At 55.8% G+C, this 57,671-nt stretch carries 40 protein-coding genes, 1 tRNA gene and 8 pseudogenes; 24 read left to right on the top strand and 25 right to left on the bottom strand.

Annotated elements, in window-relative coordinates; translation table 11 throughout:
• Positions 1-103: 103 nt before the first annotated feature.
• Complete coding sequence (locus MME58_RS00245) at positions 104-415, top strand: cupin domain-containing protein (protein ID WP_054986920.1); 312 nt, start codon at positions 104-106, stop codon at positions 413-415.
• A gap of 192 nt (positions 416-607) precedes the next feature.
• On the opposite strand, the gene MME58_RS00240 is transcribed toward MME58_RS00245, so the two are convergent.
• The gene (locus tag MME58_RS00240) at positions 608-802 is read right to left on the bottom strand and encodes a KTSC domain-containing protein (protein WP_267898506.1); all 195 of its coding nucleotides are present in this window, start codon (positions 800-802) and stop codon (positions 608-610) included.
• Positions 803-1,535: 733 nt separating this feature from the next.
• Entirely contained in the window at positions 1,536-1,712 is a 177-nt protein-coding gene (locus MME58_RS00235; protein WP_162838972.1) for a hypothetical protein, read from the bottom strand.
• A gap of 584 nt (positions 1,713-2,296) precedes the next feature.
• Here MME58_RS00235 and MME58_RS00230 point away from each other — a divergent pair.
• The 6 genes and pseudogenes from MME58_RS00230 (at position 2,297) to istB (MME58_RS00205) (ending at position 7,402) form a co-directional block, all read left to right on the top strand.
• Positions 2,297-2,797, top strand: coding sequence for an Hcp family type VI secretion system effector (locus tag MME58_RS00230; protein WP_011169837.1), 501 nt, complete (start codon positions 2,297-2,299; stop codon positions 2,795-2,797).
• 24 nt (positions 2,798-2,821) lie between these two features.
• Complete coding sequence (locus MME58_RS00225) at positions 2,822-3,349, top strand: DUF2778 domain-containing protein (protein ID WP_055004943.1); 528 nt, start codon at positions 2,822-2,824, stop codon at positions 3,347-3,349.
• Positions 3,349-3,639, top strand: a complete 291-nt coding sequence (locus MME58_RS00220; RefSeq protein ID WP_054986918.1) for a hypothetical protein — start codon at positions 3,349-3,351, stop codon at positions 3,637-3,639. The genes MME58_RS00225 and MME58_RS00220 overlap by 1 nt, the downstream gene beginning before the upstream one ends.
• Positions 3,640-3,989: 350 nt before the next feature.
• Positions 3,990-4,880, top strand: a complete 891-nt coding sequence (locus tag MME58_RS00215) for an AbiJ-NTD4 domain-containing protein (RefSeq protein ID WP_147479861.1) — start codon at positions 3,990-3,992, stop codon at positions 4,878-4,880.
• A gap of 225 nt (positions 4,881-5,105) precedes the next feature.
• Positions 5,106-6,606: pseudogene (istA, locus tag MME58_RS00210) on the top strand (IS21 family transposase).
• On the top strand, positions 6,599-7,402 hold the full coding sequence (gene istB, locus MME58_RS00205) for an IS21-like element ISPsy20 family helper ATPase IstB (protein ID WP_054986916.1): 804 nt from the start codon (positions 6,599-6,601) through the stop codon (positions 7,400-7,402). The pseudogene istA (MME58_RS00210) and the gene istB (MME58_RS00205) overlap by 8 nt, the downstream one beginning before the upstream one ends.
• A gap of 574 nt (positions 7,403-7,976) precedes the next feature.
• On the opposite strand, the gene MME58_RS00200 is transcribed toward istB (MME58_RS00205), so the two are convergent.
• From MME58_RS00200 to MME58_RS00170, 6 genes and pseudogenes are all read right to left on the bottom strand, one after another.
• The gene (locus MME58_RS00200; RefSeq protein WP_054986915.1) at positions 7,977-8,891 is read right to left on the bottom strand and encodes a LysR family transcriptional regulator; all 915 of its coding nucleotides are present in this window, start codon (positions 8,889-8,891) and stop codon (positions 7,977-7,979) included.
• Positions 8,892-9,147: 256 nt separating this feature from the next.
• Positions 9,148-9,852, bottom strand: a pseudogene (locus tag MME58_RS00195) (ATP-binding protein).
• A gap of 28 nt (positions 9,853-9,880) precedes the next feature.
• Positions 9,881-10,660, bottom strand: a pseudogene (locus MME58_RS00185) (Mu transposase domain-containing protein); the annotation flags it as partial.
• A 151-nt stretch (positions 10,661-10,811) separates the two neighbouring features.
• Complete coding sequence (gene istB, locus MME58_RS00180; RefSeq protein WP_054986916.1) at positions 10,812-11,615, bottom strand: IS21-like element ISPsy20 family helper ATPase IstB; 804 nt, start codon at positions 11,613-11,615, stop codon at positions 10,812-10,814.
• Positions 11,608-13,108 (bottom strand): annotated as a pseudogene (istA, locus tag MME58_RS00175) (IS21 family transposase). Before istA (MME58_RS00175) ends, istB (MME58_RS00180) begins: the two are co-directional and overlap by 8 nt.
• A gap of 114 nt (positions 13,109-13,222) precedes the next feature.
• Positions 13,223-13,924 (bottom strand): annotated as a pseudogene (locus tag MME58_RS00170) (IS21 family transposase); the annotation flags it as partial.
• A gap of 309 nt (positions 13,925-14,233) precedes the next feature.
• On the opposite strand from MME58_RS00170, the gene MME58_RS00165 reads away from it, so the two are divergent.
• Positions 14,234-15,499 carry an ATP-grasp domain-containing protein gene (locus tag MME58_RS00165; RefSeq protein WP_122239413.1) on the top strand — a complete coding sequence of 422 codons (1,266 nt, stop codon included), beginning with the start codon at positions 14,234-14,236 and terminating at the stop codon, positions 15,497-15,499.
• Between the two features lie 50 nt (positions 15,500-15,549).
• On the opposite strand, the gene lysA is transcribed toward MME58_RS00165, so the two are convergent.
• From lysA to MME58_RS00125, 8 genes are all read right to left on the bottom strand, one after another.
• Positions 15,550-16,809 (bottom strand): diaminopimelate decarboxylase, encoded by a 1,260-nt coding sequence (lysA, locus tag MME58_RS00160; RefSeq protein WP_054986913.1) that lies wholly within the window; start codon positions 16,807-16,809, stop codon positions 15,550-15,552.
• Positions 16,810-16,832: 23 nt separating this feature from the next.
• Positions 16,833-18,035 (bottom strand): MFS transporter, encoded by a 1,203-nt coding sequence (locus MME58_RS00155; RefSeq protein WP_054986912.1) that lies wholly within the window; start codon positions 18,033-18,035, stop codon positions 16,833-16,835.
• On the bottom strand, positions 18,032-19,747 hold the full coding sequence (locus tag MME58_RS00150) for a class I tRNA ligase family protein (RefSeq protein ID WP_054986911.1): 1,716 nt from the start codon (positions 19,745-19,747) through the stop codon (positions 18,032-18,034). Before MME58_RS00150 ends, MME58_RS00155 begins: the two co-directional genes overlap by 4 nt.
• A complete protein-coding gene (locus MME58_RS00145; RefSeq protein ID WP_054986910.1) occupies positions 19,744-20,100 on the bottom strand; it encodes a cupin domain-containing protein in 357 nt (118 codons plus the stop codon). The genes MME58_RS00150 and MME58_RS00145 overlap by 4 nt, the downstream gene beginning before the upstream one ends.
• 2 nt (positions 20,101-20,102) lie before the next feature.
• Entirely contained in the window at positions 20,103-21,446 is a 1,344-nt protein-coding gene (locus MME58_RS00140; protein ID WP_055005200.1) for a lysine N(6)-hydroxylase/L-ornithine N(5)-oxygenase family protein, read from the bottom strand.
• Between the two features lie 109 nt (positions 21,447-21,555).
• Complete coding sequence (locus tag MME58_RS00135; RefSeq protein WP_055005201.1) at positions 21,556-21,924, bottom strand: cupin domain-containing protein; 369 nt, start codon at positions 21,922-21,924, stop codon at positions 21,556-21,558.
• A 39-nt stretch (positions 21,925-21,963) separates the two neighbouring features.
• Positions 21,964-26,154, bottom strand: a complete 4,191-nt coding sequence (locus tag MME58_RS00130; protein ID WP_082427151.1) for a non-ribosomal peptide synthetase — start codon at positions 26,152-26,154, stop codon at positions 21,964-21,966.
• A 90-nt stretch (positions 26,155-26,244) separates the two neighbouring features.
• Positions 26,245-29,703 carry a non-ribosomal peptide synthetase gene (locus MME58_RS00125; protein WP_054986905.1) on the bottom strand — a complete coding sequence of 1,153 codons (3,459 nt, stop codon included), beginning with the start codon at positions 29,701-29,703 and terminating at the stop codon, positions 26,245-26,247.
• A 362-nt stretch (positions 29,704-30,065) separates the two neighbouring features.
• Here MME58_RS00125 and MME58_RS00120 point away from each other — a divergent pair, with 362 nt between their 5' ends.
• From MME58_RS00120 to MME58_RS27635, 3 genes are all read left to right on the top strand, one after another.
• The gene (locus MME58_RS00120; RefSeq protein WP_055005203.1) at positions 30,066-30,497 is read left to right on the top strand and encodes an ACT domain-containing protein; all 432 of its coding nucleotides are present in this window, start codon (positions 30,066-30,068) and stop codon (positions 30,495-30,497) included.
• A gap of 152 nt (positions 30,498-30,649) precedes the next feature.
• Positions 30,650-31,546 (top strand): hypothetical protein, encoded by an 897-nt coding sequence (locus MME58_RS00115; protein ID WP_147470822.1) that lies wholly within the window; start codon positions 30,650-30,652, stop codon positions 31,544-31,546.
• 100 nt (positions 31,547-31,646) lie between these two features.
• Positions 31,647-31,895 (top strand): NAD(P)-binding domain-containing protein, encoded by a 249-nt coding sequence (locus tag MME58_RS27635; RefSeq protein ID WP_221034556.1) that lies wholly within the window; start codon positions 31,647-31,649, stop codon positions 31,893-31,895.
• Between the two features lie 580 nt (positions 31,896-32,475).
• Here the strand turns inward: MME58_RS27635 and MME58_RS00110 are convergent.
• A pseudogene (locus MME58_RS00110) lies at positions 32,476-33,054 on the bottom strand (IS3 family transposase); the annotation flags it as partial.
• Here MME58_RS00110 and tnpC point away from each other — a divergent pair.
• A pseudogene (gene tnpC / locus MME58_RS00105) lies at positions 33,053-33,898 on the top strand (IS66 family transposase); the annotation flags it as partial. The pseudogenes MME58_RS00110 and tnpC sit on opposite strands and share 2 nt — an antisense overlap.
• A 10-nt stretch (positions 33,899-33,908) precedes the next feature.
• Positions 33,909-34,403, top strand: coding sequence for a GNAT family N-acetyltransferase (locus MME58_RS00100; RefSeq protein ID WP_055005204.1), 495 nt, complete (start codon positions 33,909-33,911; stop codon positions 34,401-34,403).
• Between the two features lie 709 nt (positions 34,404-35,112).
• On the opposite strand, the gene MME58_RS00095 is transcribed toward MME58_RS00100, so the two are convergent.
• A tRNA-Arg gene (locus MME58_RS00095) sits at positions 35,113-35,189 on the bottom strand.
• 156 nt (positions 35,190-35,345) lie between these two features.
• Here MME58_RS00095 and MME58_RS00090 point away from each other — a divergent pair.
• The 4 genes and pseudogenes from MME58_RS00090 (at position 35,346) to MME58_RS00075 (ending at position 41,337) form a co-directional block, all read left to right on the top strand.
• A pseudogene (locus MME58_RS00090) lies at positions 35,346-36,613 on the top strand (FAD-dependent monooxygenase).
• A gap of 271 nt (positions 36,614-36,884) precedes the next feature.
• Positions 36,885-38,327, top strand: coding sequence for an NADP-dependent succinate-semialdehyde dehydrogenase (gene gabD / locus MME58_RS00085; protein WP_054986897.1), 1,443 nt, complete (start codon positions 36,885-36,887; stop codon positions 38,325-38,327).
• A 181-nt stretch (positions 38,328-38,508) separates the two neighbouring features.
• Positions 38,509-39,789: a 4-aminobutyrate--2-oxoglutarate transaminase gene (gene gabT / locus MME58_RS00080; protein WP_054986896.1), complete on the top strand. Its 1,281-nt coding sequence runs from the start codon at positions 38,509-38,511 to the stop codon at positions 39,787-39,789.
• Positions 39,790-39,945: 156 nt separating this feature from the next.
• On the top strand, positions 39,946-41,337 hold the full coding sequence (locus MME58_RS00075; protein ID WP_054986895.1) for a response regulator: 1,392 nt from the start codon (positions 39,946-39,948) through the stop codon (positions 41,335-41,337).
• A 28-nt stretch (positions 41,338-41,365) separates the two neighbouring features.
• Here MME58_RS00075 and MME58_RS00070 read toward each other — a convergent pair whose 3' ends face one another.
• A complete protein-coding gene (locus tag MME58_RS00070) occupies positions 41,366-42,364 on the bottom strand; it encodes a GGDEF domain-containing protein (protein WP_054986894.1) in 999 nt (332 codons plus the stop codon).
• Between the two features lie 130 nt (positions 42,365-42,494).
• Positions 42,495-43,679 (bottom strand): delta-9 fatty acid desaturase DesA, encoded by a 1,185-nt coding sequence (gene desA / locus MME58_RS00065; protein WP_055006044.1) that lies wholly within the window; start codon positions 43,677-43,679, stop codon positions 42,495-42,497.
• 156 nt (positions 43,680-43,835) lie between these two features.
• Between desA and dibA the strand changes: the two genes are divergently transcribed.
• The 6 genes from dibA (at position 43,836) to MME58_RS00035 (ending at position 50,100) form a co-directional block, all read left to right on the top strand.
• A complete protein-coding gene (dibA, locus tag MME58_RS00060) occupies positions 43,836-45,776 on the top strand; it encodes a phosphodiesterase DibA (RefSeq protein ID WP_055006045.1) in 1,941 nt (646 codons plus the stop codon).
• Between the two features lie 196 nt (positions 45,777-45,972).
• Entirely contained in the window at positions 45,973-46,155 is a 183-nt protein-coding gene (gene oscA / locus MME58_RS00055; RefSeq protein WP_002551397.1) for a sulfur starvation response protein OscA, read from the top strand.
• A gap of 149 nt (positions 46,156-46,304) precedes the next feature.
• Positions 46,305-47,315 carry a sulfate ABC transporter substrate-binding protein gene (locus MME58_RS00050; protein WP_055006046.1) on the top strand — a complete coding sequence of 337 codons (1,011 nt, stop codon included), beginning with the start codon at positions 46,305-46,307 and terminating at the stop codon, positions 47,313-47,315.
• 94 nt (positions 47,316-47,409) lie between these two features.
• Positions 47,410-48,231 (top strand): sulfate ABC transporter permease subunit CysT, encoded by an 822-nt coding sequence (gene cysT, locus MME58_RS00045; RefSeq protein ID WP_054986890.1) that lies wholly within the window; start codon positions 47,410-47,412, stop codon positions 48,229-48,231.
• A 13-nt stretch (positions 48,232-48,244) separates the two neighbouring features.
• Positions 48,245-49,117, top strand: a complete 873-nt coding sequence (gene cysW / locus MME58_RS00040; protein ID WP_004662918.1) for a sulfate ABC transporter permease subunit CysW — start codon at positions 48,245-48,247, stop codon at positions 49,115-49,117.
• Positions 49,118-49,119: 2 nt separating this feature from the next.
• Positions 49,120-50,100 (top strand): sulfate/molybdate ABC transporter ATP-binding protein, encoded by a 981-nt coding sequence (locus MME58_RS00035; RefSeq protein ID WP_054986889.1) that lies wholly within the window; start codon positions 49,120-49,122, stop codon positions 50,098-50,100.
• A gap of 194 nt (positions 50,101-50,294) precedes the next feature.
• On the opposite strand, the gene MME58_RS00030 is transcribed toward MME58_RS00035, so the two are convergent.
• Genes MME58_RS00030 through MME58_RS00020 form a run of 3 tightly spaced genes read right to left on the bottom strand, consistent with a single transcriptional unit; the run spans position 50,295 to position 53,265 of the window.
• Entirely contained in the window at positions 50,295-51,107 is an 813-nt protein-coding gene (locus MME58_RS00030; RefSeq protein WP_055006048.1) for a sulfite exporter TauE/SafE family protein, read from the bottom strand.
• Complete coding sequence (locus MME58_RS00025; RefSeq protein WP_055006049.1) at positions 51,100-52,353, bottom strand: NAD(P)/FAD-dependent oxidoreductase; 1,254 nt, start codon at positions 52,351-52,353, stop codon at positions 51,100-51,102. The genes MME58_RS00030 and MME58_RS00025 overlap by 8 nt, the downstream gene beginning before the upstream one ends.
• Before the next feature lie 27 nt (positions 52,354-52,380).
• Entirely contained in the window at positions 52,381-53,265 is an 885-nt protein-coding gene (locus MME58_RS00020) for an MBL fold metallo-hydrolase (RefSeq protein WP_055006050.1), read from the bottom strand.
• 265 nt (positions 53,266-53,530) lie between these two features.
• Between MME58_RS00020 and MME58_RS00015 the strand changes: the two genes are divergently transcribed.
• Positions 53,531-54,853 (top strand): sigma-54 interaction domain-containing protein, encoded by a 1,323-nt coding sequence (locus tag MME58_RS00015; protein WP_054985013.1) that lies wholly within the window; start codon positions 53,531-53,533, stop codon positions 54,851-54,853.
• A gap of 185 nt (positions 54,854-55,038) precedes the next feature.
• Here MME58_RS00015 and MME58_RS00010 read toward each other — a convergent pair whose 3' ends face one another.
• Positions 55,039-55,608 (bottom strand): xanthine phosphoribosyltransferase, encoded by a 570-nt coding sequence (locus MME58_RS00010; protein ID WP_054985014.1) that lies wholly within the window; start codon positions 55,606-55,608, stop codon positions 55,039-55,041.
• Between the two features lie 53 nt (positions 55,609-55,661).
• The gene (rep, locus tag MME58_RS00005) at positions 55,662-57,671 is read right to left on the bottom strand and encodes a DNA helicase Rep (protein WP_054985015.1); all 2,010 of its coding nucleotides are present in this window, start codon (positions 57,669-57,671) and stop codon (positions 55,662-55,664) included.

Below are 57,671 nucleotides of genomic sequence, written 5' to 3'. Positions count from 1 at the left end.
CCTTGAGCCTGTTGAACAACTGCTCAGTCCAGGTCTCCTTTTCGAGCAGAAGTCGAGGGTTCTGATATGGTAGAAATCACCACCTGTTCAAGAGCCGCAGTCAATGAGAGTTATTCGGAGCAAAGATTTCACGGCCACTCGCGCTTGGGGGGCTGACGACATCGCTAACATGGATGGAACCACCGTCCGCCTGCACTGGACCGACCAGCCTTATAAGTGGCATGTCAACGATGGTGAGGAAGTTTTCGCAGTGCTCGACGGCACGGTAGATATGCATTATCGCGAATCAGGCACTGAGCACGTCGTGACATTGGTGGTTGGCGACGTGTTTTACGCGGGAGCTGGGTGTGAGCATGTTGCGCGTCCTCGAGGAGAAGCACGGATTCTGGTCATCGAACGTGAGGGCAGCGTTTGAGTTGACTAGACTATCGCTCGTCGTTCCCTACCCATGCTTAGTCTTAGGCCCAGGCGTCGTTTGAACTGGGCTGTCAGAGGCCCGGTTTATAAGGGTTACGCTTGCGGTAGTCTGGTTAGGCATACACGTAGGCATACAGGGCCCGCCGTGCTGGGTGTGCGCTAGGCTCTAAATGAGCTTGTATGCCCCAGCCTAGCACTGGTATCGATCCCTGATCATCCGGTCGAAATAAGTACCTTTCGAGCCCGCCGCCATCAAGCCTTGATGGATGTTCGGCGGAACGTGGCAATAGTCGTAAGGACGTCCTCGCTTGAAAGTGATCCTCATCCTGCCGGTAGCGGGGTCATAGCCGACAGCTGTGATCGCTGATGAGTTGACGCGAACCATATCCATAGCGCTTTCCCTATCCTGATTAATGACGTTCTCGGAGCTGATACTAGTCGGCGTCTCGCTCGGCGGTGCCTTTTGTCTGACCAGAAGGGTAGTGGGGTCGAAAAGCTGCTGGGGACCCTGAGGCTTTTCCTCCGGTACGGGGCATGAAACCCGCGTGGATTTGGTAGCTGCTGATCGGTTGACGTTGGTTGACAGTTGACAGGTTGACGGCAGCAGATCAGTAGCTGAAGGAATGAACATCCGGGTTCACCACCTGATTGAGTGAGTTCACCGGGTTGACCAGTTCACTAAGCTGTGAAAACGTCGGCTACTCAAGATGCGCGGGTTCCCTGCCCCGTATGCAGCGGAAGTCCTCAGGGTCCCCCGCGCATGTTGGATTCCATTCGCTGATGGGGCTCACTTCATTGGGGGGCGGGGGACAGCCCCTTCAAATGCGGTGTAACTGGTGTTTCATGTGTAGCTAATATATTTAACTATATGAAAATTAAGGATAAAAAAACTGTAACACGTCGCCAAGAGTTCCTATGTATGTGATGTAACAATACGGAACTGTGTAACGCTGCCGCTGCCTCTGTGCCATACGGGCAATGGGCCGCTATCGACCAGAAGCAGGCGTCAGAGAGGCAGTCTGCGCACATCTCGTGGCGTAGCCAGCTTCGGTAAATTTCGACTTGGACGTGCGGATCACGGCCGTCTCGGCAAACCGCCCGACCGGCGTGAGGCTTGCCTAGGCACGCAACGCCTCACGGCGCGAGTGTACCGGGAGCCAGCGACTACCAACGCCTGCGATGCGGATGGCCAACGTCCACTTCTCGCAATGACGGCTGACCAGCGCGTCGCTTACAGCGCCGCCCTCGGGCACGACGCGCAGAGCTTTTTTCGGAATACCACGCGGCACGATCAAGCCAACTCCTGGAGGCGGATGGTGAGCTCACTCACCTGCTCGGGCAGTTCAGTTCACCGAAGGTTTCCAGGTGCCGAATCATGGCTGCTTGACTGCCGGGCTTACGAGCCAGGATGCGGCGGCAGGCGGGCTCAATGATCAGCCGGGACATGTGCGGTTCTCTAAGGCCGAGGCGTTAAAGGCTAATGCGATCGTGGATGTCAGTTCGGCCAGTTCGGGGGCAGTGTCTTGCAGTGACCTCAAGTCATTCATTTGCCGGGTAGTGATGGGTAACGATACGAGGACGTTCTGGAGTTCGTTGGGTTAAAATCAACCGCAGAGGGCAATGTTGAGCCACACACGCCGACGCTGGCGTCCATCGGTCGCAAAAAAGCCCACCGGGGTGGGCTTTGCCGTGGGGGTCTATTGAACATAGGGCGCGTTATGGCTACTTGAGATGAGCGAGGGGCAGCAGACGGCCAACACCCGCCACTCGCAGCGGGCAGTTTTCAATCAGCGCCAACAATTTGGAGAGCAGCCCGGTTGACCCCACAAAGTAAGCCACTCAATATACTGTAAATCAATCAGCAGGGATGATTACCGACATGGCCTTTGACGCGTATTTGAAAATCGACGGAATTCCAGGTGAAGCTCTTGACGCTCAATTTAAGGACTGGATCGAAATGGAAAATTTCGATCTAGGAGCAAGCCAGTCCGCCTCGGTCACGGCTACCAGTGCAGGCGGAGCAACGAGTGGTCGTGCTCGTATGAGTGACCTCTTCTTCCGCAAAACCGTGGACAAAGCCACCCCAAAGCTGCACGAAGCCTGCTGTAGTGGAAAGCACTTCAAAGAGGTCACACTCGCGGTCAACCGTGCAGGAACAGACAAGCTCAAATATTTGGAAATCGTACTTGAAGAGGTCATTATTTCCTCCGTTTCACTTAACGGTAACGGAGATGTAGAGGGCGGCTTTCCCACAGAAACGGTACGTCTGAATTATGGCCGTATCAAAATGACCTATACACAACAAAAACGCGCAGATGGGCAAGGGGGCGGCCAGGTGGTGGGCGGTTGGGATGCAATTTCCAACAAGGTATACGCCTGATATCACACAAGGAGATGTATACCCATGGACACCCAATCAATAGATACGAACAAAGTAGCGTACTGCACTTTTGAATTGACAGGCCAGCCGATGAGCCAGCTGAAGTGCAGTAATAATGAAAACTATGAGGCTTTTTCAGGATTAACTGGCTTCGCCAACGATCCTGCTGCAGTGGGTGATCTAAAACAGGGGCCACTGCCGCCTGGCCGATATTATATTCTTGATCGGGAAAGCGGCGGAAGAATGGGCTGGCTCCGAGAGCCGATCTCAGATTTGTTTGCCCGGACTGATCGGAGTCATTGGTTTTCACTTTACCGTGACGACGGAAGTATTGATGATGAAACCATCGTCAGCAACGTGACGAGAGGTAATTTCAGACTGCACCCTATAGGTCCCCTAGGCTTAAGCGAGGGATGTGTTACCATGACATCTCAACTTGGCTTTGATCAACTAAGCATTTACTTGCGCAATATGGACGGAGACAGAATCCCCGGATCCGAAAAAAAATACTTTGGAGTTTTAGATGTTATTGACCCCAGGAACAAGAAATAATGCGCTTTATTAAAGCCACCATTAAAGTCTTCGCCGTAGTTATAATAGCCTCCATTTTAACGCGAACCCTGATACTTAGCGGATTGGTACGGAGCGGATTAGAAACACCAGTTGGTAATGCAATTTATTTGTCCCTGCACGATGTCTTCAGTGTCAACGGGATAGAGGATGCGGAAACAATGGTAATCTTTACGATACTAATTGCTTCTTTAATCATTGTGACTTTTCTGGCCTGGTTGCTGGCCAAACTGGTGACTAAATACTCTTCAAGAATAAAGAATAAATATTAGATTTCGTGGTTTTTCATTAGCTACCATCTGTCGTCCGGATCTCGATGACAACGGTTTGCCAAGCCTATCCGCCGACTGACTGCTTCTGGCCGATTGCTGCCTGTCGCGAGGGGCTGCTGTGGGTCGAAAGCGGTCAGCCACGACCGGCTGCTTTCGACCCGGTGCAGCCCTTGGCACTAGGCCGAGATCGGCCAAAAGCGTAAACCTGCATTAAGCTCTTGAGTTGGCGGCTGATCCCAGTTTGGTTCGCTACCTATCATCTTCAGCGCGCCGCATACGTCCTTAAATTCAAGTGCTAAGCTTCGAAGCAGGACGGCCTTGGGCCTGCACAGTCCACACGGAGCGAGCTTTTGAAATTTTCTCATCGAAACAATTTCGATCCAAATCGTCTACAAGGACCTATCGTTGAAGATGCTCCCATGTGGCTGCGAGACGAGTTTTTCATCACCGTGCTCTCCAAACTCACCTACGTTGATCTGGACAGCCGGGTAAAAAATAAAGACAAATTGCCCTTAGGCATTAAGAAACTCAACGAGCGTTTATGCATTGAAACCCGGCGTCAAATGGACGATCAGGATTGGGATTCTTGGACATGCAACGACGGCCTCGCTTATACAATAAAACATTGTGAGTGGTATCAGTTTTACGACTGTGTGGAGGCCGTTGGCGATGAACTGATGTCGGTGGAGCGCGTCTATCATGGCGCCCCTGGGTTTATCGACTTTTCCGCATACACCTTCGACGCGTACCGCGTAAAGGTTAACGAAATCTTTGCCAAACACCAGGTTGGCTGGCGGTTGAATAGCAGGAGCCAGCTCGAATCAGCTCTTCCCAATGATTTAGCAGACCGCCTTGATGCCATCGAAAAAAACTTCGATCAGTTTGACGCGGCACGTGAGCATTTTAGAAAAGCCAAGCGATATGTGTTGGGAACTCACAAGGACTACGAGAACTCGATTAAAGAATCGGTGAGCGCTTTCGAGAGCGTAGGAAAGGTTCTTTACAACAAAACTGCCACACTTGGTGACGTGCTAAATCGGATGAAAAAGGACGGATCAGTTCCGCCGATGCTCGTAACTGTCATGGAAAAATTTTACGCATATACTAACGCCGAACCTGGGGTTAGGCACGGCGGTACTGAAAAGCCAAAATCTGATGAGATGGATGCAGAGCTAGCCATGCATCTGAGTGCAGCCTTTATCCGGTATGCCATTGAGCTCCAGGGGCAAAAACCGGACTAATTTTATGACCTTTTAGGCAAATAGCTTTTAGAGAGCCAGCCAGTTCGGTAGGCAGGAACGACATTATTCCCGGCATAACCAATGTCATTTCTGTGTCGATTTCTACCGACTGTTGCCGCTGACCGAAAACTGACCCAGTAGAGGCTCTTCTGCCGACTGAAAACTGACCCAGGTGTTCAACTGCTTCTGCTCACTTTTCGAGCAGGAGAACACAGGGTGATCAGCATGGAAATGTTGGGAAAAATCCGGCGGATGTATTTCCGCGACAAGCTCTCGCTGCATCAGATAGCCAAGCGTACCGGGCTGTCTAGAAACACCATCCGAAAATGGGTCAGAGCGCCCGAAGCCACTCAGCCAGCGTACCAACGGTGCGCAACCTTCAATAAGCTCAGCCCTTTTCACGAGACCCTGGAGCAGGCGCTCAAGCGCCGATTCGTTCCGGCCAAAACACAACCGCAGGAGCGCCAAAGCACTTTTTGAGCAGATCAAGGCCGAGGGTTATGACGGCGGTTACAGCCAGCTCACGGCGTTTGTGCGCTCTTGGCGAGGCGAGCAAGGCAAGTCTTTACGCGCTTTTGTACCGCTGACGTTTGCGCTCGGTGAGGCCTTTCAATTTGACTGGAGCGAAGAAGGTCTGCTGATCGGTGGTCTTTTTCGACGTATCCAGGTCTCCCACATGAAGCTGTGCGCGAGTCGCGCATTCTGGTTGGTTGCGTACCCCAGCCAAGGCCACGAGATGCTGTTTGATGCCCATACCCGTTCGTTTGGAGCGTTGGGTGGCGTGCCGCGTCGCGGCATCTACGACAACATGAAAACGGCTGTCGACAAGGTTAACAAAGGCAAAAGCCGCACGGTCAACGCCCGGTTTTCCGTGATGTGCGCGCACTATCTGTTCGATCCGGACTTCTGCAACGTGGCCTCTGGCTGGGAGAAAGGCATCGTCGAAAAGAACGTGCAGGACAGCCGGAGGCGAATCTGGCTCGATGCTCAAAATTGCATGTTCCATACCTTTGAGGAGCTGAATGTCTGGCTCGGCCAACGTTGCCGGTCGCTCTGGAGCGAACTGGTGCATCCGCAGTACAACGGGCTTACGGTGGCCGAGGTCTTGGAGCTGGAGCAGATCGAAATGATGCCAATGCCGACGGCATTTGATGGCTACGTCGAGCGTACCGTGCGGGTCTCCAGCACCTGTCTGATCAGCGTGGCGCGCAATCGTTATTCGGTACCTTGCGAGCGTGTGGGCCAATGGGTCAGCAGCCGTTTGTACCCTTCGCGGATCGTGGTCATTGCCGACGAAACGGTGATCGCCAGTCACGAGCGCCTCTTTGATCGAGATCAGGTCGGTTTTGACTGGCAGCACTACATCCCACTCATCGAACGCAAGCCTGGTGCATTGCGCAACGGCGCGCCATTTGCTGATCTGCCAAAACCGTTACGGCTTCTCAAACGAGGACTGAGGCGTCACACCAACGGTGATCGAATCATGATGCAGGTACTGGCTGCTGTGCCAATTGCGGGTCTCGAACCAGTGCTGGTGGCGGTGGAGCTGGTACTTGAATCGGGAAGTCTGAGCGCCGATCACATCCTCAATGTCGTTGCCCGCCTGACCTCCACCGCACCACCTCCCTGTGTAGAAACCAGCCTGCAACTCAAGGTCGCGCCTGTTGCCAATACGGCACGCTACGACCGGCTTCGTGCGACCGATGAGGAGAATCGCAATGCGTGACCTAATGACTGAACTCAAAGAACTTCGTCTACACGGCATGGCCAGTGCTTGGGAAGAACTGGTCTCTCAAGGAACAGCGTCGACGGCTTCATCGAAATGGCTGCTGGAACATCTGCTTCAGCAGGAACATGCGGATCGCGCGGTGCGCTCGGTGAATCATCAGATGAACATGGCAAAACTCCCCATGCACCGTGACTTAGCTGGCTTTGACTTCAGCGCTTCCAGCGCTGATGCCCGGCTGGTCAGCGATCTATCCAGCTTGGCGTTCACTGAAACCGCGCAGAATGTCGTGTTCATCGGCGGCCCTGGAACCGGGAAAACACACCTGGCCAGTGCCTTGGCTGTATCCGGAATCACGGCCCACAACAAACGCGTGCGCTTCTTTTCCACGGTGGATCTGGTGAATCTGCTGGAGCGTGAGAAGTACGATGGCAAGGCAGGGCGAATCGCCCAGGCACTGCTGCGCACAGACCTGGTGATACTGGATGAACTCGGATATTTGCCCTTCAGCCAAAGCGGTGGCGCCCTGTTATTTCACCTGCTGTCCAAACTGTACGAACACACCAGCGTGGTCATCACCACCAACCTGAGCTTCTCGGAATGGTCGAGTGTGTTTGGCGACGCCAAGATGACCACCGCGTTGCTGGATCGGCTGACACACCACTGCCACATCGTCGAAACGGGCAACGAGTCCTACCGCCTACAACACAGCACCTTGGCCGCCCAGACAAAGATCAAGTCACGGGAACGAAAGCGCAAGGACGGATATGATGTCGAGGACGATGAGCCATTTTAATCCGCACCATAAATGCCCTGCTGCATGCGGTGGGGCTTGATGCGTCTTGAATCGGCACACTGCTGCTAAGCTTATCCACAATTGCTGGGGCAAAAATCAGCAATCCGTCCTGGGTCAATTTTCAATCGGCAGGGTGGGTCAGTTTTCAATCAGCGCCAACAGCTCATGAAAACACGGCTCAGTTGACTGCGCTGTTTGCCCTATCGAACCTATGGATGGCTCTAAAACGACTGCTGGGTATGCGTGAGTTACGCGCTTAACACGGAAAACCGGAAGAAAACGCGCTCGACTCGCTCTGCATCAGGTCGTTTTCAGGAAATACCGCAGTGTGCCTGGAAAATTACGGCTTACCACCGCTGTGCGACAAGTTGATCGGAGCATCCCTACAAGGTGACTCGAGCGCGTCTGCTATCATGTTGATGGATGATCTGACGCGATGGAGGGGTACGGCAATCTCTTCTGGAACGAGGGTGATGTCCTTATAATTGACGGGCAATCTCCGACTGCTGGCCGATTGAACAACTATAGCTAGTCAGAAGGAGATTTATTTAAGCGACCCCAACCAGCTGGTTATTCACTGAGGTTCCTGTATTGGGAGGGATAGATCGTTTCCGGTAATGCGAATATGCTTAATCAAGGACTCAATGATATGTGACGTACTTCGCTGGATGGGCCTGATAATACTTACTGTAAAGGGAATTGAAGTTGAAAGCCTTCGAACTTGGAGGCCTTGGCTAGCATAAGCGTTAGCCGCAAGAGGGTTAATGATTGATACGCCCACCCCATGTAAAACCATCTGGCAAATAGTTGCAGAATTGTCGACTTCGAGTATTTGCCGACGATTGATGCCCTGTGTGCTGAACAGGTTGTCTAACTGATGCCGATAAGGATCGTTGGGTGCGAGATGGACGAAGTTGTGGTTCGCCAGAGAGGCTGGGTCGATTACCGTTTGGTAACACAAAGGGTGATGAGGAGGCAGTATGCATACCTCATCAAGCCTCAGTAAAGGCTCAGCGATTGTTCCTATAGGGGCTATTGAACCTTCGATCAAGCCAAGGTCATAGGACTGAGATGATAGGCTTTCTTCCAATACGGGAGAGTCATGTGTGGTTAAGCTGATGTGCAATTCCGGATAATCTAAAAGAAACTTTGAAAACGAACCAGGGAGTAATGTTTGCGCAAGAATGGGCAAGCTTACAATAGTTATTTTTTCAAATAACCCCTGTTTTATTTCTGCGGCTGCCAAGCCGATTTTTAATAATCCGTCATACGTTTTGATTATTTGGTCATAAAGGGCTAACCCCTCCCTGGTTGCTCTCAGTCGACCTTTGGACCTTTCGAATAATTGCATGCCTATGCAGCTTTCGAAGCTGGATAAGTCACGGCTAACAGTCGGCTGAGAGGTGCCTAGCGCGTCAGCGGCTCCGGTAATGCTCCCGGACGCCATAACCGCTTTAAATATTTCAACGTGTCTTATTGATACCTTCATAGTCAGTCCCTGATTGGTTGGCAGCACGTTTTAACTTTAGAGCATTTAAAAGAGTTATTTTTATTATTGAGGTGTAACAGCCTCAAACTTTGGGACTGCGAGTTATGCACCCATTTGAAGCGGGGGTAACGCGCCTACGGCGCTGAAATCCATAGCCGCCAAGTGATGATACACCTGAGCATGCTAGTTATAAACTAACGGATGCGCATTCCACACCATCCGGCCAAGCGGATCGCAGCGACACAGGTTTGCATCGTCAGCCTGATGGCCCTGCCGCCGTCAATTTCGTTGCGCCCTTGCGCATCGATTCGCCTTTCAGTTCGATCCGATAAGCGTTGTGTACAAAGCGGTCTAGGATCGCGCCGCCCAAGGTCGGAACGCCGATCAGCGCGTGCCATTTATCCATCATCTGGCTGGTGATCAGCGTTGGGTCGTTGCCGTAGCGGTCGCCCAGCAGCTCAAGCATGTCGCGCCGCTGAGCAGCGGTAACGGGCGCCCACCCCAGTCGTCCCAGATCAGCGGGTCAGTCTCGGCATAGCTGGCCATTAACTTGGCGGAGCGGCCATCGCCGTGTACCAGGCCCAGTTCTTCTATCAAGCTCGGCAAGGGCAGGTAACGGACGCTCTAGCCATCGCAACCGGCCTTTTGGGCCAGCTTGCAGGCGAGCCAGGTTTTGCCTACGGCTACTGGCCCGCAGATGATTAGGATTATGCTGTCGCGCAGCCACCCCCCCAGTTGCAAGATCATGGCCTTGTCCAGGCCGCGCGGGCTACGATAGTCGATGCCTCCCAGGCTGGAGCTGTGGCGCAACCGCGCCGATTTGAGGCGAATGGTCATACGGGGCGTCTTCGTGGTCCGTCACTTCGCAGTCGACCATCAGGCCGAGGCGTTCACCGAATTTCAGATTATTGATATTAGGCGTGGCGTGTTGCTCGCTCAACGCCTTGATCACCCCGTGCATGCGCACGATTTGCTGCTCCTTTTTCAGCCTAGTGATAATAGTCGGGGCCGCATAGATTAATGTGTTCGTCGGCAGTAGCTGCAGGTTTTGCTGGGCTAGCGGAAGGCGCTCCGGCCATTGGCGCAGGATCCATCACCGTACTGTTTGCCCAAGCGCAGGATCCCCAGGTAGGCGTAGAAGCCGTGCCGCGGATGGATTCGGCGTTCAAGGATATAGGCTATGACGCAAGCGGTGTTGGGCCCGGTCTGCTCGACCTAGAGGATCAGTCGTTGCGGTGTCCACTCAGCGTGTTCGCGGCGGCTTTTGGGCATATGCGCGGCTTGAGCGGTGTGGGGGCCTTTATGCACCGACGGCACATGGCTGGACACGCGCTAGTTGGCGTGGAAGCACTCGACGGTCTGCGCGGTCAGGCATACTTCGAATTGATGCGTCACTACTGGTACGGCACCGAGTCGAAGTGGCCATCGACCTCGACGTGGTAGTCGATATGGGCGCGTACTTTTTTCCACTCGGCGAAGACGTATGGGTGTTCCGATAACGGTTGCAGCGCGGGTTGGTCGATGCTCTTGAAGGTTGACCAGCGTGAGCCGGGCAGCTCCTTGGAGGGCTTGCGATTGAGACGATCCAGCAGCAGTGAGATAGTGGTATTGAGTTCGCCAATCGAGAAGAACTAGCGGTTGCGTAACACTGCGAGGATCCTGCGCTCGAGCACTTGCACGCCGGCTTCAACCGTGGCTTCGTCCTTGGGTTTGCGCGAGCGAGCAGGTAATACGGCGATACCGTAATGCTCGGCCAGATTGTTGGCGCTGATTGAAAACTGACCCACCCTGCCGATTGAAAATTGACCCAGGACGGATTGCTGATTTTTGCCCCAGCAATTGTGGATAAGCTTAGCAGCAGTGTGCCGATTCAAGACGCATCAAGCCCCACCGCATGCAGCAGGGCATTTATGGTGCGGATTAAAATGGCTCATCGTCCTCGACATCATATCCGTCCTTGCGCTTTCGTTCCCGTGACTTGATCTTTGTCTGGGCGGCCAAGGTGCTGTGTTGTAGGCGGTAGGACTCGTTGCCCGTTTCGACGATGTGGCAGTGGTGTGTCAGCCGATCCAGCAACGCGGTGGTCATCTTGGCGTCGCCAAACACACTCGACCATTCCGAGAAGCTCAGGTTGGTGGTGATGACCACGCTGGTGTGTTCGTACAGTTTGGACAGCAGGTGAAATAACAGGGCGCCACCGCTTTGGCTGAAGGGCAAATATCCGAGTTCATCCAGTATCACCAGGTCTGTGCGCAGCAGTGCCTGGGCGATTCGCCCTGCCTTGCCATCGTACTTCTCACGCTCCAGCAGATTCACCAGATCCACCGTGGAAAAGAAGCGCACGCGTTTGTTGTGGGCCGTGATTCCGGATACAGCCAAGGCACTGGCCAGGTGTGTTTTCCCGGTTCCAGGGCCGCCGATGAACACGACATTCTGCGCGGTTTCAGTGAACGCCAAGCTGGATAGATCGCTGACCAGCCGGGCATCAGCGCTGGAAGCGCTGAAGTCAAAGCCAGCTAAGTCACGGTGCATGGGGAGTTTTGCCATGTTCATCTGATGATTCACCGAGCGCACCGCGCGATCCGCATGTTCCTGCTGAAGCAGATGTTCCAGCAGCCATTTCGATGAAGCCGTCGACGCTGTTCCTTGAGAGACCAGTTCTTCCCAAGCACTGGCCATGCCGTGTAGACGAAGTTCTTTGAGTTCAGTCATTAGGTCACGCATTGCGATTCTCCTCATCGGTCGCACGAAGCCGGTCGTAGCGTGCCGTATTGGCAACAGGCGCGACCTTGAGTTGCAGGCTGGTTTCTACACAGGGAGGTGGTGCGGTGGAGGTCAGGCGGGCAACGACATTGAGGATGTGATCGGCGCTCAGACTTCCCGATTCAAGTACCAGCTCCACCGCCACCAGCACTGGTTCGAGACCCGCAATTGGCACAGCAGCCAGTACCTGCATCATGATTCGATCACCGTTGGTGTGACGCCTCAGTCCTCGTTTGAGAAGCCGTAACGGTTTTGGCAGATCAGCAAATGGCGCGCCGTTGCGCAATGCACCAGGCTTGCGTTCGATGAGTGGGATGTAGTGCTGCCAGTCAAAACCGACCTGATCTCGATCAAAGAGGCGCTCGTGACTGGCGATCACCGTTTCGTCGGCAATGACCACGATCCGCGAAGGGTACAAACGGCTGCTGACCCATTGGCCCACACGCTCGCAAGGTACCGAATAACGATTGCGCGCCACGCTGATCAGACAGGTGCTGGAGACCCGCACGGTACGCTCGACGTAGCCATCAAATGCCGTCGGCATTGGCATCATTTCGATCTGCTCCAGCTCCAAGACCTCGGCCACCGTAAGCCCGTTGTACTGCGGATGCACCAGTTCGCTCCAGAGCGACCGGCAACGTTGGCCGAGCCAGACATTCAGCTCCTCAAAGGTATGGAACATGCAATTTTGAGCATCGAGCCAGATTCGCCTCCGGCTGTCCTGCACGTTCTTTTCGACGATGCCTTTCTCCCAGCCAGAGGCCACGTTGCAGAAGTCCGGATCGAACAGATAGTGCGCGCACATCACGGAAAACCGGGCGTTGACCGTGCGGCTTTTGCCTTTGTTAACCTTGTCGACAGCCGTTTTCATGTTGTCGTAGATGCCGCGACGCGGCACGCCACCCAACGCTCCAAACGAACGGGTATGGGCATCAAACAGCATCTCGTGGCCTTGGCTGGGGTACGCAACCAACCAGAATGCGCGACTCGCGCACAGCTTCATGTGGGAGACCTGGATACGTCGAAAAAGACCACCGATCAGCAGACCTTCTTCGCTCCAGTCAAATTGAAAGGCCTCACCGAGCGCAAACGTCAGCGGTACAAAAGCGCGTAAAGACTTGCCTTGCTCGCCTCGCCAAGAGCGCACAAACGCCGTGAGCTGGCTGTAACCGCCGTCATAACCCTCGGCCTTGATCTGCTCAAAAAGTGCTTTGGCGCTCCTGCGGTTGTGTTTTGGCCGGAACGAATCGGCGCTTGAGCGCCTGCTCCAGGGTCTCGTGAAAAGGGCTGAGCTTATTGAAGGTTGCGCACCGTTGGTACGCTGGCTGAGTGGCTTCGGGCGCTCTGACCCATTTTCGGATGGTGTTTCTAGACAGCCCGGTACGCTTGGCTATCTGATGCAGCGAGAGCTTGTCGCGGAAATACATCCGCCGGATTTTTCCCAACATTTCCATGCTGATCACCCTGTGTTCTCCTGCTCGAAAAGTGAGCAGAAGCAGTTGAACACCTGGGTCAGTTTTCAGTCGGCAGAAGAGCCTCTACTGGGTCAGTTTTCGGTCAGCGGCAACAGCCAGATCGCCGTAATAGGGGTTTATACCAGGCACATAACGATGTGCGTTGGGACACCGTTGCGTAGATCGTCGGGCACCAGGATTTGTGATGTGCCGCTGAGAAACAGTGAAGCAGCGTACGTGTGAGCCCAGCCCGTCGAGCAGTTTCTGCGACCATGTGGCGTCGGCTAAGGTGTAGCTCGACGTGCCCAAGAAAGCGACGAATATCTGAGCTTGGCGGATTTCACCGTTCTGTCGGTCGATGATCGGCGCGGTTTGTCCGGCGTAATCGACGAACAGTTTTTCGCAGGCACAGTGCTCCTGGCGCATGACCACGTCGACCTTAGCCGCCCAAAGGTGAGAGTATTCACAGAACCAAGTGTGCTAGAAGCGTTGCGGGTGAGCAAGTCGATATTCCTGCCATAGCAGCCCCAGTGTTACAGGGTCGGCGCAACTCGATGTGTACATGAGTCCAGTCAGGCATCGGCCTTCGATCGCTGGGGACATTGGGCGGTGGCCGAAAAGATGCCGATGTAGCTTGGCGTCAGTCAGCGCAGACGGCGATGTGAGGTCGCTGGCAGCAAGCCGATTGAGGTACTCACCGACGGTAGCTCGGCCTATTTGCAAGCTGGCAGCGAATTTGAGACGTAGCACTTCTCGAATCTTACGCTTGGATAACCGCTCTACGACGGTCTCTCTGCTTCGATAAAAGAGGCCGATGGTAGTGAATTAATCCTGCGTTGCTGCCTGCCTTATTGGTGGCCGGATGGCCGTAGAATCCACACTGATTGACACATTATCCGTACGCGGGGAGGTGAATAGTCACCGCAGGGGAAGCAGGCGAGTGCCACGCACCGGGTGGGTGACGCGGTTGCTACGGATTGCTATGATTGGTCGAAATTTTAGATGAGCAAGTCGATTTTTTCGGATGGACGTTCAACAATAAAATTACGGTTCTATCGTTAGGAATCGCTGGAATTATTTCAAAGGGACATGGGTTCCGCTCAATTTAAAATCAGGGAGTTAGGTATGGACTACGTACTGATGGTTGATTGCACGGATGTAACTTCGGCAATCATCATCGCCGCTAATAAAAGAGGAGTCGGCGTTATCTTTGTCAGGTCTGAGCTGACCCGTAATCACACGTCGTTAACGAATGAATTCTTTAGTGAAAATACTGTAGAGACTTATGATATTGAGTCGCCTCTTGACGCAAAAAAAATTGAAGATGTCATGAGGCGCATCAGCAAAAAATATCCAATATCGTTCGTCTTTACTCCCCTTGACGATATTGTTGAGCCGGTTGCTGCGGCAGCCAAGAGTGCGAACCTTAAAGGCACATCCCATTTGGGTGTGGCCAATGCCAAGAATAAGGCCCTAGCCCGGGAACTCCTTAAAGCCGAAAAGTTGACTCAATGTGGATATCGCACATGTCGAACGCTCGGCGAGCTGCCGGCGGCGGTGAGCTTTATAGGTTATCCCTGTATCGTCAAACCCGTGTCTGGATTCGCCAAATATCTGACGGCGCACCTTGAAACACCGCAAGACCTACGAAAATTCATGGATGAATATGTGTCGACGCGTAACGACATAGACTGTGCTTTTCGCACCTTTATTTCAGACGAGTACACCGTTGAGGAATATATTTGCGGGCAAATGTACTCGGCGGAAGTGGCGAAGAATGAGCACGGTTTTTATCCATTGATGCTGACTAAGCGCGATCGTGCAAAGCACAATGAGTTATTGGAAATTGAGTCAACTATGGCCCCGCGTGGCCACTATCCCGATGAGAGTGCGATTTTCGAATACTGTGAAAAAGTAGTCGATTGCCTGAAACTTGATGTTGGTATTTTTCACATCGAGGTCATTGTGAACGAGGGCGGCGTTGATTTGGTTGAGGTGAACCCGCGTTTTATGGGAGGCGCTTTATCGACGCTCTTTCAGAAATCCACATCGCTGAGTGCTTTTGACATTTTGCTAGATACCTATCTCGGGAAGGTTGTAGATATTCAGACAAAATCTAGGCTGTTCTCTACTTCTCGGCGCCTCGCCCCCATGGAAAAAACGATTGCACAGGCTACTGTTGATGCGGGTTACATTAAAGAGCACTTTCCGTGGGTCAGAGAACACTCAATAGCTATTCACAAAGGGCAGACGATATTACCGATGACCGGTAATGACTCCTCTCTGGGTTATATTCATATCGTTGCTGAACACTACTCGACTGCTCTGGATCAAGCCAAGGCGACGATCAATATGATTTCAGTCGCCACGGGTATCAAGTTAGCGAACTGAAGTGAAAAAATGGCTCCTATTCAATTGCTGAGTAGGAGCCACAGCATAAGTTACAGTGCGGGCAGTAATTGTCCGGCTTCAAGCTCCAGTTTCAGAAGGTCGGCATAACTTTGACGGTTTCTGATCACTTTCAGTTGGGCTCCATCTTTCAATACCTCTGGGAGCAACGGACGCGTATTGTAGTTTGACGACATACTTGCACCATAAGCCCCACAATCATGAAAGATCAGCAGGTCACCAATCTCTACCTCGGGCAGGAGGTAGGAGAAGACTTCCCCAGCTTCCTTCTGAGTAAACACATCGCCTGACTCACAAAGGGGACCGGCAATCACTGTCGGCCGTAGGCCTTCGCTCTTTATTTGCCCTGTTGGGCTCATGACACTCACCCGATGGGTTGAGCCATACATGGCCGGACGGATCAAATCGTTGAAACCGGCGTCCACGAGAACGAAGAAGTTCTGGCCCATGGGTTTATAAGCCCTTACTTCAGCGACCAAGATGCCGGCTTGCGCAGCCAGATAGCGGCCAGGCTCGATTTCTAGGCTGACTTGGTGTCCCAGGTATTCTTCTATCTTCTGACGTGCTGAGTGCCAGAGCTGAAAATAATGCTCGGGGTCAATCTCCTCCTCACGGTCAGTGTATGGAATCGACAGCCCGCCGCCCGCTGATATCGCATCAATATCGACCCCCAGAAGCTTGACCTCGTTCACCATAGCATCGCAGACACGCGCCAGATGCTCATAGTCGGCTCCCGAACCGATGTGCATGTGAAGGCCCACCAGTTTCAGCCCATGATGGTGAATCAACTCGATGCTGCTTTGGATTTCGGTGTGCCATATTCCGTGTTTACTGTGCTCTCCACCCGTATTCGTCTTGCGCGTGTGGCCATGACCGAACCCCGGATTGATCCGCAACCATACCTCATGCCCAGGGCTCAGGACTCCCAACTGTTCAAGCATCTGCGGGGAGCCTGCGTTCACCGGGATCTTCAGTTGAACCAGACGGGCTAGGGTGCTTGCGTCAATCAAGTCTGCGGTGAAAACGATGGGTGAGTGGGGGCCGTCAACGCAATAGCCTGCGCTCAAGGCACGCTCGACCTCTCCTAGCGACACGGAGTCGATCAACACGCCTTCTTCGCGCATCAGCGACAGGATGTGAATATTGGAGCAAGCCTTCTGCGCATAACGTATGAAGTCGAAGGACTTCAGTTTTCTGATCTGCCGACGGATGATTGGCGCGTCGTATAACCAGAGCGGCGTGCCAACCGAGTGGATCGCCGGGATGATTGAATCGAGTAGATCTTTTGTCATGATAATCCTTAACGAGTGTGCGGTTACTGAGCAGCGCTGGCCGGACGGATTGAAAACCAGCGGGCCGAACATAAAGTAAACAAAGCAACGATGATGAGACTGGCGATTACGGGGAGCGCGCTGACATGATCAATTGCGTACCCACCTGCCACTGCCACAACAGCCATGCCCAAAGGCGCAATCGAATGGAAGGTCACCATGACGACGCTGATCTCTTGTACGGGTGTTTCGGTCAGCAGGTCATTGTAAGCACGCATGAAAACAACCTCGAAGATGAACATGAAAATAAAGTAGGTGGGTATGACAATGGCGCTAGAGGAAACCAGGAAGGGTACCGCCAGCGCCGCAAACCCCAACATAAATGTTTGATCATTTGAGAGAGAGTGGGAGTTGTTTTTGAAGAGGGCGGTAGTGACGAATAGAGCTCCCAGGAAAATGCCCAAGACACTCACGCAATGAAAGACACCCACGCCAGACTGACTGAGTTGCAGGTGAGTCATGGGTATCCAGCTACGCGCTATCAGGTGAGCGCCCTGGAAGATCACGACACTCAGGGTCAGGACGGTGAAAGGCCTGACTAACTGAGGCTGACGGGACAGCAGGTTCAGGCAGGCGCTGAAAACTCGCGTTGCGTTCTGCTGCCCATTTTCTTCAGGCTCGATAGATGGCAAGCCGCGGTAAAGTGCGGCGGCACAGATACTTAATGGCGCACACAGGAGAATCGCAGTTTGAACGCCGTAGCTGTCATACAACCAAGCACCCAGTGCCCCTCCCAAGGCTGAGCCGAGGTAATAAGAGGTCATCATCCACGTGTTAGCATCGGTCAGGATGGCTGCACTGAACAAGTGCTTTACCAGTTTGGCGCGAGTGCTTTTGATAATGATCTCCGCAAAGCCTCGCAAGAATACGGTGACCACTATCACCGCCAAGGCCTCTTCGATCCAGAGGGCCAATGTCAGAAACGCGATGAAACTGAGCACTTCGACTGTCATCAGCAGTCGTACGGGACTGATGCGTTGGCACAGCCAGCCTGCCAGTCCCACGAATAGGACGGGAGCGCCAAACTGGACCGCATAGATACCGGACGCCAGAAGCGTGGAGTGGAATCCATTAAAGAGATGGATCGACACCGCAATCATGATGGCAAAGCTGCACAGCATGCTCAGAAACATGGCCGACCACATCCGCTTGAAAGGCGAGACGCGAACCAAGGCTTGTATGTTCATGCTGTAGTGTTCTTGAGTGTCTTTAACATGGTGGGACCTTGGTATTCAGGAATAGATGAGATTGATTGCTCATGCTCCTCTGTTGGCCTGCCCACCCCATTGCTCTGGAGTTCATAGCGTCGCTTTGGTTGCTTATGGATGGGCGCGAGAAGCAGGGTAGGGTCAAGTTTTGCAATGGCTAAACGGTGTATGGATTGAGGCGACGTCTTTCCTGGGGCGGATTCTTGAATGTGGAACGCCTGCTTGAGGCGTTCGCAAAATGCAGGCATGAGGGGTTTTGCAAAGTGCGAGACGTAACAAAGGCCAAGGCTGACAAACGCCATGCGGTTGTTGATGGTCATCCCTGCGCCGTCAAGCGACGTCGAGTTTGCCTTGTCTGACAGCAACCTCAAGAGTTGGGCCGTTGTTTCGGCCGCTTGTCGCAGGCAAAAAGTCTCCAGCGAGTACAGGCGCATCATGCGCTCGGCATATCGCGTGAAGTGAGTGTGCTGGTCCCTGACGTCCACCTCGTCAAACGGATGCTGGGTTATGGCTTGCGCAATCTGATCCAGAGGGGTGTGCAGTTTCTGTTTGATGGCTTCGATGAATTCTTTTTCGGAAAAGTTGGCAGTCTGAGTTTCAGGGTTGACGAGTGCCAGGAAGAATCGGACATTGTCGGCGCCGTAATCTTTCAACAAGTCGGCTGCCCAGATCAAATGCCCTCTGCTGGTGGAGAACTTCTGGTTCTCCAGGTGGAAGAACTCGTTGGTGATGATTGCTGTCGGCGTGACCATGTCGCCGTGCGCCAATTGCAGGGCCAAGTGAACCAGTGAAAAATAGTAACTGTTATCAAATCCCATGAACTGGACCAGTTGATATCTACTCTCCGGCTGCCACAGCGCATCGGGCGATACCTTGGCGGTCATATGAATCAACCCGGGTAACATTTCCGCCCAAACATTCAATACCTGGTTCTCGCAGCCACTGAAGGGGGCACGAATCCCCCAATGGCTGGGATAGGTGATCGGGAAGTCCTCCAGAGGACGGGACATCATTTCATCTAGGAACGTACGCAGGTGAGGCCGCATGATGGTCTTCTTCTGCTGATAAAGCGCGATCATCGCGCTGCGATACTTTTCTAGCGGCAGTACTTTAATGGTGAGGGTACGGTATTCGATTTCTTCCCCATCCGCTGCATTGCCGAACGAAGGAAACATCAGAGAATTAGCATCATTTGGATGACCGCAGGTTTCGCAGATTGCTCCGGCAGTGCTGCTGTAGCATTCCGGACAAATACCACTGACGTAAGCTTCGAACAGGTAGCGCTGCTGCTTTTTGCTGTAAGGGAAAACCACGTTTTTATCACAAATGATTCCGCGCTGTTCCAACGCTGAGAAAAACTGCTGAACGTCCTCGATGTAGTGTTCGTCGGGAGCGGAGAAAGAGTCAGTGTCAATATCACCGGCACGCAACGTGGAAAGAATCTCTTCGTTGCACCTTGCTGCTAAGGCGTGGGGCTCAACACCGAGTTTTTCGGCTCGGGTGACGACATAGGTCTGATGATCATCACCACTGCTGAGATAGATCACTTCATGCCCCAGGAGCTTTTGGGCGCGACTGAAAACATCTGCGGCGAGATAGGGCCCGGACAAGTGACCAACATGCAGGTCGCCGTTAGTGGTTGGTGGCGTAGCTGTGACCAGGTATTTAGCTCTCCCGTTATTTTTTTTCATGCGTCTACTCCTGTTTTCTCTGTGCTCCAGACGCTAAAGACTTCAAGTATTGCAGTGCTCGACACGTTTTGGAAATAGTGCTGAGTGTTGGGTTGTACCCAAATAGCGTCGCCCGCCTGAATCATTTCTGATCGGTCCTGTACCCAGAAAATTCCAGTGCCACTGCACACATAAAAAAACTCGTATTCATCGTGGGCGTGGGCATGTGATTGCTCCCCGGCCGCAATAACTGAAAGTGCAGCACCGTTGTTCGAGGGTTCCTGTTTGTTCCACGGTAGATAGCGAGCAAAACGGCAGCCGTATTCGTTTTTGAAGTGTGCGTCCGCTTTACGAGTAATTGAGTACGCGTTCATGTTCAGCTGCATTCCATGGTAGAGGCGGTTTCATCGGAGCGGGTGGCAGTTGGCGCTTTGCTGGTAGCGTCGAGAATGTCGCGGGCTCGGAAAGGCAGGATCGATATCAAGCTACTGGTCAGGCCGTGACTGTGCTCGGTTGGGCCTTGGACAAAAAGGCGAGCAGAGACCGCAGGCAGGGTTTCAACGGCGTAATCCCTGGCAACTTTCAATGAGCCATCCGGGTGGCGCAGCAGTAAATGGTCCACGCCGCTCAGAAGGCGGTGAGCGTTTTGATGGTTGTATCCTGTGGCGAGAATTACGGCGTCGTAGCAATCGGTTGTGGTTGCTTGCGTAAGGTCGTCCCGCAAGGTGACGTGAACGGCGTGATCGTCGTTTCTGACATGGGTCAGCGAGTGATAATTGAGTGTTCGAGCGCGACTGCGCCCCGCGAGTTTTTCTTCATACAACTGTCCATACAGCGCCTGAATCAAGTCCTCATCGACGGCTGCATAGTTGGTATGACGCAGCTGACGTAACGTGCGCTCTTTGATCGTCGAGGACGACAGGTAAAAAGCGTCGACGCTTACCGGATCGAAGACTTCATTGCTGAATGCGCTGCTGTTGGCAGGCATCAGAGAATGGTTGCGGATGGCAAGGTCCACTCGGGCGTCTGGAAATTCCTGCAACATGTGCTGGAAAATCTCCGCTGCACTTTGTCCTCCACCCACGATCAGCGCGCGGAACGCAGGGTTTTTCTCGATGGTTTTTAGTATCTCCAGGCGAGAAAGATATTGGGAGCTATGGAAGAGCCTGGCATTCATGTCTTGCATCGAAATACCACAGGGAAGTACGGGACTGCCACCTGTCGCCATCACGATATTTCGAGCGCGCTTGATCGTGCGTTCACCGCTATTGAGGTCGCTGCAATGAACTTCAAAACAATCTACGTTGCCTTTTGAATTCTCAATAGGCTGAATCATTGAGGCTGAGCAGGCGTACTGTACTCGGTTGGTGAACTTGTCTGCGGCCCATGCGAAATAGGCTTGGTAATCGCCGCGTGAGGGATAAAGTGCACGCAGGTTGATAAAGCTGTTGAGTCTCTCCTGTTCATGGAGGTAGTTGATAAACGTGAAGGGACTGGTAGGGTCCTTTTGAGTAATGAGGTCTTTTAAGAACATAACCTGCATTTTAGCCCCGGGTAGCATCATGTCCCCGTGCCAAGAAAAACTGGCTTTGTCCTCAATGAAACCTGCGACCCCTTTATAATCAGCTGAGGACATTGCAACGGCCAGGGCCAAGTTAGAAGGGCCAAAGCCGATGCCTAAAATATCGTAAGTGTCACTGCTATTGAGACTGCAATACATAAATAGGCCTCAGAAAATATCGTGTAAAATACCAGCAGGGGTGACAATCAACGTGGGTGTGCGACGTTTAGCGGCTCGGCTCGGCACACCGGATTTTTATAGCTGCCGTTCAGGCCGGCATGTAATGGGCAAAGAACTTTTTAGTCGGTTCCAACACTTCCCACTGCCCCGTGAAACCTGCCGGAACGACAATGCTGTCACCCGGAACGAAAGTTTTGCTATTGCCTAGGTTGTCGGTAATTATAACTTTGCCACTGAGCATGTAATAAAACTCATCCTCTTCGTAGATGCACAAAAATTTACCCGGTGTGCTCTCCCATATACCAGAGGTGAACCGCTTATCCTGGCTGCGGAAGTAGACGCTGTTGGTGATATCGGGGTCGCCTGAAATAAGGCGGTCTGGGCCTTTTTTTACATTGAAAATTTCGGCTTCGGATGTTCCTAGTATTACGATGTCATCAATTTTTGGCTGGGACATATCTATCTCCTTTGAAGTTGGTTGATACGACGAGGGTGCTTATTCGATGAGTTTCGCAATCTGATTGGCGTGGGCGGCACTCATTAAGGAATAATGATCGCCGTTCACGATCACGGCTTTTTGGTTATGCTGATTTGTCAGAGCCGGTGTCGGACGATAGGGGGTTAAATGAAAAAATCTATGCGACCCGGCATTCGAGGCTTGTAGCAGCAAGAAATCACTCGCGATTGACGGAGGCGGAACATACGCAAGCAGCCGCTCGTACAATGCCTGGTACGTGCGGTACAATTTGAAGAGTTCGCGATGACCTACTTCTGCCAAGGCTGGGTGCTGAAGTGCTAAGTGGCTGTAAGCACTATCGAAATGCTCCAGTGGCGGAGCATGGTTTTCGCCGAGTGTGAAATCCTGTAGATAGTCACTGAAGAATCCAATGACTGAGTGCCGTTCTGGGTAACTAGGTGTTTTTTGGCCGGAGGCGGTATAGCTGTCGATGAGAAACAAATGAAGGGGTGGACGTCCTTGGCGCGTAGCTTGCTCGGCTATTGCCGTAGCAATCATACCGCCCATGGACCAGCCTACGAGATAAGTTGCCGTAATGTCGATCTCGCAAGAAAGTTGATCAAGATAATGATGTGCAAGGGCCTCCAGCGTTTTGGGTATCTGTTCGACTGAAGGGCAGTAGAGTCCATAAATGTCGAAATTGAATGAAAGTGTGTCAATTAAGGGCTTGTAGGAGACAAGGTGTCCTCCCACAGGATGGACGAGGACAAGAGGCATTGCGTTGTCATTGCCCTTTCTGAGCAGGACGAAAGATCCAGAATCAGCCTGCTGTATTTTTATGTTGCCAATGAGGATGGCTTGCTTGGCAATCGTTGAATAGTCAAAGAAATTTGAAAGAGAAATATTGACGTTGTACCGGTCATTGATTTCGCGAATTAACTTGATTGCGGATAATGAGGTGCCTCCAGCGGCGAAGAAGTCCATGTCAACAGTAGAAATAGTTGTCGAGCCGATCTCGTTCCAAAGTTGCACCAGTTCGTGTTCTATCTCACTGTGGCTACCCTGAGCAGTGAGCACTTTGCCGGCGGGAAGAAGTAGCGAGCCGAGCGCTGCCGTGTCACGCTTCTGATTGGCAGTCAGAGGCATGCTATCAATACAGATAATCTGATCGGGAATGCTGTAAAGCGGGAGGCTGGCAGTGAGTGATGATCTTAACGCGTCAAAACCTTCGAAGGTGCGCGGATCTGTAACGATAGCCGCGGCCAAGCGTCTACCGGCATTCTCACCAATCAGCAGGCAGGCTGCGGCAGTGACTCCCGTTGACTGCAGCAAGTATTTTTCGACCTCCGAAAGATCGGCTCGGTAGCCTCGTACTTTGATTTGATTGTCGCGGCGCCCCAGGAACTCCAGAGTTCCATCTGGCCAGTAGCAACCGTAATCGCCTGTTCGATAAAGCCGGGAATTATCGTCAGCTGACTCGACGAAACTTTGCGTCGTTAATGCCTGATCGTGATGATAGCCTGCCGCGACGCCAGCGCCGCCGATGTAAAGCTCACCGGGTACCCAGTTGGGCTGGTGCTGCATGTCACGGCTCAGGACATGAAACGTCTGGTTGTCCAGAGGGTACCCATAAGGGATGCTTTTCCAGTCGCGGCTGACTTCGTTGACTTCATAGTAATTGGACCAGATGGATGCCTCGGTCGCCCCACCCAGTGCTATCAGGCGCACGTGCGGGCAATAGGCTTTCAAGCGCTTGGGCAGTGATAGAGGAACCCAGTCACCGCTTAACAGAACGAGCCTCAAGGAAGACAGGACCTGGGTCGCCCGATCGCCAAGGTGATCCAGTAACATCTCCAGAAGGGCCGGGACTGTATTCCATACCGTTACCCTGGACTGGGTCAGGCACTGAGCCCACGTTTGCGGGTCGCGCTGAGCATTGGCTGGTGGGAGAACGATCGTCGCTCCGGTGGCAATACTGCCCAGCAAGTCGAATACCGACAGATCGAAGTTCAATTCGGACAGCGAAAGGATACGGTCGCTGCTCGATAATCCGAACCGGTGCATGATGGAAAAAATCGTGTTTTGCACAGCGCCATGTCTGATCGCCACGCCCTTGGGCGTTCCCGTGGAGCCTGAGGTATAGATGACATATGCGAGTTCTTGAGCGTCGGGTTGGCGCAAGGTATCCGTCGCCTGTCCTGACACTGGGCCGTCGATATCAATCCTGTGGAGCTCACCAGATTCGTCTGCCAGTTTTGTCTGTCCGCGTGCGTCAAGCAGCACGGTATTGACTTGGCTTTTGGTCAATACCTCTTTTATGCGTTGGATCGGCCAATCGATGTGCAGGGGCAGGTAGGCCTTGCCCGCCTGAATGATAGCCAGCGCCGCCATATATTGTGCAGGAGACTTTTCAGCCAGAACGGCTACCACATCGGAGACTTGATCGGTCTGGGCGACGCTGTTGATCGCCCCTGCAAAATGGCTGATGCGGGCTGCAAGTTCGCCATAGGCTATCTGTGTTCCATCGCTGTCTATTGCACAGAGGTGGGGCAAGCGGTTTATTTGCTGATTGGCCAGTTCGAATAGCCCGGGCCCGCCCCAGGTTACGGTAGTATCGTTGGCGTTTCGCCGACCTTGGGTGAGCGCTGCATCTAGGGGAATCTTCCAGGAAGCCAGCCAGTGTTCGGCATGTTCAGCGAGATGCATCAGCATCTGCTGGTGAGTGAAGGCCAGTTCCTCGATCAAATGCGCAGGAAACGCATCCGCTACGTAATCAAATTGAGTGACCAGTTGGCCGGAGTCTTCGAACACTTGGTGATCGAGAACGACCTGGGGCGTGTGCATGGACTTGCGATCAAGCTCCCAGCCAGGGAGCTCAATGCGTTGCGGCACCTCATTCTGCCCATGTGCATCAAGCCCCGAGGCGAAGACATACGGGATGTTGCTCAGGCCCGTGTCACTGCTGGACGCGCGAATGCGATGGGCAACTTGGGTAGCAGAAACCATGCTGTGCTGAAGGTCATATGATAATTGCGCCTGTACGGTTTTTGCGCAGGTCAGGAATGTGTCGCCTTCAGACTTCATTTCCAGCAACAAGGTCGAACCGAAATTGCCCAATTCCTCATTGATCTGCTCCGCACTGATGATGTGCGCACGAGCACTGACCATTACGGTCAGGCAGAAGTGATCACACTCTGACCATTTTCTCAGGACCTCTGCATAGAGCGAACAAAGAGCGGCATTGGCTGTCAAGTTGTAGTGGTTTGCATGTTGCTGAAAGCTTTGCCATGACAGGGCCGGAAGCCTGTGTGTGATCCGCGTGAATGAGGATTGACGCGTCTCGGTCGGGATGGTCTTTCGGCCAGAGGGTAACTGCGGACCACTGGGCAGTTCGCCCAGTCGTCGTGTCCAATAAGCGATAGCGTTTCTATACTGCTGGCTTTGTCGATAATGCGTCAGTGCCCTGATAAACGAGGGGTACAGGCTTTCAGCGCCAGCCTCGGGGTAAGCGTCGGCTTTGTATAAGGCTGTGAAGTCACGGTAGATCAGCGTGATGGACCGCGCGTCCAGTACAAAGAGACGCGTACTGAGGATCACGTAGTGGCAGCTATCGTTGTCGATCACAGCGCAGCCCAATTGTGGACCTTGCGACAGATCAGGGAGCAATGCCGCGGATGAGCCGAGTAGGGTCTCATACCTGGCGAGCGCCTCTATCGGGTCAGGGATAGACTCATACAGAGGACGCCATGCGCGAGGCGTCGGGTCGATATATTGCCCACCCAGCTCAGGGGAGGCTTTCACCCTCAGCATCGGATGCTTGAGAAACAACGCGTTAATGGTCCGGACCAGCCGTTCGATATCAAGATCGATGACTTTATAGCCCTGGGTGACGAAAGCCGGAGTACTGAGCGTATCAAGTTCCGATTCGCCGACGAGATAGGCCGTTTGCAGATCAGTCATCGGGAAAACAGCGTTGTCCGGTTGTTCGTGCCGATCGACTACCAAAATGCCAGGATTGAGATTGATACAGGTCAGCACTTCTCTGGAAGCGTTATTGACTTGGGCAATCAACGTTTCAGCTGGGCAAGGGGAAGGGATATCGAGTTCCAGTGATCCACGTCGCTTGTGTACCGAGATTCCATGCTCAGCCAAGGACCATAACAAGTCCTCTACCGGTTTTGCTTGAGCGTCGTCAGGCAAATCAACGTGACGATTTGGGTTAAGCGACATGTTTCTCTGACCTCCCTGTTATTGCGAATTCATGGCAGCGTCGAGCACTCGGTCGGCCATCGATGATGTCGACCGGGTGATTTCTACCCTTTATAGATACGAAGCGAGATTCTCAATGGTCCCGTTGTCGCTCAACAGGTCCTTGAGTTCGAAGTCAAACCCGTCCAGTCGCGACAGTGCATACACCTGCAGTGCAAGGAGCGAATTGCCCCCCAATGCCAGAAACGGGGTGCGGACATCGATTTCATCGAGACGTAGCGTTTGCTGCCATATGCCAGCCAATCGTTCTTGTGCCTGGCTGCTTGCCCCTGTGCGTTGCATGGGTAAAGAGGCTTGGCCGCGGGTGTAAGCACCATGCCCTGCCTTGTTGGGGACAACAGTTTTGTTCAATTGGCCAACCAGTTCACCCAGGGTTTTGGCTGTTCCCATGCCAATCGTATTCAAGATCGAATGGAAATCCTCCAAGACTTCACTGACCTTGGTTGGCGAGAAAAAACCTTTGTCGTACTTGACCTGAAAGTAGAGCGTTTCCTCCGGCATGGCTTCAATTGCAAAAGGATAGTTAGTCCAGCCGACATAACGTTCTTGCCGAATCTTGATGCCTTTTTTAGCTCGCCAGTCGGAGGTTCGGGGGAAGTTCTCGAAAATCAGCAGCGTTTCGAACAAGGGTTGGTCACTGGCTACTTCAGCGCCAGCCTGTACCAGTGGCAATGGATAATGCTCATAGGCGCGGGCTCCGACCTGAACGCCTTGTACTTCCTGAAGCCACTGGGCCAGCGTGGCTTGCGGTGATACGCAGAGCCGCATGGGCAAACTATTGATGAAAATACCCACCATATCTTGAACGCCGGCCAGATCGACCGGGCGATGGGTAATGGTGATGCCAAAGCAGATATCGCGCTGCTGGCTATGCTTGGCCAATACCAGCGCCCATGCTCCCTGCACCAGGGTGTTCAGGGTCAACTGATTCTTTCTGCCGAAGGTGAGCAGCCGCTCGGTTTCGAGCTCAGTCATGTCCAAGCGAGCCTCCGCATGCAGTTCTTGAGCACTGGCGGAGAGGTTCAGCTTTTCAGACTGGCTGATAATGGTTGGCGTGTTGAAACCCTTGAGGCGATTTTTCCAATAGGCCTTCGCGGCCGATACATCTTCTTGAGTCAGCGCGGTCACGTAATCCCTGAACGGTCTGGCCGCGGCTAATGTTGGGGGCGTCCCATCAAGCGCTGCACGGTAGAACTCTAATGAGTCACTCAGCAGAATGAACAGAGACCAGGCATCCAGGACCAGGTGGTGATAGCTCATGACCAGTTTGTACTGGTTGTTTCCAAGCGTTATCAATGTCAGCCGGAAAAGCGGCGCCTGTTCGTAGACGAAGCCGCGTCGCCGGTCTTCGCTCAAATACGCCTCGATAGATTGTTGCATCTGGGCTGGAGCTGTATGGGAGAGGTTCAGCGAGCTCCAGTCCAACTTTGCGTGTTCGTGGATGAATTGCAATGGTTCCATCAAGCCGTCGGTGACCACTGCGGTGCGCAGGATTTCGTGACGCTGCACCACCTGTTCCCATGCCTTGCGCAATGATGGCTCAACGACAGTGCCTTCCAAGTGATAGATGAATTGCTCGAAGTAAACACCCGAATCAGGGTCGAGCAGGGAGTGGAACAACATCCCTTTTTGCATGTCCGTCAACGCTGAGCAGGCTTGGGCTCCATGAGCCGTCATGACGTTACGCACATCGTTGTTGGGGATGAACGCGGCGTTGCTCGTACCCGGATCAACGATGTCGGCTCCCGGTTCACGAAGGCCTTGGGACTCTACATGCATGGCCATTTCCGCCACTGTCGGCGTTTCAAACACTTGTGTTGCCGATAGCCTCATGCCTAGCTGGCGCGCCTTGGCACTGATCAGAAATCCCTGTATGGAATCGCCACCCAGTGAGAAAAAGTTGTCAAGAATGCCGATACCTTCAATGCCCAGCACCTCTTCCCAGAGTTTACAAATCCGGGCCTGGGTCTCAGTAGTGGGGCGAGTCTTGTCTTCCGACAACTCAAGTTCCCAAGAGTGTGACTCACGTAGTGTCTTGCGATCGACTTTACCGTTATCGGTATAGGGAATGGCATCTACCACCAGGAACCTGGCCGGTACCATGTAGTCGGGGAGGCGATCGGCCAAGCTGGTACGAATAGCCGCCGCGCTCAGTTCTACGCCGGGCTCGAATGTTAGATATGCCGAAAGACGGGTGTTGCCGCTCGGCGCCCGAATGCCCACTACCACCGCTTTCTTTACCCCTGAGCAACGATTCAGATGCGCCTCGATCTCTCCGGGCTCTACGCGATATCCAGCCACTTTCAACTGGTCGTCTATCCGTCCCAAAAGGTCGATGCGGCCATCAGCATCTTGTTTCGCGATGTCCCCTGTTCGGAACGCCATTCCGTAAGGGGTATCGATAAAGCGCTCGCGGGTAAGCTCGGGCTGCTTGAAGTAGCCGTCGGCAATACCGGTGCCAGTGATGAGCAGTTCGCCAGGTTGTGCATCGGTGACTTTGCACAGCGATTCATCGACAATGATAGGTGTCAATTCCGCAGGAAAACCCACCGGCACGAAGCCGGCATATTCTTGTTCGGGGTGGCACTCCCAATGGCAGCTATAAAGCGCTTCTGTCAGGCCGTACAGGTTGAACAACCGGGCGGGCATATCACAGGCGAAAAATCTTGAGGGAAGGTCGCCAGGCATTACATCGCTGCTACTGAACACATAGCGTAGCGTCCGGTTCTGTTTGAACTCAGGTTCTTCAATCATCCCGGCCAACAGGGCTGGCACCGCTAGGAACACCGAGATCCCGCTCTGATTGATAGCATCGACAAGTTTCGAAGGGTCTCTATGCTCGCCGGGCGGCAGTACGACGATCACGCAGCCTGACAGCAGAGGCCAGAAAATTTCCCGGACAAGGTTGGTGACGCTCAAAGTGGTGCGCAGTAACTGTCGGTCTTTCTTGCTTAGAGGGAATCGCGTTTGCAACCAGCGCTGTCCGCTGACCAAGGCGCGATGGGATAGCATGACCCCTTTGGGTTGCCCGGTGGAACCCGAGGTGTAAAACAAGAAGGCTAGGCTATCGGCGTCGACGGCAGGCAGGTTCTGCAGGTCGTGGGCGTGCAGTGTGTCAATGAGTCTAATCAGGTTCAGCCTGACTCCAGTCCATGAACCGACAAAGTGCTCGCTTGCCTGGTCTGGCACTGTCACCAACGCCTGAGCGTCGGAATGGTTCAAGATCGCAGTTCGGCGCTCGTCCGTATCTTCCGGGTCGATGGGGACGCATGTGCAGCCGGCCTTGAGGATGCCAATGACCCCCGCCAGCATATCCAATGATCGCGGAACCTGGATCGCAACTCTGCTGCCGATGGGGATGCCCTCGGCAATCAAGCTGCGTGCAACCTGATCAGCCCGTTGTTCCAGTTGCGCATTGCTTATTGGTAAGTCATTGAACATCGCCGCTGTAGCGTCGGGAGCCAGCGTTGCTCGCGCAGTCAGAAAGTCATGTAAGCATTCGTTAAACATACCCTGGGCCTCTATCTATTCAAATCCATGTGATGCTGTAAATTTTGCAGCGCCCAGTCGTTATGAAGACTTATACAGCGATGCTGTAAATAGGCATCTTCAAAGTGATGCAGGCAAAGTGAAAAGTTTGCGGGCTAAGGTAGGTAAAAAACGCACCGCCTACTTTGTGTTCAAGCTATATCAAAACTGTAGAGAAGAAAAATATCGGATTTTCTGTAATGTATTCATTTTTGATATGGCTTGACAATATTATTTGCGTGCCTTCAGTATGAGTGAGTCGTGCGTTGACGTCAGTCCAATTAAGTTTTGAATTGAAGGGTTGTGGGCGGTTATTTAGTCGTAATATTTTAACGGAATGGTAAATGGGTATGGTCAATTTTGAGTTGATGTTCAGGGTGCACGCATCTGCGTATTCGATATATAAGTTGAAAGGTGTTCCAGAGGCTGCTTGCTTATCAATGGGCGCGGATTTTTTATCGTTATCGATTGCACTGAATGAAACCACTCTGATCTGCACGAGCAATATTCAGCTCGCGGGTTGTGTAGTCGAGCAGGCCAGCCTTGCCTGGCGTTGCCTTGAAGTGATCAGCGACCATCCAGCGGATGTCGTGGGTTTGATAGCCTTTGTCAGTAATACTTTAGCCGGCGCAGGTATCAGTATGCTGACGATTTCCTCTTTCGCGGGTGACTACTTTTTTGTAAAAGATGAATCGCTCGATCACGCCATCACGGTACTGGGTGCCGCGGGTAACATCTTTACCTCTATTACCGAGCCGCAGGGGGGTGCAGAGTGAGTCAAGTACGCTCATTGGAGGACCTCGCCGAATTGGGGAGGAAGGTCTGTGCCGTAGAGCCTGTCTTATTGGAGGGTAAATATAGTTTTACCAAAGACCGAGAGGTCTATTTGCGAGCTACGTTTGTCAGGAGGCTGGATCTGGAGGTTCGCATGCAGGCCTGGGTGGCCTCCCGCGTTTCTGCAGACATGCTGCTTTCTCGCCTCTCCCACCGTTGTCGCTTGGGCGAAAGGGTGCAATGGCCACAGCACTTTCCAGTACAGATCGTCGACTCCGATTACAATGTTGCATTGTTGAATAATGTGTTTCTCTATTTTCCGTTCGGGGCCGGACTTCGCAGCGAAGAAGAACAACATATATTCGGCTTCGAACTGGTAGCGGTGTCCATCAGAATTTTCAATGAAGTACATATTCCGGCATTGGAAATTATCGGTTCGAAAAATGCAAAGGCGTTAGTTGAAGAACGGCTTTCCAAACGATTGGAAGAGGTTGTTTGCCTTTACTCCCTGTTGCATGAAATGTGTCATCGAGTTGGCGTGTGGCGAGTGATTCCTTCAAAAGACAAATCGTTGTGCATCAGTGGTAAGAACCTAGCGATTGTTGGAGAGCTCTGGGCTGATCTACAGCTTGTTGAAAATGCCAAGGAGTTCCCGGAACTTATGCTGTTCATTTTTTTGAATCGTATTTTCTGGTATGCCCGCAAGGGATATAGCGTCAACGTACAACACGGTGACTTGAACAGTGACAATGATGCTTGGGGCGGGGTTTACCTGTGGGTGAGGTTGCGCGACGCTGGGGCCCTCTCTATTAATCAGGTGACTGGAAAGTTGGATTTCGAGTTGGACGCTATGGCGGATGTATTCAGTGCCTGTTATTGGGAACTTGAGGAGTTAGGGGCGTCGTGCCTTGCGGCGGGAGCCGAAGGAGATGCGCTCGTCAATCAATGGAAGTTGAGTGTTTTGTCTGGTGCCCTTGAGCAACAAGTTTTGCCCTTTGAGTTGCAGGGAATTTATGCGCTATGCAGGGGGGTGCCTGAATCGTTTCATTGATGTAATTGTGTCGTGTCGAGTTTGCTCAGGCTTGTTTCGTAGATAAAGTACTGTTTATGAGAACTATACATATGTTGGGCGCACGGCACATGGGGGAGCCATTCTTTACGGCCTTCGCCAACAACTGAAGGATACTGACAGTCATCGTGTTACTGAAGTTAATGCCGAACGTAGCGCCTGGTATTCCAGTGATAATTTCCGAGTCAGTACCCGCCTCGAGACGATTGAGGATGATGACATTATTGTTCTGGCAGTTCATCCGCAGAAGTTTGCGCAGGCAGTGATGCAGAGCGGAGGACTCAAACAGCATCGCGGCCCGGTGATTTCCGTCATGTCAGGCCCATGTTAGGTTTTATCTCTGCTGTGCCGACATGGGCAATGTAGTTATGTGCATCAGCAATCGCCACGAGCAGTTCCCGGAAGTCATCACCAGTCCAAGGTTCTACCTTTTTCAAATATTCCCAAACGTAGGCAGTTTAAGCTCGCTGGCCTATGTTCACCATGGATTTGCCATAAGTTAGCGGTCGCTCCAATAGCTTCACGGAATGCTTGATGAAGCTAGGAGCCTTGACCACGACTTCACTGACTTTGTAGAGGTTGAGCAACGCGTCTGATTCAAAATTTAGGGTCTCCAGTCTGAGTCCCGAGGACATGAACCCCACCAGGCTCTGGATTTTCTTCTCAAGCGGGTATCGGGCGAACATTGCGGTGGCGTTTTACAACGACTTCAAGAAACCATCGAACACCTCCACCGACCAAGGCTCAATTTGGGCTGCTCGCCCGAATGCTGGCTAACTCGGAGCCATCCATGAGGTGTATGAATTCTTAGATTTAAGGTTGCCGGCACAACCGTAAATTCTTAACCGGCTAGGGTTAGGCTGACCTTGAGAAAATCGAAGACTTGGTAATTTAGCTTCACCATGTAGTGGTCAACTGATCCCGGACACTGAATTGAGTTTTTCCTCAGCAACCGCAGGCGCTAACCTTTCGTTGAACTGATGCGGTCGCCGCCAATTGTAGCGCTCCATCAGGAACCGGCCAATATCCTGTTGCGCTAGCGAAGCGCTCATGTAGCCCACCGTCGGTATCCATTCAGTTTTCAGGCTACAAAATAGCCGCTCCATTGGCGCGTTATCGTGGCAGTTGCCGCGTCGACTCATGTTCTGTGTGAAGCGGTATCGCCATAGTCTCTGGCGGAAACTCCGGCTGCCGTATTGACTGCCTTGATCACTGTGAAACAGCACATTCTGAGGCCGGCCACGCCGCTTATAGGCCATATCCAGCGCTTTGATCACCAGGTCGGCGTCGGGCTTGGCCGAGAACGCCCAGCCCACAACCCGGCGCGCATAAAGATCGATTACCGCCGCTAGATAGTGCCACCAACCTTCGGCCCAAACGTACGTGATGTCACCGCATCAAACCTTGCCGGGGGACGCCACGCTGGACCCTCGATCAAGCACGTTCGGGATATCAAGCCGCTCCACGGTCGCCTTTTTATAGGCATGGGAAGCCGTGTTGGCTCAGCAAGTCGTCCATGCCGATGAAACACCGGTACAAATGCTGGCACCAGGTGAAAAGAAGACACACCGCGCGTATGTCTGGGCCTACTGCACCACACCGTTTTCAGCACTGAAAGCGGTGGTCTACGACTTCAGCCCCAGCCGTGCGGGCGAACATGCGCGCAACTTCCTGGGTACCTGGAACGGCAAGCTGGTGTGCGATGACTTAGCAGGCTACAAAGCTGGCTTTGAACAGGGCATCACCGAAATCGGCTGCATGGCCCACGCCCGGCGCAAATTTTTCGACCTGCATGTGGCGAACAAAAGCCAGTTGGCCGAACAGGCGCTGCACTCCGTCGGCGGGTTGTACGAAGTCGAGCGGCAGGCCAAAGACAGGAACGATGAAGATCGCTGGCGATTACGTCAGGAAATAGCGGTGCCCATCGCTGAAAAGTTGCATGAGTGGATGATCGCTCAACACACGCTTGTGCCCGAGGGCTCGGCCACGGCCAAGGCACTTGATTACAGCCTTAAACGATGGGTAGCGCTGACGCGCTACCTGGATGATGGTGCTGTGCCCATCGACAACAATGCCGTGGAAAACCAGATCAGGCCGTGGGCGCTCGGTAGATCGAACTGGCTCTTCGCCGGGTCGCTGCGCAGCGGCAAACGAGCTGCGGCGATCATGAGCCTGATCCAGTCAGCGCGCATGAATAGGCATGATCCGTACGCGTATCTCAAGGATGTTCTGATGCGGTTGCCGACGCAGAAGGCAAGCGAAATTGCTAAGCTGTTACCCCACACTTGGCGTCCGAATGCGACCGTCAGCGAGCGGGGTTCTGAAGACTATTGATGAGGTAAACATGGAAGTTAGGCAAATTACCCGAAATGACATCAACGGATTTTACTCGCTTTTTTGTGAGGTGAATGCCGAAGGCCTTTACTCGGCTCGCTCAACCCCGCCCACTCTAGAAGCAATAGAGCGAGCATTAATGCAAGTTGTAAAAAAATCTTGGCCTGTATACGTGATAGAGCATGATGGTCAAATAGTGGGCTCGGCCGAGGCCTACCCGGAAAGCTTCTGCCGACCTAGCGGTAGCGATAGTATCGGTGATCTGGGCATGCAAGTGAAACGGGAATATCGCCGCAATGGTCACGGCTCTGCTCTCCTTTCAGCCGTGATTGAGCATTGCCGAGGTGCCGGCTTCACCTCGGTGGATCTCAGTGTCTTTGAGTCAAACAAGCCTGCCAGATCACTTTACGAAAAGCTTGGTTTTACCCACCTGGAGGACCTTCCGCCGTGCACCCTTGCGTGCGGCAAGCTTGAGCAGCCCATTAAGATGCGACTAGCGCTCTGACCATCATTCAGATAGCTCAGCTCAGGGCTGACATTGTCAATGTGTGATAACTAGACGCTTACGAAGTACGAGACGAGAAAGCCTCCCTCCACGTCGAAGTTTACGAGCTTGGAGCCGCAGCGCTTTCGGACGACTCGACGGTGCAACACTTCATTCACTACCTCCAGAAGCTATTTCAAACCTTGGCGTAGTCTGCTGATCACGTTCCAAGAGGTGCTCTGCGCGAAAAGATCCTTCTGGCTTTTATGCTTTCGGTCTCCGCGCCTAACTGCTCACTCGAGTTGGCCCTAGCGGACCTGCACTGGCGTGTATGGCGTTCACATGATGACGATGACTGGAACGTTAGTGGGGAGCAAAAATCTGACCTCGATCCATGGAGGATACTGGATATGTTTATCGCCAAGTTGAGCAGCCTGCGTTTCTGACAAGCCTGCCACAACTGTTTTGGGCAATGGTGAGTCTTGCACCGCCAGATCTTCGACCTAGCACCTCAAGCAGCTAATGATGCCCGGTGTATTTGGAAGGCGCGTTGGACTGAGTCAATTGCAGGGATGGATACATCCTCTCAGCTCCTCAAGTCCTCTTAACTAGTAGTCAAAGGCATAGTCCGCGCATAAGCCGCGTGGGATAGGGCGGCACGGTTTAGGCACAGAATTGGCACAGCAATAAACAAAAGGGCCCAGGTTTTCACCTAAGCCCTTATCTTGTATGGCGCACCAGGCGGGATTCGAACCCACGACCCCTGCCTTCGGAGGGCAGTACTCTATCCAGCTGAGCTACTGGTGCGACGCGGGCGCCATGATACTCACATGGGTACGGGGCGTCCAGTTGCGGGCGGTATGCGACACAAATCACCCAGCGCGCCCTGCGACAGCCTTTCATCAGCCCACACCCACTGGCGTCCACAAACGCACAGGCCTGCGCTTCCGGCTTGGCTGTCTGGTGGTGCATGATGCACTCACTACCACCCAGCCAGATCGTTCTCCCGAGGGCCTCTTATCAATCAGTTCAAAAGCATCGAGCGCAGCCCGTGCCGCGTTCTTATCACCGGGGCCAGCATCGCGGGTTGTGCCGCGGCCTGGTGGCTGACGCAGCGCGATTGCGATGTCACGGTTGTCGAGCAGGCGTCTGCCTTTCGCGATGGTGGGCAGAATGTGGATGTGCGGGGCGCGGCTCGGGAGGTTCTGCGGCTGATGGGGCTTGAGCAGGCGGTGAAGGACCTTAACACCGGCGAGACCGGGCTGGCCTGGGTCGATGAGGACAACCGCACGGCGGCGCGTATTGATCTGTCCGGTCTGGACGGTGATGGCCCGACGGCTGAGCTTGAGGTGTTGCGCGGTGATCTCGCCCGTCTGCTGTATGAGGCGTCGTCTGCCGACGCGTTCTATCGCTTTGGTGATCGTATCGTCTCGGTCGATCACGATAAGGCGGGAGTGTCGGTCACGTTCGAGAGCGGGGGCGAGGAGCGTTTTGATCTGTTGATCATTGCCGAAGGTGTCGCCTCGCGTACGCGGGAGCTGGTGTTCCCCGGCGAAAATCAGCCGCGCAGGATGGACCTGGCCAGCGCTTTCTTTACCGTGCCTCGTGCGCCAACCGATAGCCAGACCGCGCGTTGGTATAACGCGGTAGGTGGTCGAAGCGCGGGTGTTCGGCCGGACAATCGCGGTACGACGCGTGCGTTCTTTAATGTGCATGGCCGAAGCCACCTGACGGTCGGCAACAGTGTTGCCGAGCAGAAGGCGTTTCTTCGCGCGGCGTTTGCAGGCGCGGGCTGGGAGGTGCCTCGTCTGCTGGACGGGATGGAGGCTGCGGAGGATTTCTGGTTCGATGATCTGCGTCAGGTGAAGATCGATCGCTGGTCAAATGGCCCGGTGGTCTTGCTGGGCGATGCCGCGTGGTGTGTCACGCCGCTGGGTGGGGTCGGTGCTTCGCTGGCGTTGATTGGCGCGTATGTGCTGGCGGGCGAACTTACCAAGACCGACACCATTGCAGAGGCGCTTGCCTCGTACGAATATGTCCTGCGCCCTGTGGTGAAAAAGTCGCAGAGCGTGCCGAAACTTGTTCCGCGCCTGGTCCATCCTCGCACTCAGACCGGGGTGAAGATCCTGCGCGCCGTACAGCGGCTGGTGGCAACGCCCTTTATCAGCCAGCGTGCCGCAAGGGCGCTGACCCCGGCGGTGCAGTCTTTTACGCTTCCGGATTATCGATAGCGGTGCAGTCCCCTCCGGGACTGACACTGATCAGAAAACCACACACCTCCCTGCGCCCGTTCTTTTTTTCGAACGGGCTATTGTCCTTTGCCCCCGCAATGCCTAGGATTCGTTTGAGATTTCAAACGCTCTTGTTCGGTCTTCCTGCCTTCATGCGTCGCGCAGCGCTGGAACCCGATGGAATGTTTTCCTGACGATGGCTTCCAAATGGGGTGCATCGATATTCAATTGTTCGCGTCGCCTATCGGGCGGTGCTGTTTAGGAGGCCGACATGCAGCTCAAAGATTCCACACTGTTCCGCCAGCAAGCCTACATCAACGGCCAGTGGCTGGACGCGGACGGTGGTCAGTCGATCAAGGTCAACAACCCTGCCAACAACGAAATCCTCGGCACTGTGCCAAAAATGGGCGCAGCCGAGACGCGTCGGGCGATTGAGGCGGCTGACAAGGCGCTGCCGGCCTGGCGTGCACTGACTGCCAAGGAGCGTGGGAACAAGCTGCGCCGCTGGTTCGAGCTGATGATCGAGAACCAGGACGACCTGGGTTTGCTGATGACACTGGAGCAGGGCAAGCCGCTGGCCGAAGCCAAGGGCGAGATCACCTACGCCGCATCGTTTATCGAGTGGTTCGCTGAAGAAGCCAAGCGCGTCTATGGCGATGTAATTCCCGGTCACCAGCCGGACAAGCGCCTGATCGTGCTCAAGCAACCGATTGGTGTGACGGCGGCGATCACCCCGTGGAACTTCCCGGCAGCGATGATCACCCGTAAGGCCGGTCCTGCGCTGGCAGCGGGTTGCACCATGGTGCTCAAGCCCGCTTCGCAAACGCCGTTCTCGGCACTGGCACTGGCTGAGCTGGCCGAGCGTGCGGGTATTCCGGCTGGCGTGTTCAGCGTGGTGACCGGCAGCGCTGGCGATATCGGCGGCGAGCTGACCGGTAACCCGATCGTGCGCAAACTGTCCTTCACCGGCTCGACCGACATTGGTCGCCAGTTGATGGCCGAGTGCGCCAAGGACATCAAGAAGGTGTCCCTGGAGCTGGGTGGCAACGCGCCCTTCATCGTGTTCGACGATGCCGACCTCGACAAGGCGGTCGAAGGCGCGATGATTTCCAAGTACCGCAACAATGGCCAGACCTGCGTCTGTGCCAACCGCATCTATGTGCAGGACGCGGTATACGACGCGTTCGCCGAGAAGCTCAAGGTTGCGGTCGGCAAGCTGAAGATCGGTAACGGCCTGGAAGACGGCGTCACCACCGGCCCGTTGATCGACGACAAGGCCGTAGCCAAGGTCAAGGAACACATCGCCGACGCCGTCAGCAAGGGCGCAACCGTGCTGACCGGTGGCAACAGCCTGGAAGGCTCGTTCTTCGAACCGACCATTCTGGTCAATGTGTCGAAAGATGCTGCCGTGGCCAGGGAAGAAACCTTTGGTCCGCTGGCACCGTTGTTCCGCTTCAAGGACGAGGCTGAAGTGATTGCGATGGCCAACGATACCGAGTTCGGTCTGGCGTCGTACTTCTATGCGCAGAACATGAGCCGCGTATTCCGTGTCGCTGAAGCGCTGGAATATGGCATGGTGGGTATCAATACCGGCCTGATCTCCAACGAACTGGCACCGTTCGGCGGTATCAAGTCGTCCGGGCTGGGCCGTGAAGGCTCCAAGTACGGCATCGAAGATTATCTGGAAATCAAATACCTCTGCCTGTCGGTCTGAGATCCCCGCCGAGGTATTACAGCCGATGGCGCGCGAGAGCGACGTGTCATCGGCTTTTGTTGCACCGTAGTTTCCCGGTGGCCTGAGGGCTGCAGCAGTCGATCATCGTATGCTGCCGCAGTTGATCCGGTCCGCTTGATCCTTGACCCACGCCGACCGATGAGCGGCGAATGAGGAATACATGAGCAAGACTAACGAATCCCTGATGCAACGCCGCCATGCTGCCGTCCCGCGTGGCGTTGGTCAGATCCACCCGATCTTCGCAGCTTCGGCGCAGAACGCGACCGTTACCGACGTGGAAGGTCGTGAGTTCATCGACTTCGCAGGCGGCATTGCCGTGCTGAACACCGGTCACCTGCACCCGAAGATCATTGCTGCGGTGCAAGAGCAACTGACCAAGCTGAGCCACACCTGCTTTCAGGTACTGGCCTACGAGCCTTACGTCGAGCTGTGCGAAAAAATCAACGCCAGGGTGCCAGGCGATTTCGAGAAGAAAACCCTGCTGGTGACCACCGGTTCCGAAGCGGTGGAAAACGCCGTGAAGATCGCGCGTGCAGCCACGGGCCGTGCGGGTGTTATCGCGTTCACCGGCGCTTACCACGGCCGTACCATGATGACCCTGGGCCTGACCGGCAAGGTCGCCCCTTACTCGGCGGGCATGGGTCTGATGCCGGGCGGTATCTTCCGCGCGTTGTACCCGTGCGAGCTGCACGGCGTGAGCGTTGACGATTCCATCGCCAGCATCGAGCGCATCTTCAAGAACGACGCCGAGCCCAGGGACATCGCTGCAATCATCATCGAACCCGTACAGGGCGAGGGTGGTTTCTATGTGGCGCCGAAGGCGTTCATGCTGCGTCTGCGCGAGCTGTGCGACAAGCACGGCATCCTGCTAATCGCTGACGAAGTGCAGACCGGCGCGGGCCGTACCGGCACGTTCTTCGCGATGGAGCAGATGGGCGTTGCCGCTGACCTGACCACCTTTGCCAAATCCATCGCAGGCGGTTTCCCGCTGGCGGGCGTGTGCGGCAAGGCAGAGTACATGGATGCCATCGCGCCGGGCGGTCTGGGCGGCACTTATGCCGGTAGCCCGGTGGCGTGCGCTGCGGCACTGGCGGTGCTGGACATCTTCGAAGAAGAGCACCTGCTGGATCGTTGCAAGGCAGTGGGCGAGCGTCTGGTGACCTCCCTCAAGGCGATTCAGGCCAAGTACCCGGTCATCGGCGAAGTGCGTGCGTTGGGCGCAATGATTGCTGTCGAGCTGTTTGAAGACGGCGACTCGCACAAACCTAACGCTGCGGCTGTGGCGCAGGTGGTGGCCAAGGCGCGTGACAAGGGCTTGATTCTGCTGTCATGCGGTACGTACGGCAACGTGTTGCGCGTGCTTGTCCCGCTCACCGCCGAAGATGAATTGCTGACCCGTGGTCTGGCCATTCTGGAAGAATGCTTCGCTGAAATCGCGTAAAAAGTGTGAGGTCGTGAATTGATTAATTTATGACCAAACAGACAAAAAAAGCCCGTTTCGACGGGTTTTTTTTGCTCTGGAGCACGGTATTTCGCTCTTTTTGCTATATCCGGACGAAGGCTTTGGCTAAGGTGAACGCATCGATGTCGGAGAGTCATGATGACTGCTGTAGATTTGCCCGCGGTACCTCGCGTATTGATTGCTGAGTCTGATCCGTGGGTCCGTGAAACACTCAGCGACCTCGTGTTGGGTGTGCGTGCGGATGTCGATCTGGAAATGTGCACCGATGGCAAACAAGCTGTCGAGTGGATGAAGAAACAGCTGCCCGACCTGATCATCGCCGCGCGCGAGCTGCCGGGGATCGACGGGCTGAGCCTGCTGCGCGGCGTCCGTAACCTGCGCCGTCAGCCTGCAATCCCCTTCATTCTCATCAGCAATCGCAATGACAGCGCCAGCGTGCGCGAAGTCTTGCCGTTGGCACCGACTGCCTACCTGACCAAACCCCTGAATACCGAAGGCCTGCGCCAGCGCCTGGAAAGCCTGCTGCTGGAGCGCCGTGCGCCGGTCCCGGGCGCAGTGCCCGCGCTGACACCGGGGCTGACGCTGACCAAGTTTCTCGACAAACGCCGTGACGTGGCGGACGGCGCGCCGCTGTTCGTCGATGTCGCGACGGCCATAAAGCTCAGCCAGACCGCCAACGGCATAGACGCCGCCTTGCTGGAGCAGGAGCTGCGTAACGATCCGCACATCACCGCCGTGCTGATCGCAGCCGCCAACAGCGCCGCGCAACATTTGGGCAAGCCGGTGCAGACCATGGGCGGGGCGCTGGCCATTCTCGGGCCGGTACAAGGCGCAAACATTGCGTCGGGCCTGGCCAAGAAGCGTATGGCCGTACTGACCAGCGACGCGTTGCTGGCCCAGGCCAGTGAGCTTTGGACCATGTCGCAGCGCACGGCTGACTACGCGCGCATCCTGGGCGGCATGCTGGAACTGGATGTAGAGCGCTGTTTCTGCGCCGGGCTGCTGCAATCGCTGGGCGATCTGGCGGTACTGGGTTGTCTGCAGGAGTGGCTGCTGGCCGGTGGCGAGCTGAATGAGCAGGTGATCAAGCAGTCCCTGGAGCAGTATTCCGCCGCATTTGGTTCCGCCCTGCGTACTCGCTGGCGCTTGCCGCTGGAACTGCGTGAGCTGATCGCTGCGGTGTATCAGTACAATACCGGCATCTACACGCGCGAAGTCCTGGCAATGAACCTGGCGGGGCAGATGGCGCGTCTGGGCGAGGAAGAGAGTGTCACTACGCTGATCAAGACCAAGTCGGCCAAGCTGTTGAAGCTGAGCGTCGGCGACTTGCAGCGTCTGCGCAAGAAGCTGACCGGCGTGACTGACCCAAGCCTGCTGAGGCCGCTACCGACCGAGCCCGAGGCCGCCGCTGATGCGCTTGAGGACGAGGAACCCGATTTGCTGGACCTGACACCTGAAGCACCTGCCGAGCAACCTGCGGCGATCGAGGACCCAGCCGATGCGGTTCAGGATGTGCCCAAGAACTGAAAGCTTCGCGGGCAATGGTTAAGGCGCGTCAAACCAGCACGATTTGATTCTTGCCTTGGCGCTTGGCCTGATACATCGCGGCGTCGGCGCGGCCGTAGAGGGTTTCGAGGCTTGGATCGTCCGGGCCCAGATTGGTCAGACCCTGGCTGGCGGTGATGCTGAAGGTGGCACCACCTGCCTGGAAATTCTGCCGCTGAATCTCGCGCTGCAAGCGCTCGGCAATCTGCATGGCCATATCCGGTGCACAGCCAGGGAATACCGCTGCGAACTCTTCGCCACCAATGCGCCCGAACAGATCCCCCCGCCTCAATGCCGAGCGACCGCTTTCGGCAATGCGTTGCAGCACGGTATCGCCTTCCTGATGGCCGTAGGTATCGTTGACCAGCTTGAAGTCATCGATATCCAGCAACAGAAAAGCCAGCGGCGTGCCGTTGAGACGAGCCAGCTCGAACTCGCGCTGGGCGCATTCGAAAAAGTGCCGACGGTTGCTGCTCTGGGTCAGCACGTCAGTGGTGGCCAGGCGTTGCAGCTCGTCTTCGAGGTGCTTCTTCTCGGTGATGTCTTCAGCGATGCCCACCACGATCAGACGCTGGCTGGCATCGGCACGGTGGCTGACAAAGCATTTATCGCTGAGCCAGCGTACTTCGCCGTCTGCACGAATGATCCGGTACTCGCGATCCTCGATCGAGCCTTTCTCGATAACCTCATTGAGGCTGCGCTCGGCGTAGTTGAGGTCATCCGGATAGATGCTGTCGCGCCATTCGCTATAGTCGGCCAGCAGCAGGCCCGCCGAGCGACCGAAGATACGCTCGTAAGCCGGGCTGACGTAGATCATGTGCTGGGTTTCCCAGTCGAACGCCCACAGAACAGCGTTCACGCTCACCAGCAATGAGCTGAACAGTTGTTCACGCTCGCTCAGACGTGCAACTTCTGCCTGGGCGTGCATCAGGGCTAACAGGGTTTCTGCGGCTGCGGGCATATCAGTAATCGGCGTGCCGGGTGGGGAGGTAGGAGACTGCTTTTCCATAAGAACCATCTCAAGCGTGTACGGCCAATGCCGCGCCCTCTCCCGATTGGCGGGAAAGTTGATGAGATGGATTCACAGGGGATAAGTTCCGGGAACGGCGCGCCTGCGGGAGGCGCGCCGATCAACGGTATCAGGCGTGGGCAGGGCGCAGGGAGTAGGTTTTCAGCTGATCGGCGAACTCGCGCAACGAGTGAATACCACTGGCTTCGGCCTCGTGAATCCACTCTTTGATGGCCGAAAGCATGTCATGGCCATTGCTGCTGGTCTTGACCCAGATCTGCTGCAACGCCAGACGTTTTTCATAGATCACTTTCAACGCATGGCTGTGTTCCAGCATGGTCTGGATGCGCAGGTGGTGCCTGTCATCGAGCAGGCTGGTTTCACGCGACAGCAGCCGCTTGGCGCGACGGAACTGATGACGGACCGATTCGTCGGCCTTGGCCAGTTCCTGAGCAACCAGCGGGGCAATCACCAGCTTGCGGTACTGCGCCATGATCTGGAAACGGTTATTGAGGATCGCCATGGCGGTGTCCATGTCCATATGACCCTTGCCTTCGACCCGATGGGCGATAGGCGCAACGCGCTGGACCTTGGCCAGACGCAGGAAGCTGAACAGCTTGATCCATGCCCAGCCCATGTCGAATTCCCATGGCTTGACCGACAGTTTGGCCGAGTTGGGATAGGTGTGATGGTTGTTGTGCAGTTCTTCGCCGCCGATCACGATGCCCCAAGGCACCAGATTGGTGGCTGCGTCGCGGCACTCGAAGTTGCGATAGCCGACGGCATGGCCCAGACCATTGACCACGCCGGCAGCCCAGAAGGGAATCCACATCATCTGGATGGCCCATACCGTGATACCGAGAGCACCGAACAGCGCCACATCGATAACCGCCATCAGGGCGATGCCCAGCAGTCTGTAGCGCGAATACAGATTGCGCTCGATCCAGTCTTCGGGGCAGTTTTTGCCGTAGATACGCAGGGTGTCCTGATTCTGCGCTTCTTCGCGGTACAGCTCGGCCCCTTTGCGCAGCACAGTGGACAGGCCTTTGACGACCGGGCTATGCGGGTCATCGACGGTTTCGCATTTTGCGTGGTGTTTGCGGTGGATGGCCGTCCACTCGCGAGTGTTCTGGGCAGTGGTCAGCCACAGCCAGAAACGGAAGAAGTGTTTCAGCCCCGGATTGAGCTCAAGCGAGCGGTGGGCTGAGTAGCGGTGCAGATAGACCGTGACGCCGACAATAGTCACATGGGTCATCGCCAGCGTGACTGCTATTACCTGCCAGACGGAAAGGTCGAGCAAACCGTTGTACCACATAGGCTGTTTGGCCCTCGTAAGGATACTCATGAAGAAAAAAGTTACGACGAGCATTATCACTGACATCACACAGAAAACCAGTCACCCTTTCAGATAAGAGTCGCAGGATGTTTCTTGCTTTATAATTCAGGCTTTACATAAGGTTTTTCGTTTCCGATGTCAGATTACTCCCTTGGCGCGCTGCGAACGGCCGTCCTGTATGGGCTGCTGTCGATTTTGTGGTTCGTGGCATGCGGCCTGTTGCTGCCCTTTTTCATCGAAGAACCCGCTCGATTGGCGTTCTGGCAACTGATGACCGGTTACAGCTGGGCATTACTCAGCGCGGTGATGATCTTCATCGCACGCGACCGAGTGAGAAGCATCATCGGCGGCGACGCGCTGTTTCAGCGGCAGCAAGCCGATTACGACCGGCTGCGATTGGCGGAAGCCGTGTTCGACAGCACCCGCGAAGGGGTGCTGGTCAGCGACGCGCAAGGGAACATCGTCCACGTCAACCGGGCCTTCGTCGACATCACCGGTTATCAGGCCGAAGAGGTGCTGGGGCATAACCCGAGCAAGTTCAAGTCCGGCCGCCACGGCGCCGAATTTTACCGGCAGATGTATCACTCGATCATCAGCGAGGGCCAGTGGAGCGGTGAAATCTGGAATCGACGTAAAAGCGGCGAGATCTATCCGCAATGGCAGACCATTCGCAGCGTTATCGGCGACGATGGTCAACCCAGACACTTTGTAGCCGTGTTCTCGGATATCACTGCCATCAAGCGCTCCGAGCAGGAGTTGGCTCAACTGATCCACTTCGACGGCCTGACCGATTTGCCCAATCGCCTGCTGCTGACCGACCGGATCAGTCAGGCGTTGACCTCTGCGCGCGCCAGTAAGCGCGGCTGTGCGTTGTTGTTGATCGACCTGGATCACTTCAAGAACATCAATGACAGCCTTGGCCATAATGTGGGTGACGATGTGCTCAAGGCCGTCGCCGAGCGACTCAAAAGCGTATCCGGTAATGAAATGACCCTGGCGCGTCCGGGCGGCGACGAGTTCGCCCTGTTGATCAAGAACTGCTCACAGATGGTTCAGGCCGCCGCGCTGGCGCAACAGGTGATCGATGCACTCAAAGCGCCTTTTGCCGTCGCTGCGCATCCGCTGTTTGTTACTGCCAGCATCGGCATCAGCCTGTTCCCCGGCGACGCGCTGACCGCAGAGCAACTGTTGCGCAATGCCGATTCGGCGCTGTTCAAGGCCAAGAGCGATGGTCGTGAGTGTTATGCGCTGTACACCGAGGAACTCACCGCCCACGCCCAGCAACGGGTGCAACTGGCCAGCGAACTGCGTCAGGCCGTCGAACTGGAGCAACTGCGGGTCGTCTATCAACCGGTTCACGACCTGATCACTCGTCGTATCCGCGGAGTCGAGGCGCTGGTGCGCTGGCAGCACCCCGAGCGCGGTATGGTCTCGCCGGGTGAATTCATTCCGATTGCCGAGCAAAGCGGGCTGATCGCCGATATCGATGCCTGGGTGCTGAAAACTGCTTGTCTGCAGATGAAGGCCTGGCTGGCGGACGACGTGCCGGTCGAGTTCGTCGCGGTCAATGTGTCGAGCCGCCTGTTCAACCATGGCGACCTCGACCGTCGAGTGGCACAGGCATTGCATGACACCGGGCTGGAGCCGGCCTTTCTGGAACTGGAAGTGACCGAAAGTGCGGTCATGGAAGACCCCGAGCAGGCGATCGAGCAATTGCATCGTATGCGCGAACTGGGTCTGAGCCTGGCCATCGATGACTTTGGTACGGGCTACTCTTCACTGCTGCGACTCAAACGCATGCCGGTTCAAAAATTGAAGATCGATCAGGGTTTCGTGGCCGGCCTGCCGGGCGACGATGACGACATTGCGATTGTCAGAGCGGTTATCGCTCTGGCTGGCAGCCTGGGCATGCGGGTGCTGGCTGAAGGCATCGAGCACGCCAATCAGGCTGCGTTCCTGCTGAGCAACGGTTGCCAATTGGGCCAGGGTTACTGGTTCGCCCGACCAATGGCCGCGCAGGCCATCGACTGGTCCCATGCGCCAGTCTTCGAGCACATCGCTGGTCAGTCCAGCTAAAGCCCGCAGCGCAAGGCTTGCCAGGGTGTGCAACGCGCCCTGGAAAAGCCTGAAATCGATAAATTTCTTTTGGTTATATCTGCATTCTTAAATAGTCTTTTTAAGAATATCCGCACCTCACTATTATTGCCTCACCGCCATACGCCATCGCCCCCGTTCGCGAAGGCTGGCTTCTCATCTTTCAAGGAATAAAACAATGAGCGCATCTCTACGTAGTGTTGACGGTCAGGACGAAGCAGCAATTCTGCGTGAAATTCAGAGTGCGTTGCGTGACCTGCGTTTTGGTGCCGTCGAAATCACTGTGCACAACGCACAAGTGGTGCAGATCGAGCGCAAGGAAAAGTTTCGTTTGCAGAACCCCGCCGCCAAGCAGAGCTGAAGCGGTAATACCCGACTGGTCAACCGGAGGGCTTCATCCTGACTCCTGATACCCCCCTTGAAAAAGCAGTGCGCCCGTGCGGATGCCGTTCTGACGCGCCAAGAAGAAATTAAAAAAAGCCAACACACAGAATTCCGGGAGCTTCATCTATGTCCATTCGCCGTTTTGCTCTGGCTGCTCTGGCCAGTGCTGTTTTCGCAGGCTCGGCTGTTGCCAAGGATTACGAACTGCTCAACGTGTCTTACGATCCGACACGCGAGCTGTATCAGGATTACAACGCAGAATTCATCAACTTCTGGAAAAAATCCCATCCGGACGACAAGGTAGAGATCAAGCAGTCTCACGGTGGCTCGGGCAAGCAGGCGCGTGGCGTGATCGACGGTCTGCGTGCTGACGTGGTGACCCTGGCACTGGCCGGTGACATCGACGAAATCGCCAAACTCGGCAGGACCCTGCCTGAAAACTGGCAGACCCGCCTGCCGGACGCGAGCACACCTTACACCTCGACCATCGTGTTTCTGGTGCGCAAAGGCAACCCCAAAGGCATCAAGGACTGGGGTGATCTGATCAAGAAAGACGTGTCGGTGATCACGCCCAACCCGAAAACCTCCGGTGGTGCCCGCTGGAACTTCCTGGCTGCCTGGGCCTACGGCCTGAAAGCCGGCGGCGGTGACGAAGCCAAGGCCAAGGAATACGTACAGACCCTGTTCAAGCACGTGCCAATTCTGGACACCGGTGCGCGCGGTTCGACCATCACCTTCGTCAACAACGGTCAGGGTGATGTGCTGCTGGCGTGGGAAAACGAAGCGTTCCTGGCACTGAAAGAAGATGGCGGCAAGGACAAATTCGACATCGTCGTACCTTCGCTGTCGATCCTTGCAGAGCCTCCGGTAGCCGTGGTCGACAAGAACGCCGAGAAGAAAGGCAACACTGAAATCGCGACTGAGTACCTGAAGCACCTGTACAGCAAGGAAGGTCAGGAAATTGCTGCAAAAAATTTCTATCGCCCACGCAATGCCGAAGTGGCCGCCAAGTATGAGAAGCAATTCCCGAAACTTGATCTGGTGACTATCGACAAAGACTTTGGCGGCTGGAAAACTGCGCAGCCGAAGTTTTTCAACGACGGCGGCGTGTTCGACCAGATTTACCAAGCGCAATAAACCGAATGGGGATGCCGCGCGAGTGGCATCGCAGGTTTGGTCAAGCAGCCCGGATTAACGTCCGGGCTTCGTGCAAGTGAAACCAGGGACTTTTATGTCGCGTCGTATCTCCCCCGTCATACCCGGCTTCGGGCTGACGCTGGGTTACACCTTGGTGTACCTCAGTCTGATTGTGCTAATACCGCTGGCCGCCATGTTCGTACATGCCGCGCAACTGACCTGGGATCAGTTCTGGACCATCATCACGGCACCTCGCGTGATTGCGGCACTCAAGCTGAGTTTCGGCACCGCTTTTTACGCGGCCCTCATCAATGGTGTGATCGGCACACTGCTGGCCTGGGTGCTGGTGCGTTACACCTTCCCCGGCCGCAAGATCATCGATGCGATGATCGACCTGCCGTTTGCCCTGCCGACCGCTGTGGCCGGTATCGCTCTGACAGCGCTGTACGCGCCCAATGGCTGGGTCGGGCAGTTCGCAACCGACCTGGGCTTCAAGATCGCCTACACCCCGCTGGGTATCACCCTGGCACTGACGTTCGTCACTTTGCCGTTCGTGGTGCGCACCGTGCAGCCGGTATTGGCCGACATTCCCCGGGAAGTCGAAGAGGCAGCTGCCTGCCTGGGCGCGCGTCCGCTGCAGGTGTTCCGCCACATCCTCGTTCCGGCCTTGCTGCCTGCCTGGCTGACCGGTTTCGCACTGGCGTTTGCGCGAGGCGTGGGCGAGTACGGTTCGGTGATTTTCATCGCCGGCAATATGCCGATGAAAACCGAGATCCTGCCGCTGTTGATCATGGTCAAGCTCGACCAGTACGACTACACCGGAGCGACCGCCATCGGCGTGATGATGCTGGTGGTTTCATTCATTCTGTTGCTGCTGATCAACCTGCTGCAGCGGCGCATTGAAACCCCATCCTGAGGAGGCGCAGAACATGTCTTATTCATCTGTTTCAGCCGCCGCCTCTGCCAACGCCGCACGTCGTGGCAGCGCGGTTTCGCGACGTATCCTGATCGGTCTGTGCTGGCTGGTGTTTTTCCTGTTTCTGGGGCTGCCGCTGTTCATCGTAGTGTCCCAGGGCCTGAAAAACGGTCTGGGCGCATTCTTTACCGCAATCCTTGAGCCGGATGCCCTGTCAGCGCTGAAGCTGACGGTTATCGCCGTGCTGATCTCGGTGCCGCTCAACCTGGTGTTCGGCGTCAGTGCCGCATGGTGCGTGAGCAAATACTCGTTCCGCGGCAAAAGCATTCTGGTGACGCTGATCGACCTGCCGTTCTCGGTGTCGCCGGTGATCGCCGGTCTGGTCTACGTGCTGATGTTCGGTGCTCAGGGGCTGTTCGGGCCCTGGCTGCAGGATCACGACATTCAGATCGTCTTTGCTTTGCCGGGCATCGTGCTGGCGACCATTTTCGTCACCGTGCCCTTTGTTGCGCGTGAACTGATCCCGCTGATGCAGGAGCAAGGCACTCAGGAAGAAGAGGCGGCGCGGCTGCTGGGTGCCAACGGCTGGCAGATGTTCTGGCACGTCACGGTGCCGAACATCAAATGGGGCCTGATCTACGGCGTGGTCCTGTGTACTGCACGGGCGATGGGTGAGTTTGGCGCGGTTTCAGTGGTTTCCGGCCACATTCGCGGCGTCACCAACACCCTGCCACTGCACGTCGAAATCCTCTACAACGAGTACAACCACGTTGCAGCCTTTGCCGTGGCGAGCCTGTTGCTGATCCTGGCGCTGTTCATCCTGCTGCTCAAGCAGTGGAGCGAATCCCGCATTAACCGTCTGCGCCATAACGCGGCGGAGGAATAATCATGTCGATCGAAGTCCGTAACGTCAGCAAGAACTTCAACGCCTTCAAGGCCCTGAACAACATCAGTCTGGACATCCAGAGTGGCGAGCTGGTGGCCTTGCTCGGGCCGTCAGGCTGCGGCAAGACCACCTTGCTGCGCATCATTGCCGGCCTGGAAACCCCGGATGACGGCAGCATCGTGTTTCATGGCGAAGACGTTTCCGGCCACGACGTGCGTGATCGCAACGTCGGGTTCGTGTTCCAGCATTACGCGCTGTTCCGCCACATGACCGTGTTCGACAACGTTGCGTTCGGTCTGCGCATGAAGCCCAAGCGCGAGCGCCCGACCGAAACGCGCATCGCGGAAAAGGTTCACGAACTGCTGAACATGGTGCAACTGGACTGGCTGGCCGACCGGTATCCGGAGCAATTGTCCGGTGGTCAGCGCCAGCGGATTGCCCTGGCCCGTGCGCTGGCGGTCGAGCCTAAAGTGCTGTTGCTCGACGAGCCATTCGGGGCGCTGGACGCCAAGGTACGCAAGGAATTGCGTCGCTGGCTGGCGCGCCTGCACGAAGACATCAACCTGACCTCGGTATTCGTCACTCACGATCAGGAAGAAGCCATGGAAGTGGCCGACCGCATCGTGGTGATGAACAAAGGCGTGATCGAACAGATCGGCTCGCCGGGGGAGGTCTACGAGAACCCGTCCAACGACTTCGTCTACCACTTTCTGGGCGACTCCAACCGCCTGAGCCTGGGCGAGGAAGGCCACCTGTTGTTCCGTCCGCATGAAGTGTCGTTGTCGCGTCAGGAAATCGAAGACCACCACGCCGCCGAAGTCCGCGACATCCGCCCGCTGGGCGCGACGACGCGGGTCACGCTGAAAGTGGAAGGGCAGAGCGAACTGATCGAGGCCGAAGTGGTGAAGGACCACGACAGCCTGGTGGGTCTGGCCAAGGGCGAGACGCTGTTCTTCAAACCCAAGGTCTGGCAAAAGCTTTAAGCCTGTCGACTCCCAGGCGCAGGCATGTGACGCAGAGCGTCACGAACTGCATGCCAACGCGGAGCATTGGCACGATGGCAGAAGCCTTTATCGTTCCCATGCTCCGCGTTGGCGCGGTGGTCGTCTCACGATTTTTTATCGTTCCCATGCTCCGCGTGGGAATGCCTTTCTGGACGCTCTGCGTCCTCGGGCGGTTAGCGCACTGACAACGCCAGCATGAACGCGGCAACAATGCCGCACACGGCAAACAGCTGTTGCAGGCGCGGGCCGGCCAGGTAGCGGGCGACCTGCCTGCCGGCCAGCAAACCGATGACTGCGCCCAGCGCAAAAGGCGCACCCACGGTCCAGTGCATCACCCCACTCAAGGAAGCGGTGACGACACTGCCTGTCGAGACCAGGGCGATCACGGCCAGTGACGTCGCCACAACGCTTTTCATGTCCAGATCGCTGTAGCGGGTCAGCGCCGGAATGATCACGAACCCACCGCCTACGCCCAATAAGCCGGACAGCAGACCCGAGCCTGCCCCCGTCAGCGTCAATGCGCGCAGGCACGGCATGGTCCAGCGCAGGCGGCCTCGCAACGGATTGAGCACGCAGGGCAGCATTTCTGCCCGCGGGGCCGGTTGGCCGTGGCGTAACTCGCGGCTGGCCCTGATGAACATGCGCGTGCAGGCGTACAGCAGCACGATCGAAAAGACCAATGCCAGCGGTGTATTGGGCAATCGATGGGCGAGCCACAGGCCCAGAGGCGCCATCAACACACCGATAGCCGCAATGTACCCGGCAGCGCGATAGCGAACGATCCCCTGACGCAGTCCCAGTACCGCGCCGATCCCGGCCGCCAGCCCCACAGCCAGCAGGCCTACCGGCGCGGCTTCGACAATCGACAGGCCAAGGCCGAAGACCAGCAGCGGGACCGCGAGAATACCGCCTCCCGCGCCCGTCAGCGCCAGAACCACCCCGATAATCGCCCCCAGACCAACGCCCAACAGTTGATGCTCATCCATGCTTCGCATCAGCCTTTTTCGGCCTGGCCAGCCACTCACGGCCCTTGAGCATGCCATGCCAGTACAGCGTCGGCAGCACTCGCTCTTTCAGCCACCAGGCCAGCCGGGTTGGCTGGCGACCATCGAGCAGCCAACGCGGAAAGCTTGGCGCAACCTTGCCACCGTAGGTGAATTCAGCCAGCACGATCCTGCCTCTCTCGACAGTCAGCGGGCACGAGCCATAACCGTCATAGACGGTGGATTCATTCATGCGACCCAGCGCCACCAGCACATTGCCGGCGACCACCGGTGCCTGCTTGCGGGCGGCTGCGGCGGTCTTGGCATTGCTGGTATTGGTAACGTCGCCCAGGCCATGAATATTGGCGAAGTGCCTGTGCCGGAGCGTGGCAGGGTCCACGTCCAGCCAGCCTGCGGCATCGGCCAGCGGGCTGTTACGGATGAAGTCGGGAGCAATCTGCGGCGGTACCACGTGCAACATTTCGAAGCCTTGTTCGACCATTTCGCTGCTGCCATTGGCATACGTGCGGACAAACGTAGCGCGCTTCCCCGGCCCGTCGACAGCCACCAGTCGATGACTGAACTTGAGGTCGATGGCATAACGCTCGACGTACTTCATCAGCGCCGGCACATAGTCCGCCACGCCAAACAGCACGCCACCGGCGTTATAGAACTGCGTATTGATCTGCGCCAGACGGCCGGTTCTGCGCCAGTGATCACAGGACAGGTACATGGCCTTCTGTGGCGCCCCTGCGCATTTGATCGGCATTGGCGGCTGAGTGAACAGGGCGCGGCCCTGTTTCAGGCCCTGCACCAGCTTCCAGGTGTAGGGTGCCAGGTCATAGCGATAGTTGGAGGTCACGCCATTGGCACCGAGCGTCTCGGACAGCCCTTCAATGGCAGCCCAGTCCAGCTTCAGGCCAGGGCAGACCACCAGTTGCTGATAACCAAGCACGCGCCCATCGGCAAGCGTCAGGGTGCTGTCGTGCGGCTCGAACGTCGCCACGGCAGCCTTGATCCACTGCACGCCCTTGGGCATCAGCGACAGCATGCTGCGCGCGGTCGACTGCGGCGTGAAGATACCCGCGCCGACCATGGTCCAGCCCGGCTGGTAATAGTGAGTATCGGCAGGGTCGACCAGCGTGATCTGCAGGGCAGCGTCGCGGGCAAGCAGGCTGGCAGCGGTGGCGATACCGGCAGCACCGCCACCGACGATCAGGATCTGGCAGGCAATTGTTGAAGCATTCATCGCAGGGTTTCCGAAATCAGGCAGCAGTCAAAGGGCATTGAGCGGGATTTTCAGGTAGACGACGCCGTTGTCTTCCGGCTCGGGAAAGTGTCCGCAGCGCATGTTGACCTGCACCGAAGGCAGCATCAGCACCGGCATGTCCAGCGTCACGTCACGGGCCTCGCGCATGCTGACGAACGTGTCTTCATCGACCCCGTCATGGACATGGATATTGCTGGCGCGCTGTTCAGCGACGGTGGTCATGTATTGCAGCTCACGGCCGTTGGGCAGGTAGTCGTGGCACATGAACAGAAGAGTGTCGGGCGGCAGCGCCAGCAGCTTGTGAATGGAGCGATACAGCGTGCGCGCGTCGGCACCGGGAAAGTCGCAACGGGCGGTGCCGTAATCGGGCATGAACAAGGTGTCGCCCACAAACGCGATGGTTTTGTCACCGACCTGCACCAGATAGCTCATGCACGCCGGCGTGTGCCCCGGCGTATGCATGGCCCTGACCTGAAGCGTACCGAGGGCGAACGACGCGTCGTCTTCGAGCAGCACATCGAACTGGCTGCCATTGCGGGCGAAGTCAGGCGGCGCGTTGAACAACGTGCCAAAGGTTTCCTGCACCGCGGTGATGTGGCTGCCAATGACGATGTGTCCCCCAAGCGCCTGTTTCAGGTACGGCGCTGCCGAGAGGTGATCTGCGTGCACATGGGTTTCGAAAATCCACTGCACCGACGCACCCAGCGCCTGCACTCGCCTGATCATTCGCTCGGCAGACTCGGTCCGGGTGCGGCCGGACTTGGGGTCGTAGTCGAGTACGCTGTCGATCAGCGCACATTGCTTGCTGTCCAGGTCCATCACCAGATAGCTGATGGTCCAGGTCTGGCTGTCGAAGAGGGCTTCGACGTAAAGTTTTTCACCGATGATCATGTGCAATTCCCATGGCTGTTAATCGCCTCAAGGCCCGCTTGGCCAGGCCGGACGGTTGGCAGTCGTTGCCATGACGTCTCAATAACCATGCCAACGACCGGAAAGCCCATTGAGCTTAGCCAATACGTGGCGTCGGGAGGTTTCGCAGAAGATCGGGAGGCCGGTGAAAAGCTGCTGACTGCCACATTCTGGCAGTCATCTGGCAGACAGTGGCATAAGCTGGCAGCGAGATGGGTTAAGCTGCGCTCAGTCCACAGGAGCAAGCATGAACCTCATCGCCACTGATTTTCCCGGCAGTCGCATGCAGTCGCTGGTGTCATACCTCGAACATGACCTGCGGCCGACCATCGTCCTGGACACTGACTACAACATCATCGCGGCCAACACCGCCTATCAGCGCCAGTTCGGCGTTGAAGGCACGCCGCATGTGGGCGAGAAGTGCTATCGAGTCTCGCACCAGTTTGCAGTACCGTGCGATCAGGCCGGTGAGCATTGCCCGATGCGCAAGGCCCATGAAACGCGGCTTCCGGAGCGTTTGCTGCATATTCACCATACGCCACGCGGCCCTGAGCATGTGGATGTGGAACTGCGGCCGATTCTCGATGATCGGGGTGACGTCATCGCCTATGTCGAGCGGCTGAGTTCCGTCGCCGTCGCGTCGGTCCAGCCGCAACAGCATGGGCTGGTCGGTCGTTCGGCGGCGTTCAAGGAAGTTCTGGGTGCCTTGCAGCGTGCTGCGCCCGCGCAGATTCCGGTGCTGCTGCAGGGTGAATCGGGCACCGGCAAGGAATTGTTCGCGCGCGCCCTGCACGCCAGCAGCGCCAGAGCCTCCGGGCCGCTGGTAGTGGTCGATTGCACCGGGCTTACGGAAACCCTGCTGGAGAGCGAACTGTTCGGCTATGAGAAGGGCGCGTTCACCGGTGCATTGCAGCGCAAGACCGGCCTGGCCGAAGCTGCCCATGGCGGCACGTTGTTCCTTGATGAAATCGGCGAAGTACCGCTGGCCATGCAGGTCAAGCTGTTGAGGCTGATCGAATCAGGCAGCTTTCGCCCGGTCGGCAGCCTGAGAACGGTGCATTCCGATTTTCGTCTGGTGGTGGCCACGCACAAACCACTGAAAGAGATGGTCGCAGACGGCAGTTTCCGCCAGGACCTGTTCTACCGCATCAGCGCCTTCCCGATCCGGCTGCCCGCCCTGCGTGAACGCAGCGAGGATTTGCCGCTGCTGATCGACAGCCTGCTGCAACGCATCGCGCCCGGGGCTGCGCCGCGTATCGACCCCGAGGCCATGAAACTGCTGAGCCTGTACGGCTACCCCGGCAACATCAGGGAACTGCGCAACATACTCGAACGCGCCCGTTTATTTACCGATGACGGCATCATTCGCGTACAGGATTTGCCCGCTGAAGTGCGCGGTCAGGGCGACGAAGCGGGTGGCGTGACTTACCGCCAGCAAGACGACGGCCTGGAGAAACTCGCCCATGCGCTACGCGTGTTCAACGGCTCGCGCAGCGAACTGGCCAGAGAACTGGGGCTGAGCGAACGCACCCTTTATAGACGTTTGCGTGCCCTCGGTATTGCCAAGTGATACACAAGTCGCCGTGAGTATCGAAAGCCTGCTTTTGTGGGAGCGAACTTGTTCGCGAAAGGGGCTGTGTTATCGCCGAAAATGCATCGACTGAAACACCGTCTTCGCGAACAAGCGAAGCGTCGCCCGGTTCGCTCCCACGCCCTGCGGGCAGAAGCTCGATGGCGCGCCCATTACTGGGGGCCTTACTTGAACGTCACAACCCCACCGGCCAGGGATTCGACCCGCGCCAGCGATTCAACGCGATAGCCCTGCGCATCCAGTTCGGCACGGCCGCCCTGAAAGGACTTCTCGATCACGATCCCCAGCCCGGCCACGGTCGCACCGGCCTGCTTGATGATCGAGATCAGCGCTTGCGAGGCTTTGCCGTTGGCCAGGAAGTCATCGATGATCAGCACGTTGTCAGTGCTGTTCAGATGACGCGGCGAGATCGCCACGGTGCTTTCGACCTGCTTGGTGAACGAGTACACGGTCGCCGACAACAGGTTTTCCGTCAGGGTCAGGGACTGATGCTTGCGGGCGAAGATCACCGGCACGCCCATGTTCAGGCCTGCCATGACTGCAGGCGCAATGCCGGACGCTTCGATGGTCACGATCTTGGTCACGCCAGCATCGGCGAACAGGCGGGCGAATTCGTCACCGATTTCTTTCATCAATGCCGGATCGATCTGATGGTTGAGGAATGCATCGACTTTCAGCACCTGGTCGGACAATACGATGCCTTCTTCGCGAATCTTCTTGTGCAGTGCTTCCACTTCAATTCCTTGGCTGCGCCAATGCGCAATAAATGATCAGTTTCGTGTGTCGGCTAGCGTTTCAGCATGGCGCGAATATCGGCCAGCGCGGTGTTGCCGCGGACCGCTTTGACTTCCGTCGGGGTGTCGTCATTGCCTTCCCAGGCCAGATCGTCCGGGGGCAACTCATCCAGAAAGCGGCTTGGTGCGCAGTCGATGATTTCACCGTACTGCTTGCGCTTGGCAGCAAAGGTGAAAGCCAGGGTCTGCCGCGCGCGCGTGATGCCGACATAGGCAAGACGGCGCTCCTCTTCGATGGTGTCGGCTTCGATACTGGAGCGGTGCGGCAGGATCTCTTCTTCCATGCCCATGATGAACACGTAAGGAAACTCCAGCCCCTTGGAGGCGTGCAAGGTCATCATCTGCACGCCTTCGGCACCGTCTTCTTCCTCCTGCTGGCGTTCGAGCATGTCGCGCAGGACCAGCTTGCCGATAGCCTCCTCGATGGTCATGCCGCCTTCTTCGTCCTTTTCCAGCGTGTTCTTCAACGCCTCGATCAGGAACCAGACGTTGCTCATCCGGTAGTCGGCAGCCTTTTCGCTGGAGCTGTTCTGGCGCAGCCAGTTTTCGTAATCGATGTCCATCACCATGCTGCGCAGCGCGGCGATGGGATCGTTTTGTGCGCATTGCTGACGCACGCCGTCCATCCAGCGCTTGAAGCGTTGCAAACGGTCGGTGTAGCGGCTGTCCAGGTGCTCGCCCAGACCGATTTCATCGGTGGCGGCGTACATCGACACCTTGCGTTCGGTGGCGTAATTACCGAGTTTTTCCAGTGTGGTCGAGCCGATTTCACGACGCGGTACATTGATGACCCGCAGGAAGGCGTTGTCGTCGTCCGGGTTCACCAGCAGGCGGAAATACGCCATCAGGTCTTTCACTTCCTGACGACCGAAGAAGCTGTTGCCGCCCGACAAGCGATACGGCACCTGATGGTGCTGCAATTTGAGCTCGATCAGTTTGGCCTGATAGTTGCCGCGATACAGAATGGCGAAGTCGCTGTAGGGCCGATCGGTGCGCAGGTGCAGGGTCAGGATTTCCATGGCCACCCGCTCGGCCTCGGCATCCTCGTTGCGACAGCGGATCACGCGGATCTCGTCGCCGTGACCCATCTCGGACCACAGTTGCTTTTCGAACGCGTGCGGGTTGTTGGAGATCAGTACGTTGGCGCAGCGCAGGATACGGCTGGTGGAGCGGTAGTTCTGCTCCAGCATCACCACTTTCAACGAGGGATAGTCGTCTTTGAGCAGCATCAGGTTTTCCGGACGCGCACCGCGCCAGGCGTAGATCGACTGGTCGTCATCGCCCACCACGGTGAACTGGTGTCGCGAGCCGATCAGCAGTTTCACCAGCAGGTACTGGCTGGCGTTGGTGTCCTGATATTCGTCCACCAGCAGGTAACGCACCTTGTTCTGCCACTTCTCCAGAATGTCGGCATGTTCCTGAAACAACTTGACCGGGAGCAGAATCAGATCGTCGAAATCCACCGCGTTGTACGCCTTGAGCGTGCGCTGATAGTGGGTGTAGACGATGGCGGCGGTCTGTTCCTTGGGGTTGCGGGCGTTTTCCAGCGCCTCGGCGGGCAGGATCAGATCGTTTTTCCACGACCCGATCATGTTCTTGATTTCGTCGACACCGTCGTCGCCCGAATACTCTTTCTGCATGATGTCGGTCATCAGGGCCTTGACGTCGGTCTCGTCGAAGATCGAGAAGCCCGGTTTGTAGCCCAGCCGCGTGTGCTCCTTGCGGATGATGTTCAACCCCAGGTTGTGGAAGGTCGAGACCGTCAGGCCACGCCCTTCGCCGCCTCTGAGCAACGTGCCGACCCGCTCCTTCATCTCGCGCGCGGCCTTGTTGGTAAAGGTCATGGCGACGATGTACTGGGCGCGGATGCCGCAGTTCTGGATCAGGTGGGCGATCTTGCGGGTGATCACACTGGTCTTGCCGGAACCGGCACCGGCGAGCACCAAAAGAGGGCCGCCGACGTAGTTCACGGCTTCCTGCTGCCGGGGATTGAGTCGGGACAT

Source organism: Pseudomonas syringae pv. tagetis (assembly GCF_022557255.1).
Classification (GTDB): Bacteria; Pseudomonadota; Gammaproteobacteria; order Pseudomonadales; family Pseudomonadaceae; genus Aquipseudomonas; species Aquipseudomonas caricapapayae.
Note: the sequence above shows the minus strand (reverse complement) of the source record. Positions and strands in the feature narration are given on the sequence as shown.

Bases quoted from the DNA above. Each gene is read 5' to 3' on its own strand.
- MME58_RS00245 (WP_054986920.1), top strand. From the start codon at position 104: ATGAGAGTTATTCGGAGCAAAGATTTCACGGCCACTCGCGCTTGGGGG.
- MME58_RS00240 (WP_267898506.1), bottom strand. From the start codon at position 802: ATGGTTCGCGTCAACTCATCAGCGATCACAGCTGTCGGCTATGACCCC.
- MME58_RS00230 (WP_011169837.1), top strand. From the start codon at position 2,297: ATGGCCTTTGACGCGTATTTGAAAATCGACGGAATTCCAGGTGAAGCT.
- MME58_RS00225 (WP_055004943.1), top strand. From the start codon at position 2,822: ATGGACACCCAATCAATAGATACGAACAAAGTAGCGTACTGCACTTTT.
- MME58_RS00220 (WP_054986918.1), top strand. From the start codon at position 3,349: ATGCGCTTTATTAAAGCCACCATTAAAGTCTTCGCCGTAGTTATAATA.
- istB (WP_054986916.1), top strand. From the start codon at position 6,599: ATGCGTGACCTAATGACTGAACTCAAAGAACTTCGTCTACACGGCATG.
- MME58_RS00200 (WP_054986915.1), bottom strand. From the start codon at position 8,891: ATGAAGGTATCAATAAGACACGTTGAAATATTTAAAGCGGTTATGGCG.
- istB (WP_054986916.1), bottom strand. From the start codon at position 11,615: ATGCGTGACCTAATGACTGAACTCAAAGAACTTCGTCTACACGGCATG.
- MME58_RS00165 (WP_122239413.1), top strand. From the start codon at position 14,234: ATGGACTACGTACTGATGGTTGATTGCACGGATGTAACTTCGGCAATC.
- lysA (WP_054986913.1), bottom strand. From the start codon at position 16,809: ATGACAAAAGATCTACTCGATTCAATCATCCCGGCGATCCACTCGGTT.
- MME58_RS00155 (WP_054986912.1), bottom strand. From the start codon at position 18,035: ATGAACATACAAGCCTTGGTTCGCGTCTCGCCTTTCAAGCGGATGTGG.
- MME58_RS00150 (WP_054986911.1), bottom strand. From the start codon at position 19,747: ATGAAAAAAAATAACGGGAGAGCTAAATACCTGGTCACAGCTACGCCA.
- MME58_RS00145 (WP_054986910.1), bottom strand. From the start codon at position 20,100: ATGAACGCGTACTCAATTACTCGTAAAGCGGACGCACACTTCAAAAAC.
- MME58_RS00140 (WP_055005200.1), bottom strand. From the start codon at position 21,446: ATGTATTGCAGTCTCAATAGCAGTGACACTTACGATATTTTAGGCATC.
- MME58_RS00135 (WP_055005201.1), bottom strand. From the start codon at position 21,924: ATGTCCCAGCCAAAAATTGATGACATCGTAATACTAGGAACATCCGAA.
- MME58_RS00130 (WP_082427151.1), bottom strand. From the start codon at position 26,154: ATGTCGCTTAACCCAAATCGTCACGTTGATTTGCCTGACGACGCTCAA.
- MME58_RS00125 (WP_054986905.1), bottom strand. From the start codon at position 29,703: ATGTTTAACGAATGCTTACATGACTTTCTGACTGCGCGAGCAACGCTG.
- MME58_RS00120 (WP_055005203.1), top strand. From the start codon at position 30,066: ATGGGTATGGTCAATTTTGAGTTGATGTTCAGGGTGCACGCATCTGCG.
- MME58_RS00115 (WP_147470822.1), top strand. From the start codon at position 30,650: ATGCAGGCCTGGGTGGCCTCCCGCGTTTCTGCAGACATGCTGCTTTCT.
- MME58_RS00100 (WP_055005204.1), top strand. From the start codon at position 33,909: ATGGAAGTTAGGCAAATTACCCGAAATGACATCAACGGATTTTACTCG.
- gabD (WP_054986897.1), top strand. From the start codon at position 36,885: ATGCAGCTCAAAGATTCCACACTGTTCCGCCAGCAAGCCTACATCAAC.
- gabT (WP_054986896.1), top strand. From the start codon at position 38,509: ATGAGCAAGACTAACGAATCCCTGATGCAACGCCGCCATGCTGCCGTC.
- MME58_RS00075 (WP_054986895.1), top strand. From the start codon at position 39,946: ATGATGACTGCTGTAGATTTGCCCGCGGTACCTCGCGTATTGATTGCT.
- MME58_RS00070 (WP_054986894.1), bottom strand. From the start codon at position 42,364: ATGGAAAAGCAGTCTCCTACCTCCCCACCCGGCACGCCGATTACTGAT.
- desA (WP_055006044.1), bottom strand. From the start codon at position 43,679: ATGTGGTACAACGGTTTGCTCGACCTTTCCGTCTGGCAGGTAATAGCA.
- dibA (WP_055006045.1), top strand. From the start codon at position 43,836: ATGTCAGATTACTCCCTTGGCGCGCTGCGAACGGCCGTCCTGTATGGG.
- oscA (WP_002551397.1), top strand. From the start codon at position 45,973: ATGAGCGCATCTCTACGTAGTGTTGACGGTCAGGACGAAGCAGCAATT.
- MME58_RS00050 (WP_055006046.1), top strand. From the start codon at position 46,305: ATGTCCATTCGCCGTTTTGCTCTGGCTGCTCTGGCCAGTGCTGTTTTC.
- cysT (WP_054986890.1), top strand. From the start codon at position 47,410: ATGTCGCGTCGTATCTCCCCCGTCATACCCGGCTTCGGGCTGACGCTG.
- cysW (WP_004662918.1), top strand. From the start codon at position 48,245: ATGTCTTATTCATCTGTTTCAGCCGCCGCCTCTGCCAACGCCGCACGT.
- MME58_RS00035 (WP_054986889.1), top strand. From the start codon at position 49,120: ATGTCGATCGAAGTCCGTAACGTCAGCAAGAACTTCAACGCCTTCAAG.
- MME58_RS00030 (WP_055006048.1), bottom strand. From the start codon at position 51,107: ATGGATGAGCATCAACTGTTGGGCGTTGGTCTGGGGGCGATTATCGGG.
- MME58_RS00025 (WP_055006049.1), bottom strand. From the start codon at position 52,353: ATGAATGCTTCAACAATTGCCTGCCAGATCCTGATCGTCGGTGGCGGT.
- MME58_RS00020 (WP_055006050.1), bottom strand. From the start codon at position 53,265: ATGATCATCGGTGAAAAACTTTACGTCGAAGCCCTCTTCGACAGCCAG.
- MME58_RS00015 (WP_054985013.1), top strand. From the start codon at position 53,531: ATGAACCTCATCGCCACTGATTTTCCCGGCAGTCGCATGCAGTCGCTG.
- rep (WP_054985015.1), bottom strand. From the start codon at position 57,671: ATGTCCCGACTCAATCCCCGGCAGCAGGAAGCCGTGAACTACGTCGGC.